Annotated in this window: 54 protein-coding genes (1 of these 54 only partly in view); 21 read left to right on the forward strand and 33 right to left on the reverse strand. The window is 71.2% G+C overall.

The features are described 5' to 3' along the window. Nucleotides 1–80: 80 nt before the first annotated feature. From ACYU7L_RS01130 to ACYU7L_RS01140, 3 genes are all read right to left on the reverse strand, one after another. Nucleotides 81–395 carry a DUF6318 family protein gene (locus tag ACYU7L_RS01130; RefSeq protein WP_460793345.1) on the reverse strand — a complete coding sequence of 105 codons (315 nt, stop codon included), beginning with the start codon at nt 393–395 and terminating at the stop codon, nt 81–83. 125 nt (nt 396–520) lie between these two features. Next, complete coding sequence (locus tag ACYU7L_RS01135) at nt 521–3520, reverse strand: AAA family ATPase (protein ID WP_460793346.1); 3000 nt, start codon at nt 3518–3520, stop codon at nt 521–523. Next, a complete protein-coding gene (locus tag ACYU7L_RS01140; protein ID WP_460793347.1) occupies nt 3517–4692 on the reverse strand; it encodes an exonuclease SbcCD subunit D in 1176 nt (391 codons plus the stop codon). Before ACYU7L_RS01140 ends, ACYU7L_RS01135 begins: the two co-directional genes overlap by 4 nt. A 102-nt stretch (nt 4693–4794) precedes the next feature. On the opposite strand from ACYU7L_RS01140, the gene ACYU7L_RS01145 reads away from it, so the two are divergent. After that, complete coding sequence (locus ACYU7L_RS01145) at nt 4795–4950, forward strand: hypothetical protein (RefSeq protein WP_460793348.1); 156 nt, start codon at nt 4795–4797, stop codon at nt 4948–4950. A 3-nt stretch (nt 4951–4953) separates the two neighbouring features. On the opposite strand, the gene ACYU7L_RS01150 is transcribed toward ACYU7L_RS01145, so the two are convergent. Together ACYU7L_RS01150 and pepN are read right to left on the reverse strand one after the other, a co-directional pair. Then, complete coding sequence (locus ACYU7L_RS01150; RefSeq protein ID WP_460793349.1) at nt 4954–5805, reverse strand: formate dehydrogenase accessory sulfurtransferase FdhD; 852 nt, start codon at nt 5803–5805, stop codon at nt 4954–4956. 4 nt (nt 5806–5809) lie between these two features. Then, on the reverse strand, nt 5810–8272 hold the full coding sequence (gene pepN, locus ACYU7L_RS01155; RefSeq protein WP_460793350.1) for an aminopeptidase N: 2463 nt from the start codon (nt 8270–8272) through the stop codon (nt 5810–5812). Between the two features lie 32 nt (nt 8273–8304). Between pepN and ACYU7L_RS01160 the strand changes: the two genes are divergently transcribed. Both ACYU7L_RS01160 and ACYU7L_RS01165 read left to right on the forward strand, forming a co-directional pair. Beyond that, nucleotides 8305–8784 carry a cation:proton antiporter regulatory subunit gene (locus tag ACYU7L_RS01160; protein ID WP_460793351.1) on the forward strand — a complete coding sequence of 160 codons (480 nt, stop codon included), beginning with the start codon at nt 8305–8307 and terminating at the stop codon, nt 8782–8784. A gap of 6 nt (nt 8785–8790) precedes the next feature. Then, nucleotides 8791–9948, forward strand: coding sequence for a cation:proton antiporter (locus tag ACYU7L_RS01165; RefSeq protein WP_460793352.1), 1158 nt, complete (start codon nt 8791–8793; stop codon nt 9946–9948). A 273-nt stretch (nt 9949–10221) separates the two neighbouring features. Here the strand turns inward: ACYU7L_RS01165 and ACYU7L_RS01170 are convergent, their stop codons facing one another. Further along, entirely contained in the window at nt 10222–12357 is a 2136-nt protein-coding gene (locus ACYU7L_RS01170; RefSeq protein ID WP_460793353.1) for a DEAD/DEAH box helicase, read from the reverse strand. 381 nt (nt 12358–12738) lie between these two features. Beyond that, complete coding sequence (locus ACYU7L_RS01175; RefSeq protein ID WP_460793354.1) at nt 12739–13023, reverse strand: Fe-S cluster assembly protein HesB; 285 nt, start codon at nt 13021–13023, stop codon at nt 12739–12741. Nucleotides 13024–13143: 120 nt separating this feature from the next. On the opposite strand from ACYU7L_RS01175, the gene ACYU7L_RS01180 reads away from it, so the two are divergent. Beyond that, a complete protein-coding gene (locus tag ACYU7L_RS01180; protein WP_460793355.1) occupies nt 13144–13605 on the forward strand; it encodes an OsmC family protein in 462 nt (153 codons plus the stop codon). Further along, nucleotides 13605–14495 (forward strand): SDR family NAD(P)-dependent oxidoreductase, encoded by an 891-nt coding sequence (locus ACYU7L_RS01185; protein ID WP_460793356.1) that lies wholly within the window; start codon nt 13605–13607, stop codon nt 14493–14495. Before ACYU7L_RS01180 ends, ACYU7L_RS01185 begins: the two co-directional genes overlap by 1 nt. Before the next feature lie 3 nt (nt 14496–14498). Here the strand turns inward: ACYU7L_RS01185 and ACYU7L_RS01190 are convergent, their stop codons facing one another. Genes ACYU7L_RS01190 through ACYU7L_RS01200 form a run of 3 tightly spaced genes read right to left on the reverse strand, consistent with a single transcriptional unit; the run spans nt 14499 to nt 17136 of the window. Next, the gene (locus tag ACYU7L_RS01190; RefSeq protein ID WP_460793357.1) at nt 14499–15206 is read right to left on the reverse strand and encodes a peptidylprolyl isomerase; all 708 of its coding nucleotides are present in this window, start codon (nt 15204–15206) and stop codon (nt 14499–14501) included. A 29-nt stretch (nt 15207–15235) separates the two neighbouring features. Beyond that, on the reverse strand, nt 15236–16291 hold the full coding sequence (locus tag ACYU7L_RS01195; RefSeq protein ID WP_460793358.1) for an alanine racemase: 1056 nt from the start codon (nt 16289–16291) through the stop codon (nt 15236–15238). After that, a complete protein-coding gene (locus tag ACYU7L_RS01200) occupies nt 16288–17136 on the reverse strand; it encodes an aldo/keto reductase (protein WP_460793359.1) in 849 nt (282 codons plus the stop codon). The genes ACYU7L_RS01195 and ACYU7L_RS01200 overlap by 4 nt, the downstream gene beginning before the upstream one ends. Nucleotides 17137–17246: 110 nt before the next feature. On the opposite strand from ACYU7L_RS01200, the gene ACYU7L_RS01205 reads away from it, so the two are divergent. Next, on the forward strand, nt 17247–17969 hold the full coding sequence (locus tag ACYU7L_RS01205) for a pentapeptide repeat-containing protein (RefSeq protein WP_460793360.1): 723 nt from the start codon (nt 17247–17249) through the stop codon (nt 17967–17969). Nucleotides 17970–17979: 10 nt separating this feature from the next. Here ACYU7L_RS01205 and ACYU7L_RS01210 read toward each other — a convergent pair whose 3' ends face one another. Continuing rightward, complete coding sequence (locus tag ACYU7L_RS01210; protein WP_460793361.1) at nt 17980–18426, reverse strand: hypothetical protein; 447 nt, start codon at nt 18424–18426, stop codon at nt 17980–17982. A 58-nt stretch (nt 18427–18484) separates the two neighbouring features. Between ACYU7L_RS01210 and ACYU7L_RS01215 the strand changes: the two genes are divergently transcribed. Together ACYU7L_RS01215 and ACYU7L_RS01220 are read left to right on the forward strand one after the other, a co-directional pair. After that, the gene (locus ACYU7L_RS01215; RefSeq protein WP_460793362.1) at nt 18485–18694 is read left to right on the forward strand and encodes a hypothetical protein; all 210 of its coding nucleotides are present in this window, start codon (nt 18485–18487) and stop codon (nt 18692–18694) included. Nucleotides 18695–18757: 63 nt separating this feature from the next. Next, nucleotides 18758–19285 carry a hypothetical protein gene (locus ACYU7L_RS01220; protein ID WP_460793363.1) on the forward strand — a complete coding sequence of 176 codons (528 nt, stop codon included), beginning with the start codon at nt 18758–18760 and terminating at the stop codon, nt 19283–19285. Here ACYU7L_RS01220 and ACYU7L_RS01225 read toward each other — a convergent pair. Beyond that, nucleotides 19231–20469: a benzoate/H(+) symporter BenE family transporter gene (locus tag ACYU7L_RS01225; protein WP_460793364.1), complete on the reverse strand. Its 1239-nt coding sequence runs from the start codon at nt 20467–20469 to the stop codon at nt 19231–19233. The genes ACYU7L_RS01220 and ACYU7L_RS01225 overlap by 55 nt on opposite strands. Before the next feature lie 156 nt (nt 20470–20625). On the opposite strand from ACYU7L_RS01225, the gene ACYU7L_RS01230 reads away from it, so the two are divergent. Next, complete coding sequence (locus ACYU7L_RS01230) at nt 20626–22500, forward strand: calcineurin-like phosphoesterase C-terminal domain-containing protein (RefSeq protein ID WP_460793365.1); 1875 nt, start codon at nt 20626–20628, stop codon at nt 22498–22500. 53 nt (nt 22501–22553) lie between these two features. Continuing rightward, nucleotides 22554–22817, forward strand: coding sequence for a hypothetical protein (locus ACYU7L_RS01235; protein ID WP_460793366.1), 264 nt, complete (start codon nt 22554–22556; stop codon nt 22815–22817). Here ACYU7L_RS01235 and ACYU7L_RS01240 read toward each other — a convergent pair whose 3' ends face one another. After that, the gene (locus ACYU7L_RS01240) at nt 22818–23381 is read right to left on the reverse strand and encodes a hemerythrin domain-containing protein (RefSeq protein WP_460793367.1); all 564 of its coding nucleotides are present in this window, start codon (nt 23379–23381) and stop codon (nt 22818–22820) included. 74 nt (nt 23382–23455) lie between these two features. On the opposite strand from ACYU7L_RS01240, the gene ACYU7L_RS01245 reads away from it, so the two are divergent. Continuing rightward, entirely contained in the window at nt 23456–24148 is a 693-nt protein-coding gene (locus ACYU7L_RS01245; protein WP_460793368.1) for a M50 family metallopeptidase, read from the forward strand. A 7-nt stretch (nt 24149–24155) separates the two neighbouring features. On the opposite strand, the gene ACYU7L_RS01250 is transcribed toward ACYU7L_RS01245, so the two are convergent. Then, complete coding sequence (locus tag ACYU7L_RS01250) at nt 24156–24731, reverse strand: dienelactone hydrolase family protein (RefSeq protein WP_460793369.1); 576 nt, start codon at nt 24729–24731, stop codon at nt 24156–24158. Between the two features lie 442 nt (nt 24732–25173). On the opposite strand from ACYU7L_RS01250, the gene ACYU7L_RS01255 reads away from it, so the two are divergent. After that, nucleotides 25174–25395 carry a VOC family protein gene (locus ACYU7L_RS01255; RefSeq protein ID WP_460793370.1) on the forward strand — a complete coding sequence of 74 codons (222 nt, stop codon included), beginning with the start codon at nt 25174–25176 and terminating at the stop codon, nt 25393–25395. Between the two features lie 115 nt (nt 25396–25510). On the opposite strand, the gene ACYU7L_RS01260 is transcribed toward ACYU7L_RS01255, so the two are convergent. The 4 genes from ACYU7L_RS01260 to ACYU7L_RS01275 form a co-directional block, all read right to left on the reverse strand. Further along, entirely contained in the window at nt 25511–26251 is a 741-nt protein-coding gene (locus tag ACYU7L_RS01260; protein WP_460793371.1) for an SDR family oxidoreductase, read from the reverse strand. A gap of 72 nt (nt 26252–26323) precedes the next feature. Then, entirely contained in the window at nt 26324–27739 is a 1416-nt protein-coding gene (locus ACYU7L_RS01265) for an HNH endonuclease (RefSeq protein WP_460793372.1), read from the reverse strand. Nucleotides 27740–27877: 138 nt separating this feature from the next. Beyond that, complete coding sequence (locus tag ACYU7L_RS01270; RefSeq protein ID WP_460793373.1) at nt 27878–28273, reverse strand: VOC family protein; 396 nt, start codon at nt 28271–28273, stop codon at nt 27878–27880. A gap of 45 nt (nt 28274–28318) precedes the next feature. Next, nucleotides 28319–28795: a MarR family winged helix-turn-helix transcriptional regulator gene (locus ACYU7L_RS01275; RefSeq protein ID WP_460793374.1), complete on the reverse strand. Its 477-nt coding sequence runs from the start codon at nt 28793–28795 to the stop codon at nt 28319–28321. Between the two features lie 61 nt (nt 28796–28856). On the opposite strand from ACYU7L_RS01275, the gene ACYU7L_RS01280 reads away from it, so the two are divergent. Both ACYU7L_RS01280 and ACYU7L_RS01285 read left to right on the forward strand, forming a co-directional pair. After that, the gene (locus ACYU7L_RS01280) at nt 28857–30335 is read left to right on the forward strand and encodes an MFS transporter (protein WP_460793375.1); all 1479 of its coding nucleotides are present in this window, start codon (nt 28857–28859) and stop codon (nt 30333–30335) included. 64 nt (nt 30336–30399) lie between these two features. After that, on the forward strand, nt 30400–31650 hold the full coding sequence (locus ACYU7L_RS01285) for an ATP-binding protein (protein ID WP_460793376.1): 1251 nt from the start codon (nt 30400–30402) through the stop codon (nt 31648–31650). A 198-nt stretch (nt 31651–31848) separates the two neighbouring features. Here the strand turns inward: ACYU7L_RS01285 and ACYU7L_RS01290 are convergent, their stop codons facing one another. Next, entirely contained in the window at nt 31849–33546 is a 1698-nt protein-coding gene (locus ACYU7L_RS01290) for an alkaline phosphatase D family protein (RefSeq protein WP_460793377.1), read from the reverse strand. Continuing rightward, nucleotides 33543–34559, reverse strand: a complete 1017-nt coding sequence (locus tag ACYU7L_RS01295; protein WP_460793378.1) for a zinc-dependent alcohol dehydrogenase family protein — start codon at nt 34557–34559, stop codon at nt 33543–33545. Before ACYU7L_RS01295 ends, ACYU7L_RS01290 begins: the two co-directional genes overlap by 4 nt. Before the next feature lie 114 nt (nt 34560–34673). Here ACYU7L_RS01295 and ACYU7L_RS01300 point away from each other — a divergent pair, with 114 nt between their 5' ends. The 4 genes from ACYU7L_RS01300 (at nt 34674) to ACYU7L_RS01315 (ending at nt 38957) form a co-directional block, all read left to right on the forward strand. Continuing rightward, the gene (locus ACYU7L_RS01300) at nt 34674–36200 is read left to right on the forward strand and encodes a helix-turn-helix domain-containing protein (RefSeq protein ID WP_460793379.1); all 1527 of its coding nucleotides are present in this window, start codon (nt 34674–34676) and stop codon (nt 36198–36200) included. 26 nt (nt 36201–36226) lie between these two features. Beyond that, entirely contained in the window at nt 36227–37057 is an 831-nt protein-coding gene (locus ACYU7L_RS01305; RefSeq protein WP_460793380.1) for a glycerophosphodiester phosphodiesterase, read from the forward strand. Further along, nucleotides 37054–38415 (forward strand): MFS transporter, encoded by a 1362-nt coding sequence (locus ACYU7L_RS01310; protein WP_460793381.1) that lies wholly within the window; start codon nt 37054–37056, stop codon nt 38413–38415. The genes ACYU7L_RS01305 and ACYU7L_RS01310 overlap by 4 nt, the downstream gene beginning before the upstream one ends. Before the next feature lie 155 nt (nt 38416–38570). Beyond that, a complete protein-coding gene (locus ACYU7L_RS01315) occupies nt 38571–38957 on the forward strand; it encodes an RNA polymerase-binding protein RbpA (protein ID WP_460793382.1) in 387 nt (128 codons plus the stop codon). A 12-nt stretch (nt 38958–38969) separates the two neighbouring features. Here ACYU7L_RS01315 and ACYU7L_RS01320 read toward each other — a convergent pair whose 3' ends face one another. The 7 genes from ACYU7L_RS01320 to kdd form a co-directional block, all read right to left on the reverse strand. Next, nucleotides 38970–39464: an FxsA family protein gene (locus ACYU7L_RS01320; protein WP_460793383.1), complete on the reverse strand. Its 495-nt coding sequence runs from the start codon at nt 39462–39464 to the stop codon at nt 38970–38972. Beyond that, the gene (locus ACYU7L_RS01325; RefSeq protein ID WP_460793627.1) at nt 39461–40201 is read right to left on the reverse strand and encodes a polyprenol monophosphomannose synthase; all 741 of its coding nucleotides are present in this window, start codon (nt 40199–40201) and stop codon (nt 39461–39463) included. The genes ACYU7L_RS01320 and ACYU7L_RS01325 overlap by 4 nt, the downstream gene beginning before the upstream one ends. 26 nt (nt 40202–40227) lie before the next feature. Further along, nucleotides 40228–41754, reverse strand: coding sequence for an apolipoprotein N-acyltransferase (lnt, locus tag ACYU7L_RS01330; protein ID WP_460793384.1), 1527 nt, complete (start codon nt 41752–41754; stop codon nt 40228–40230). Nucleotides 41755–42155: 401 nt separating this feature from the next. Then, the gene (kal, locus tag ACYU7L_RS01335) at nt 42156–42560 is read right to left on the reverse strand and encodes a 3-aminobutyryl-CoA ammonia lyase (protein ID WP_460793385.1); all 405 of its coding nucleotides are present in this window, start codon (nt 42558–42560) and stop codon (nt 42156–42158) included. Continuing rightward, on the reverse strand, nt 42557–43294 hold the full coding sequence (gene kamE, locus ACYU7L_RS01340) for a lysine 5,6-aminomutase subunit beta (protein ID WP_460793386.1): 738 nt from the start codon (nt 43292–43294) through the stop codon (nt 42557–42559). Before kamE ends, kal begins: the two co-directional genes overlap by 4 nt. Further along, complete coding sequence (gene kamD / locus ACYU7L_RS01345; protein ID WP_460793387.1) at nt 43291–44862, reverse strand: lysine 5,6-aminomutase subunit alpha; 1572 nt, start codon at nt 44860–44862, stop codon at nt 43291–43293. Before kamD ends, kamE begins: the two co-directional genes overlap by 4 nt. Beyond that, a complete protein-coding gene (gene kdd, locus ACYU7L_RS01350) occupies nt 44859–45971 on the reverse strand; it encodes an L-erythro-3,5-diaminohexanoate dehydrogenase (protein ID WP_460793388.1) in 1113 nt (370 codons plus the stop codon). Before kdd ends, kamD begins: the two co-directional genes overlap by 4 nt. 125 nt (nt 45972–46096) lie before the next feature. On the opposite strand from kdd, the gene ACYU7L_RS01355 reads away from it, so the two are divergent. After that, nucleotides 46097–47533 (forward strand): KamA family radical SAM protein, encoded by a 1437-nt coding sequence (locus ACYU7L_RS01355; RefSeq protein ID WP_460793389.1) that lies wholly within the window; start codon nt 46097–46099, stop codon nt 47531–47533. Between the two features lie 6 nt (nt 47534–47539). Here the strand turns inward: ACYU7L_RS01355 and ACYU7L_RS01360 are convergent, their stop codons facing one another. Further along, nucleotides 47540–47977, reverse strand: a complete 438-nt coding sequence (locus tag ACYU7L_RS01360; RefSeq protein ID WP_460793390.1) for an Lrp/AsnC family transcriptional regulator — start codon at nt 47975–47977, stop codon at nt 47540–47542. A 77-nt stretch (nt 47978–48054) separates the two neighbouring features. On the opposite strand from ACYU7L_RS01360, the gene ACYU7L_RS01365 reads away from it, so the two are divergent. Continuing rightward, a complete protein-coding gene (locus ACYU7L_RS01365; protein ID WP_460793391.1) occupies nt 48055–48981 on the forward strand; it encodes a 5'-3' exonuclease in 927 nt (308 codons plus the stop codon). 10 nt (nt 48982–48991) lie between these two features. On the opposite strand, the gene ACYU7L_RS01370 is transcribed toward ACYU7L_RS01365, so the two are convergent. Beyond that, on the reverse strand, nt 48992–49126 hold the full coding sequence (locus tag ACYU7L_RS01370) for a hypothetical protein (protein WP_460793392.1): 135 nt from the start codon (nt 49124–49126) through the stop codon (nt 48992–48994). Nucleotides 49127–49215: 89 nt separating this feature from the next. On the opposite strand from ACYU7L_RS01370, the gene ACYU7L_RS01375 reads away from it, so the two are divergent. Beyond that, nucleotides 49216–49875, forward strand: a complete 660-nt coding sequence (locus ACYU7L_RS01375) for an SDR family oxidoreductase (protein WP_460793393.1) — start codon at nt 49216–49218, stop codon at nt 49873–49875. A 17-nt stretch (nt 49876–49892) separates the two neighbouring features. Here ACYU7L_RS01375 and ACYU7L_RS01380 read toward each other — a convergent pair whose 3' ends face one another. The 4 genes in view from ACYU7L_RS01380 to tatC are tightly spaced (at most 10 nt apart) and all read right to left on the reverse strand, a layout consistent with a single transcriptional unit that may run on beyond the window. Next, a complete protein-coding gene (locus ACYU7L_RS01380) occupies nt 49893–52724 on the reverse strand; it encodes a DEAD/DEAH box helicase (RefSeq protein WP_460793394.1) in 2832 nt (943 codons plus the stop codon). After that, on the reverse strand, nt 52721–53602 hold the full coding sequence (locus ACYU7L_RS01385; protein ID WP_460793395.1) for a diacylglycerol kinase: 882 nt from the start codon (nt 53600–53602) through the stop codon (nt 52721–52723). Before ACYU7L_RS01385 ends, ACYU7L_RS01380 begins: the two co-directional genes overlap by 4 nt. A gap of 10 nt (nt 53603–53612) precedes the next feature. Continuing rightward, nucleotides 53613–54053: a hypothetical protein gene (locus ACYU7L_RS01390; protein ID WP_460793396.1), complete on the reverse strand. Its 441-nt coding sequence runs from the start codon at nt 54051–54053 to the stop codon at nt 53613–53615. Then, nucleotides 54050–54687, reverse strand: the 3' portion of a protein-coding gene (gene tatC / locus ACYU7L_RS01395) for a twin-arginine translocase subunit TatC (protein ID WP_460793397.1). It continues 199 nt past the right edge of the window; only the last 638 of its 837 coding nucleotides appear in the window; the start codon falls outside the window, past its right edge — the gene reads right to left on this strand; the stop codon is at nt 54050–54052. Before tatC ends, ACYU7L_RS01390 begins: the two co-directional genes overlap by 4 nt.

A 54687-nucleotide genomic window follows, 5' to 3' on the forward strand; every position in this document is an offset into this window, starting at 1 on the left:
CGTCGCGGAACTCCTTGGGGTACGGCTTCGGCACAGTGCACATCCTTCCAGCAGCACCTCTCGGCACCACAGATCAGATGTCACCTATCCGTGCAGCAGTCCCCGGCGTAGTTTGTGCAGGTTTCGCAGCCAGCCGAGCTCATGCTCCTGAGTGATCCTGTGTTTCCGGTCCGCTTCGCCTCGTTGAACGCGTCAACCCAGTGTCGAGCGAAGGATTGTGCACCGGTTTCGCTCTTCTCCTCCCAAGCCTCAGCCGATGCCGTCCCACTAGGCGTAGTCACCGCAGCCGACGTAGCCGGCGGCTTCGCCTCAGGCTCCTCGTAATCCTCGCTGCAGCCTGTGAGCAGCAGCGGCAGGCACAGCAGAGCGATAGCGGGGCGGTGGCGCAGTTTCACGTCGGGTCCTCACTGTCCGAGAGCCGCCGAGGAGGAGTCGGCGCAGGGCTACGTTAGTGAAGTCAGACGCGGGCGCGACAGTCCCAGTTCCCCGCCTGTGGACAACGGGCCGGCAAGAAATGCCCTCAGGCTGATCGCATCAACCGGACGCTGGAACCGCTGCGACTCTTGTCGACCTGGAGCTGGACTGGGATCCGGGCGCGCATCTCGGAGACGTGGCTGACCACGCCGACGACGCGGCCGCCGTCGCGGAGCTCGTCGAGGGTGTCCATCACGTCGTCGAGCGTCTCGGGGTCGAGGGAGCCGAAGCCCTCGTCCACGAAGAGCGTCCCCAGGTCTGCGCCGCCGGCCTCCTGGGTGACGACATCTGCGAGGCCCAGGGCGAGGGCGAGCGACACTACGAACGTCTCACCGCCCGACAGCGTCACCGGGTCGCGCTGCTCGCCGGACCAGGCGTCGCGGACGATCAGGCTGAGTCCGCCGCGGGTCTCACCGGCCCCCTTGTGGTGCGTGTGCTCGAGGGCATAGCGCTGGTCCGACATCGTCGCCAGTCGCACGTTGGCCGCCGCCACCACCTGCCCCAGGCGGTAGGAGAGGACGTAGGCCGACAGCCTCATCTTCAGACGGTTGTCGGCCGACTTGCCCTCGACGAAGGAGGCCACCCCCTCCGCCACGACGTACGACGCGCGCGCCGGCGCCCACGTGGCGAGAGCGGCGCCTAGCTCCTCGACGAGCGTGCGCAGCCGGCGTACCCGCGCCTCGCGCACCCCGGCGTGGCTGTGCAGGGCGGACAGCGACGCGGCGAGCTCGGCATGAGCCGTCGTGAGCCCCGCAAGGTCGGGCTCGTCGGCCTCCGCGGCCTCGACCAGCTCCGGGTCCGTGAGCTGGGCGAGGACCCGGGCCCTCTCCTGGTCGTAGGCGTCCAAGGAGCGCTGCAGTGCGTCGCACTCCGCCTGACCGAGCAGCGCCTGCTCCGCGGAGTCGACATCGTCGAAGCCGTGCTCGGTCGCGCAGGCGACCAGCGACTCCTGTGTCTCCACCACTCGGGTCTCCGCCTGGTCGAGCTCCTGCATCTTGCGCAGCGCATCGGTCAGCACGTCGTTCGCCGCCTGGAACTCTGCCACCACTTCGGACAGGGAGGTGTGCCCAGTGCCCGCGACCGCAGCCGCGAGCTCGCGTGAGATCCGGTCGACCTCGCGCTCGAGTGAGAGCCGGGTGGAGCGCAGGGCCGACAGCTCGTTGCCGAGCGAGGACGCGCGGTCTCGCGCGGTCGTGCACTCCGCGTCGAGTCGAGCTGCCTCGGCCTCGAGGTGCGCGACCCGGGCTGCCGTGTCGCGGCACTCCTCCAGCACCGCGACAACCTCCTCGAGCTGGGCCTCGACCTCGGACTGCGGCGCGTCCCCGGCAGCAGCACGTGCGCCGGCGAGCTGGGTGTGCAGGTCGCGCACCTGCTGCTCATGAGCGACCCGGGTGATCTCGGCATCCTCGTGCGCCCGGCGGGCCTGCTTCTCGTCGCGCTCACTGGGGGCGCCACTGGCGGGGACGGCCTTGTGCGGGTGCTCGTCGGAGCCACACACGGGGCAGCACGCACCGCTGGCCAGCTGCCCGGCGATCTCGGCGGCCATGCCCTCGAGCCGAGCCTCACGCAAGGACAGCCAGCGCTCGCGCAGCGCCTGGGTGTGGTCGACCGCCTCGCGCAGCGCCGACTCGGCGCCCTCTATCGCCGGCTCCAGCCGCGCCACCAGGACGCAGCCCTCGCGGCGCTTGATGAGATCTGCGCGCTGGGACTCCAGCGCCGCGATCCGTGACTCCGCGGCCACCGCCGCGCTGAGGTCGGCCCGTGTCTGCTCCACGCGCGCCGGGAGCTGCTCCACCAGGAGCAAGACGTCGCGCTCGTCGGCCTCGAGGGACTCCACGCGGGCAGAGGCGGCGGCGAGCTCGGACCGTGCCTGTCGGAGCTCGGTCTCCCGCGGAGCCAGCGCGCGAGCATCAGCGAGTCGATCGCGAGCTCGCTCGCAGGCCCCCTCGATCGCCGCAGCGTCGACGTCGAACGCGCCGAGCAGCGCGGCCGACTCGCTGCGAGCATGCTCTGCCGCAGAGGCGGCGCGCTGGCGACCAGCGACTGCCTGGGTGGCCAGGCCGATCAGCGGCCGCACCGGAGCGGCCCGCCGCGCGCGACCGAGCCGTTCACGCCCCTCCTGCGCCGTGTCAGCCCGGGCGTCAAGGTCCTCGAGCACCGCCAGAGCGCGAGCATGCCGTCCGCGTCGCTCGACGATCCGACGACCCTCCTCGAGGGCCTCGCGCGCCGCCCGCTCGGCGGGAACGGCGGCGCCCATCGCCTCCATCAGCTCGCGGTGTCCCGCTTCCGCCCCGTCGAGCAGCTCCTCGGCCCATGCCGAGACCACGCCCTCCTCGGTCGCCTGCTCGAGCGCGTCGTCCCACTCGTCCGGCATCGGCTCGTCCGCTGACTCGCTGATCCGACCGAGGATCGCCACGACCTCGGCCCGGTGGCTCTCGCAGCCCTTGCGCAGCTCGATGCGACGATCGCGCAGCCAACGCTCGATGTCGGCGAAGCGGTCGGTGCGGAAGAGCTTCTGCAGGAGCTTCTGCCGGTCCTCCGACCGGGAGCGCAGGAACGCCTGGAACTGCCCCTGCGGCAACATCGCGACCTGCGTGAACTGCGACATGTTCATGCCGAGCAGGTGGGTCACCAGGTGTCCGGCCTCGTCGTTGCGGCTCGACAGGTGCACCCACTGCGAGCCCTGGTGCTCCTCCACCAGGACCTTGGCCTGCTCGGTCGTGGTCCCGGTCCCGCGCTTCTTCGGACGCTCCCAGGCGGGGGAGCGGGTGATCCGGAACCGCCGGTCGCCGAGCGTGCAGTCGAGCACGACCCGGGGCGCGGCGCCCTCGGGGGCGGTGTCGCAGCGCAGGCGCCTGGCGGCGCTGCGATCGCCCGGCACGTCGCCGTAGAGCGCAAAGCAGACCGCGTCGAGGATGCTGGTCTTGCCGGCGCCGGTGGGGCCGGCAAGCAGGAAGAGCCCGGACTCCGACAGCTCGTCGAAGTCGACCTCGACGGTGTCGGCGAACGGTCCGAACGCGCTGATCTCCAGCTGGTGGAGCCTCATCGCCCGCCTCCTGAGGCCGGCGGCACGCTGACGTCGAGGTCGCGGTCGTCGCAGCAGCTGTCGCAGGCGTCGAGCAGCAGCGCCGACTCGGCCGCGGAGGCCTCGGCGCCGCGCAGCTCGCGCACGAAGTCGAGCGCGATCTGGTGGTCGGACTTCCCCCGGATGGCGGCGGCCGCCACCGATGCGGCGCTGCCGCCGGCCGGCTCGAACCCGAGGACGAGCGTGTGGGGGAACCGGCGCTGCAGCCGCTCCATGGCCTGTAGCGGGCGGACGTCGTCGGTGAGCGTCGCCTGCACCCACGAGCCCTCGTGCTCCGCCAGGGCCGGATCCGCCAGGAGCGACTCGAGGTCACCGCGGATCCGCGCCAGCGGCCGCGGGACGGGCGCCTCCACGAACTCCGTGGCCCCGAGCCCGTCGCGGCCCAGCTCGACCAGCCACGAGCCCTTGCGGTGCGACGCCTCCGAGAAGGAGTAGGCGAGCGGCGAGCCGCTGTAGCGCACGGACTCGGTCAGCGTGTGCCTCCCGTGCAGGTGACCGAGTGCGGTGTAGTCGATCCCGTTGAAGAACGAGGTGGGCACCATCGAGACGCCGCCGACGCTGATGTCGCGCTCGGAGTCGCTCGGCTCGGCGCCGGCCACGAACGCGTGCGCCATGACGACCGACCTGGTGTCTCGCCGACCCGAGAGGTCTTGCCGTACGCGCCGCAGGGCCTCGCCGATCGCCGCCTCGTGCGAGCGTGAGGACAGCTCCCAGGGCTCGCGGACGGCGTCGGGATCGAGGTAGGGAAGCCCGTAGACCGCGACAGAGCCGTGCTCGTCGTCGAGGAGAACGGGCTCTCCGACGGTGGTCGCGTCGGTGCGGATGAAGACGCCGGCCGCGTCGATCAGCCGGGAGTTGAACCCCAGGCGGCGCGCCGAGTCGTGGTTGCCGCTCGTCACCACGACCTTGGCTCGGGAGGCGGCGAGGCGCGCGAACGTCTCGTCCGCCAGCTGGACGGCGTCCACCGGCGGCAGAGCCCGGTCGTAGATGTCGCCGGAGACGACGACGAGGTCGACCTGCTCACCCTCGACGACGGCGAGCAGGTGGTCGATGTACGCAGCCTGGTGGCCGAGCATGCCCTCGCGGTGGAAGGAACGCCCGAGATGCCAGTCGGAGGTGTGAAGGATGCGCACACGAAGACCGTAGAAGAGGCCACCGACAGTCCGGGGAGCCCACGCCGTTCGAGGGCCCTCGTGCTGGTCACAAAGGGCTGACGTGGGGGCTAGCGTGGGGACATGGATGAGCTCACGTGCCCCCGCTGCGGAGGCCCGGTGGCGCTGCCACCCGGTGCCGATCCGACCACCGAGCATCGTTGCATCGACCCTGCCTGTGACGGGACGGTGCGGGACAACCAGCCCGGGTCACTGGGCGGGGACAACGGCGGAGGGTGAGGCTCAGCAGTAGCGCACGCACCGCTCCTCGGTGGTGAAACCGAAGAGCGCCAGCCCGGACTCCTTCGCCAGTCGCACGGACAGGCTCGTCGGCGCCCCCACGGCCACCAGCGAGCCGACTCCCGCTGCCACCGCCTTCTGGACCAGCTCGAACCCGGCCCGACCGCTCACCACGAGGCAGGCGGCCGCCGGGGCCGCACCGGCGAGCACCCGCGCCCCCGTGACCTTGTCAACGGCGTTGTGGCGACCCACGTCCTCGCGGACGACGAGCGTCTCGCCCTCGGCGGTGAACAGACCGGCAGCATGCACCCCGCCGGTGCGCTCGAAGACCGGCTGGGAGGCGCGCAGCCGCGCCGGAAGGCGTCGTACAACGTCAGCCGAGGGCAGCTCGCCCGTCCACGGCGCCGGCCGCGGCACGTCGAGGACCTCGGAGATGCTGTCCTTGCCGCACACGCCGCAGGCCGAGGATCCGGCGCTCATCGCCCCATGACGATGGGCCGGGTCGGTGGCCGGGGGAGCGGTGAGGGTGACCGTGACGACGTTGAACTCCTCCTCGGGGTCGAGGTCGCTGTCGGTGCAGTAGGCCACGGTGTGCACATGACCCGGACCCGCCACCCCCTCGTGCAGCAGGTAGCCGGCCGCGAGCTCGAAGTCGTGCCCCGGCGTGCGCATGGTCACCCACACGCGCTCGGCCGGGCGCCCCGGCCACGCGAGGCGGATCTCGAGCGGCTCCTCGGTGACCAGCCGGTCCTCGTGGCGCCGCTCGCCGTCCACCGTGAGCTCGTGGACCCGGGTGCGCACCGTCGGTCCCGGCCGCCGTGCCCTGCCCACCCCACCGCTCAGACCGGCCGTCACGACGTCACACCTGCCCGAACGTCCTGCGCACGGCGAGCCGCCGCGCCAGCTCGTCGGCCATGTCGACCACCCGGCGGCGCAGGCTCAGGTCCAGGTCCGCGGAGTCCGCCAGGGTGTGCGCGCGGGCCAGGGTCACCTCGTCCACCGCCGTCATCGGGAAGAAGGCCTGCGCCCCGTCGGCGAGACTCCATCCGCTGCGCACGCGGACGGTGGCCGGCAGCTCGGCGAAGTAGCGCTCGACGTACTCCTGCGTCAGGTGCTCCTGACCGACCTGCCACATCCCCTCGCCCGCGGCCTCGAGCTCGTAGTTGGGCACGTCGTCCTCGCCGGTGAAGCGGCGCCAGGCCCACGCCTTGGCCTCCGCGTCCGGCAGCGAGGCGATCGCGCGGGTGTGCTCGACGCGGGAGCGTGCGGTCGGCTCGTCGGCGAGGCGGGCGTCGAGCTCGGCGCGATCGGTGTCCCCGATGACCGCGAGCCGGACGAGGATGCGCCATCGCAGGTCGAGGTCGACCTCCAGGCGCTCGGGCAGGTCACGTCCCCCGAGCCAACCGCGCAGCTGCGCGGCATCACGGGAGGAGGACACCGCCGACTGGAACGCCGACAGCTGGAGCGTGGAGGAGGCCGGGGCGCGACCGAGCAGGGACCGGCACGCGCCGTGGATCCGCTCGAGCGCTCGCAGCGGATCGCTCGAGAGGGGGGCCACCTTGCCGATCGCCCAGGGCAGCGTGTAGCCGGTCGCGTCGTCGTTGGTCTCGACCGGGATCGCCGCCTCGAGCAGGTCGAGCACCCGCTCGGGGCTGATCGCGGCGTTGTGGAAGGCGCTGCGCACGCCGTTCCAGATGCCGGCACGCAGCAGCTGGTCCTGGGTGGTGGGGAGGAGGGAGGCGAGCGCCTGCACGGTCTCGGCGTCCGGTTGGACCAGGGCCCAGGTGTCCTCGAAGGGGTCCAGCACGACGGCGGCCCCCGCGGGAGCGTCGTACGGCGTCTCGGCCGCGGCGACCGTGACCCGGGTGCTGCTCCACTCGCCGCCCGGCTGTGCGAGCGCCACGCCGAACGTGTGCTCGCGGTCGGCCGGGTGGTCGGCCGGGGGAGTGCGGCGCAGCACGCCGGCCGCGCGGTCGAGCACGATCGTGTCTGGCCCGGCCGTCCGCAGCCAGTTGTCGGTGAACGCCGTGAGGTCCTGCGCCCCGGCGCGCTCCCAGCTGGCGAAGAGGTCGTGCATGGTGGCGTTGCCGAACCGGTGGCGGGTGAAGTGGTCGATCGCGCCGGCGAGGAACACCTCGTCGCCCATGCGGGCGTTGAGCTGCTTGAGGATCGCCGAGCCCTTGGCGTAGGAGATGCCGTCGAAGTCCTGCAGCGCCGCGGTGGCGTCGACGGCTCCGTTGCCGGCCACGGGGTGGGTGCTCGGCCGCTGGTCGGCGGTCAGGCCCCACTGGCGTCGGGCGTAGGCGTTGTGGGTCCAGGCGTCGTCGTACTCGGTGACGTCGGCGGTGACCCGGTTGCCCATGTACTCCGCGAAGGACTCGTTGAGCCACAGGTCGTCCCACCACTGCGGCGTGACGATGTTGCCGAACCACTGGTGTGCCATCTCGTGGGCGACCGTCGTCGCGCGCTGGATGCGCACCCCGCGCGTCACCCGCGAGCTGAAGATCAGCGGGTCGCGGAAGGTCACGCAGCCCGGGTTCTCCATCGCGCCGGCGTTGAACTCCGGCACGAACGCCTGGTGGTAGTCGCCGAACGGGTAGCGGATCCCGAATAGCCGGTGGAACTCGTCGAAGCACTGCTTGGTCATCGTGAGCAGCTCGTCGGCGTCGGCGTCGAGGTCCTTCGCGATCGACGCGCGGGCGGAGAGGCCCAGGGGAATGCCGTCGTGCTCGTCGCGGATCAGGTGGTAGGGCCCGGCGACCAGCGTGACGAAGTACGTCGAGAGCGGCTGGGTCTGCTGGAACTCCCAGACACCGGCCTCCACCTGCTCACCCGGGGCGTTGCCCACCACGATCCAGTCGGTCGGCGCCTGCACGTGGAAGGTGTAGGGCGCCTTCAGGTCGGGCTGGTCGAAGCACGCGAAGATGCTGGGCGCCGCGTCCATGAAGGACATGCCGTAGACGTAGTGCTTCCCGTCGGCCGGGTCGACGCTGCGGTGCAGCCCCTCCCCGTCGTTGCGGAAGCGCATCACGGCGTCGACGACGATCTCGTTGCGCCCGGGGACCGTCTCGAGGGGGACCCGGCCGCGCTTCAGGGTGTCGGCGTCGACGAGCTGGCCGTTCAGGCGGATCTCGTTGACCCGCAGGGGCTTGAGGTCGAGGAAGGTGGCTCCGCCGGTGCTCTCGAAGCGGATGGTCGTGACCGATCCGAACGTCGCGTCGTCGGCGGCCAGGTCCAGGCGTACGTCGTAGTCCTCGACGGTGAGCAGCTGCGCGCGGGCCTGTGCCTCGGTGTGCTGGAGGCTGTGGAAAGGGTTCGTCACCCGGCCAAGCCTAGGTGGGGCACACTGACGCCATGGACGTGACCGAGATCCTGCTCCCCGGCGTGGGAGTCGTCTACGAGTTCGAGACGGTGAACGGCGTGCGCACGGGAGTCGTGGCGCGCCGGGACGGGGCCTTCGACCTGCTGCGCTACGAGCGACGCGACCCGGACGCCGCCGAGACGCTGCTCTCGCTCACGCGCGACGAGGCCGAGACCCTCGCCGGTCTGTTGGGCGCGCCGCGGATCGTGGAGAAGTTCGCCGACCTGACGCGTGAGATCCCCGGCCTGGTCTCGGCCACCGTCGACCTGCCGGCCCGCTCGCCGTACGACGGTGCATCGTTGGGCGACACCCGCTGCCGCACGCAGACGGGCGCGTCGATCGTCGCGATCGTCCGCGGCGACGGTGTCCTCACCTCGCCCGGCCCCGACGAGCGACTCCGCGCCGGTGATTCCTTGGTGGTGATCGGCACCCGGGACGCGATCGACGCCGTCCGCCACATCCTCCTCGGTTAGGCGCGCGTGGAGTCCTTCTTCCTCGAGCTCGGGGTCATCCTGCTGATCCTCGGGCTCCTGGGGAGCGTCGCAGGGCGGCTCGGCCTCTCGGCGATCCCGTTCTTCCTGCTCGCCGGCCTGATGCTCGGCGAGGGCGGCATCCACGGCCTTGGCGCGTCCAGCGAGTTCATCGAGGTCGCCGGCGAGCTGGGCGTGCTGATCCTCCTGCTGATGCTCGGCCTGCAGTTCTCCGCCGAGGAGTTCGCGGCGTCGATGAAGCGGCACACTCCCTCCGGGCTGGTCGACCTGGTGCTGAACGCACCGGTCGGCTTCGTGGCCGGCCTGCTGCTGGGCTATGACTGGCAGGCCTGCCTCGCGCTCGCCGGCGTCACGTGGATCTCGTCGTCGGGGATCGTGGCGCGGCTGCTGAGCGACCTCAAGCGCACCGGCTTCCGCGAGACCCCGGCGGTGCTGTCGATCCTCGTGCTCGAGGACATCCTGATGGCGGTCTTCCTGCCTCTGCTGGTGGTGGTGCTGTCGGGCGGGACCGCCCTGGCCGCGGTCGTCGCCGTCGCCGGCGCGCTCGGCGTCGTGTTGCTGGTCCTGCTCGCCAGCCGTCACCTCGGACATCACCTGGGCCGCGCGCTGGGCCACGAGAACGACGAGCAGGTCCTGCTGCGCGTCCTCGGGCTGATGCTGGTCGTGGCCGGGCTGACCTACATGGTGGACGCCTCGGCCGCCGTCGGGGCGTTCCTCGTGGGGCTGGCGATCCCGCCGGGCACGGCCGAGCGTGCACGCGACGTGCTGCGGCCCCTGCGCGACCTCTTCGCCGCGCTGTTCTTCCTCTCGTTCGGTCTGGCCACCTCGCTGCACGAGGTCGTGCCCTTCCTGCCGGCCGCCCTGGCCCTGGCCGTGGTGAGCGCGTCGACCAAGGTCCTGACCGGTGTCTACGCCGCTCGCCGCGATCACGTGGGCACCAAGGGACGCGCCCGGGCGGGGACCGCGCTGATCGCGCGGGGGGAGTTCTCGATCGTCATCGCGGAGCTGGCGGTGACCGCCGGCTACACCGAGATCGGCCCGCTGGCATCGTGCTACGTGGTGCTGCTCGCCGTCGTCGGCCCCTTGCTGGCGAGGTATGCCGATCACCTCACGGAGTCGCCACGGACCTGGTCTCAACAGGTGTGACGTCGCCAGCGTGAGGGCCACCAACCCAGCCGACCCGTCACTCACTCGACCATTGCGGCGGCGTGTCGCGGCGGCATCGACGGGTCGCCGGCGCAACGGGGGAGAGGCGTACGGCGGCGGTGACTGCGCGACGTACGGCGGGGCTCGCCGCGCCGTACTTCCCACACGAAACGGTCACTTCCCACGTGAACCTTCATGTGGGAAGTGACCGTTTCACACGTTAACTCGTGAATCGAGAGGCGCGTGTGACCCGTGAGACGCCTGGGAGCCGGCTCAGCCCCGCGTCTCCAGCGCCTCGGTGAGCATGGCGACCAGGGCCTCGAGCTGGACGTCGGCGGAGGAGGGGAGCTCCTCGTCGGAGCCCTCGAGGGCGCGAGCGGCGAGGCCGGCCTTGCTGTCGATGAGCTCGGCGATCTTGGTGTCGATCGTCTGGGCGGCGATGATCCGCCAGGCGGTGACCGGCTCCTCCTGCCCGATGCGGTGGATCCGGTCGATGGCCTGGGTCTGCTCGGCGTCGGTCCAGGAGAGCTCGGCGAGCACCATGTTGGAGGCGACCTGCAGGTTGAGGCCGACTCCGGCCGCGGCCAGCGAGCAGACCACGATCGAGACCGACGGGTCGTTGACGAAGGCATCGATGTTCTTCTGACGGCGCGCTGTGGTCTGGTCGCCGCGGATGGACGAGTACTTGATCCCGCGCTTGGCGAAGGTCTCCTCCGCGTGGTCCATCACGTCGACGTGCTTGGCGAAGAAGACCACCTTGCCGACGCTGCGCGCCAGCTGAGCGGCGTAGTCGGCGGCGAGGCCGGCCTTGGCCTGGCCGATGCGGCGCATCATCGAGAAGACGTTCTCGTCGGTCTTCGTGGCGGCCGTGTCCTCGCGCTCCCAGGTCGCGACGCGGCGGACGAGCTCGCGGTCGATCCCGTCCACCACCGCTCCCGACGTACGACGCTCCAGCGCGCCGTCGTAGCGCTCGACCAGCCGGCGGGCGAGCTCGCGCTCGGCCTCGCGGATGGAGCGGCCGACCTCGTCGTCGAGCTCCACGGGGAGGTCGGCGACGCGGCGGGCCGGGATGTCGGCGGCGACGTCGATCTTGCGGCGCCGGACGATGCCCATGTCGACCACGCTGTTGCGGGCCGCGGCGTAGAAGCCAGGGTCGGCCGGGGTGAGGCCGGCCTCCTCGAGCTTGTCCATGAGCTCGGGCAGCGGCTTCTTGTCGTCGATCCAGCCGAGGAACTGCCAGATCGCTCGGAAGTCCTCGATGTCGTTGATCAGCGGGGTGCCGGTGAGGGCCATCAGCAGCGGGTGGGCGATGCGCTTGCGGATCCGCTCGGAGAGCTGCAGCACGTGCTGCGAGCGCTGCGAGGTCTTGTTCTTGATGAAGTGCGCCTCGTCGACCACCATGCCGCGGAACCCGAGGTCGCCGAGCCAGCCGACATGGCGGTCGAGGACCTCGTAGTTAACGATCACGATGTCGGCGAAGCCGTCGATCGTCTCGCCGTCCCCGTGGATCACCGTCGCCGGACGGTTCGGCGTCCACAGGTGCGCCTCACGCGCCCAGTTGGTCTTGACGACGTTGGGCACGACGACCAGCAGCGGGTAGGCCTCGGCGGCCTGCGCCGCGAGCAGCGCCTGGGCGGTCTTGCCCAGACCGGGCTCGTCGGCGAGGAGGAAGGTGCGGTGGCCGGCAGCGGCGGCCCCGACGAGCTGCGCCTGGTGGGGCATCAGCTCGAGGTCGCCGGGGACCTTGACGGTCGTCGGCTCCGGCAGCGGCATGCAGGCGCGCGCCCGGCCCCCGCCGTACTCGAAGGAGCGGAAGAGGGGACCCAGCAGCTCCCAGTCGGCCAGCAGCCGCTGACGCTGGGGACGCGGGGGAGCGGCCGAGAAGTCGGGGACGAGGAACGGGTTGGCGAGCTGGCGCGAGATCACCGACTGGGGGACGACCTGGCGCTCCGGGCGTCCGGCGCCGTTCGCGGCGGGCGGGGGAGCGGCCTCCTCGACCGGGACCTCGAGGCCGGCGGCCTCCAGCATCTCCCGCTTGAGCACCTTGGCCGCGTCGGACACCGTCGCGTTCTCGTCGAGCAGCGTGAGCAGCGAGGTGTCGCGCACCGCGGTCGTCGCGAGGATCGTCGCGATGCCGTCGAGGCGCTTGAGCTGCTCGGCGCGCTGCGCCTCCGTGCTCTCCGCATCGCTCTTGATGCGCTCGCGCTCCTGGCGCACCAGGAGGGCGACGACCTGGAACTTGGTGCGCGTGGACGGCATCACGGCCCCCCGCTGCACGGCACCCTCGATGTCGCGCACGGCGCGAGCGAGCACCGGGATCACGCCCTCGTTGTCGTGCGCGCGGGCACGACGCTGGTCGCGGGGGGCGCTACGGCGAGCGCCCTGCTGGCGCTGGCCTCGTCGAGCCACAGACTCCTCCTCCGGATACCCGGCCTGAGCGCCGCCACGGGGTCTTGCACCCGCTCGCGCACACGGCCGGGGAGATGGGACGTCGTACGACGTGGGTCGAGACCCACTCCGAGACGCCACGCGGTCCCACGGATCTGCGAGAGATCGAGGAGACGGACCCCGACGGTCCGTCCACCCCAGGGAACCTACGACCACCTGGTGGTGGCCGGGTCACCAGGCACGGCGAGCGCCGCACGATGGCAAGACCATGCTAACCCCATGCCGGGACGCCGGCGGAGTCGACCGGTGGACGAACGCCGACGTCCCCCGCCGCGAGAGCCGGACCGCGAGGCCAGACCCTCGTGACGAGGGACGTCGGGAAGATGCTGAGGAGGCTGTCGGTCAGCCCTGGATGCCGATGGCGAACTCGACGCGGCCCTCCTCGTCGACGCGGGCGTCGAGCACCTTGTCGGCGAGCTGCTCGGCCGACGGAGCGTCGAGGTAGACGGATGCTCCATCCGCCTCCACGATCTGGTCCCCGGGCTCGGGCTGAGGAGCCGCCGTGACGGCGAACGACGCCTCGGGGGTGTCCTCGCTGGTGATCCGCAGGCCCGCGCTGTCGGCGAGGCCCTGCTGGGCGGTGATGTCCTTGACGATCGTGCTGGCGTTCTCGGTGAGGGTGAGCATGCTCCACCTTCCGATAGCTTGCAGAGACGCCACCCACCCTTGCGCGGGCACGGAGCCCACTCAAGTCGGGCCGGATCCCGGGCGTGTCGGTGTGACAGAGGTCTCTGGCAGGCTGTCGCCATGAGCGACGAGACCCTGCCCAGGACCAGGCGCAGCATCGACCTGACCCGCATCGGCGACGGCCGCTACCGCGCGACCAACGACCGCGGCGGTGTGCTCCCCATCGGGTCGGGCGCCGATCCCGACTTCACGCCCGTCGAGCTGCTCCTCGCGGCGGTGGCCGGGTGCAGCGCGATCGACGTCGACCTGATCACCTCCCGCCGCGCGCAGCCGGTCGCGTTCGCCGTGCACGCCGAGGGCGACAAGATCCGCGACGAGCAGGGCAACCGCCTCGACGGCGTCCGGGTCAGCTTCGACCTGGTGTTCCCCGAGGGCGAGGCCGGCGACCGGGCGCGCGCGATGCTGCCGCGGGCGATCGAGCAGACCCGCGACCGGCTCTGCACCGTCGGGCGCACCGTCGCCGTCGGCGCTCCCGTCGAGTACGACGCGGGCCCGGCCGCGCCGCCGGCCTCCCGCGGCTGATGGCCGGACCCCGCTGGTCCGCGGACCGGATGCCGCGCCAGGACGGGCGGCACATCGTCATCACCGGGGCCACCGGTGCCCTCGGGCTGGAGTGCACACGCCGGCTTGCGGCGGCGGGCGCCCACGTGACCATGGCCGTGCGCTCACCGGACAAGGCGCGGGAGCTGTCGCGCGACATGCCCGGCAACATCGTGATCCGCCGCCTCGATGTCTCCGACCTGGCCGACGTCCACGAGTTCGCCGGCGACACCGGTGCGGTCGACGTGCTCATCAACAACGCCGGGGTGATGGGCATGCCGCTCACCCGCACCGCCGCGGGGCTGGAGCTCCAGCTCGCGACCAACCACCTGGGCCACTTCTTGCTGACCAGCCTGTTGCTCCCGCGACTGCGTGACCGGGTGGTCGCGATCTCGTCGGCCGCGCACCGCTCGGGCCACCTGGACGTCGCCGACCTCAACTGGGGGCAGCGGCCCTATCACCGCTACGGCGCCTACGCGCAGTCCAAGCTCTGCAACCTGTTCTTCGTCGCCGAGCTCCAGCGGCGGCTGACCGCAACGGGCTCGACGCTGCGCGCGGTGGCGGCGCACCCGGGCTACAGCGCGACCGGGATCCAGGGCCAGACCGGGTCGCGGGCCTTCACCGCCCTGGCCAAGGTCGGCAACAGCCTGCTGGGGATGTCACCGGCGCAGGGTGCTCTCTCGCCGCTGTTCGCGGCGACCATGGACGTGCCCGGCAACAGCTTCATCGGGCCGCACCGGGCGCGCGAGATGAACGGGTGGCCCACCCAGGTGGGCCGCAGCCGAACGGCCAGCGACCCCGATCTCGCCCGACAGGTGTGGGCGAGATCGGAGTCGCTGACGGGGACCGAGTGCCTGTCGACGGCCCCGTGACGGCTACTTGATGGTGACGCCGCTGATCTCCACGGCGGTCTTGGGTGCGATCCCGTCGTCGGCGTTGCCCGCCGCGGCGACGTCGGCGACCAGCTGTGTGCTCTTCTCGTCGAGCCGGCCGAAGAGCGTGTAGTCCTTGGCCAGACCGGAGTTGGAGTCCTCGTAGACGATGAAGAACTGCGAGCCGCCCGAGTCGGGGAGCTGGGTCTTGGCCATCGCCAGCGCGCCGGCGGAGTAGTCCTCCTGGCCGGTGAGCTCGTCGGGGATGGTGTAGCCGGGGCCACCCATGCCGGAGGCGGTCGGGTCGCCGCACTGCAGGACGTAGATCCCCTCGGTCACCAGCCGGTGGCACTCGGTGTCGGCGAAGTAGTTCTGCTCGGCCAGCGAGACGAACGAGTTGACCGTGCAGGGGGCGCCGTCGGCGTCGAGGGTGGCGGTGATGTCGCCCAGCCCGGTGCTGATGGTGACCGGGACCTCGCCGGTGACCGTGGGCTCGGCCGGAGGCATCTCGACGTCCTTGGCGGCGTCACCGGCGTCGACGTACTCGCAGGAGCCGGCGGCCGCGGGCGGAGCGTCGTCCCCCGCGGGCGTGGACGAGGAGGACTCGCTCGTGCTGGGGTCGGTCGCCTCGTCGGCGTCGTCGTCACCACAGGCGGCGAGGACGGAGAGCATCAGGACGGCGGTCGGGATCGCTGCAAGTCGTCGGAGCATGCGGCGATCGTAGGGGAGGCGACGACGGGTCAGGAGTTGAGGCCTCGCGCGGCCACCTGCCAGATGGCCGGACCGGTCGAGTCGACGACGTGGAGCTGATCGGCCAGGTTGACGGCGTTGCAGGCGTGGTTGGGCACCAGCTCGACGACGGTGCCCAGCGGTGGCAGGGCGGCGCCGGCGAGGTCGACGACGGCGTGGTGCTCCGAGAGCAGCACGACCCGCGCGTCCGGGTGGGTGAGCATCCGCCCGAACCCGGAGGCGTACGGCGCGCGGTCGGCGCCCAGCGCCTTGCTGCCGGCGTCCACGACCATCCGGCCCCCGGCGTGGCTGATCACGGTCGTGCGGCAGGTGAGCGCGATGTCCTCGGGCGGCATCGCCCCGAGCTCCCACTGCTGGGCGTCGCCGAACACGTAGACCCCGGGGCGCAGCTCGGTGAGCAGGTCGGTGTCGGAGTGGGTGAGGCTGGGCGTCGATCCTCCGCTCACGACGCTCGGCTCGATGCCGGCCGCGTGCAGAGCCTGAGCGGCCGTCCGCAGCGCCGCCGCCTCGTCGGACGCCGAGCCGGCTAGGGCACCGGGCGCATAGCTGTGCCCCGGGAAGGTGAACACCCCGTCGACGTGCAGTCCTGCGCGTCGAGCGATCAGGGCCACCTCGCCGGCGAGGTCTGGGGCAGCGCCGGTGCGGTGGTGCCCGCTGTCCACCTCGACCAGGACCCGCAGGGCGGTGCCGCCCAGGTGCCGGCCGAGGTTGGCCGCACCCTCCACGGAGTCGACGCCCACACTCAGCCGCGTGCGGTCGAGCAGGTCGCGCAGCCGTCGTGCGCTCGTCTCGTCCGCCCAGAGCGGGAAGGCGATGAGCACGTCGTCGAAGCCGTGCGACGCGAACACCTCCGCCTCGCCGATCGTGGCCACGGTGATGGCCTGGGCGCCCGCCGCGAGCTGGAGCCGTCCGATCTCCAGGCACTTGTGCGTCTTGACGTGCGGCCTCAGCTCGACCCCCGCGGCGGCCGCGCGCTGCGCCGTACGCTCGATGTTGCTGCGCAGACGGGGGAGGTCGACGGCCAGGTAGGGCGTCGCCGGGGTCACTGCTCCTCGTGGATCTCGGGGTCGCCGCCGAAGAGCCGCCCGTTGGCGCGACCGAGCCCGGTGATCGCGGCGACCTCGTCGTCGGTGAGGGCGAACCCGAAGATGTCGAGGTTCTCCCGCTGACGGGCGGGCGTGGCGGACTTGGGGATCGGGATGGCGCCGAGCTGGACCTGCCAGCGCAGGATGACCTGGGCGGGCGTGACGCCGTACTTCTCGGCGGGGCCGGTGACGACGGGCTCCTCGAGCGGCGCCTCGCGCTTGCCCAGCGGGCTCCACGACTCCGTCCTGATGCCGAGCCGCTGGTGCTCGTGGCGCATCTGCGCCTGTGGGAAGCGCGGGTGCAGCTCGATCTGGTTGACCACCGGCACCACTCCGGAGTCGTCGATGATCTGCTCGAGGTGGGCCCCGCTGAAGTTCGAGACGCCGATCGAGCGGACCACCCCCTCCTCGCGCAGGGCGACCAGGGCTCGCCAGGCCTCCGGGAAGCGGCCGACGCTCGGGTTGGGCCAGTGGATGAGCTGCAGGTCGATGTGGCCGAGCCCCAGCTGCTCGACCGACTCGCGCACGCTCGCGATCGCGTCGGCGTAGGCGTGGTGGCGCCCGGGCAGCTTGCTGGTCACCTGGATCTCGTCGCGGGGGATGCCGGAGCGGCGGATGCCCTCTCCGACCTCGCGCTCGTTGCCGTAGTTCACTGCCGTGTCGATGAGCCGGTAGCCGGTCTCGACCGCGCTGTGCACGGCGGCGATCGCCTCGTCGCCTTTCAGTGGATAGGTGCCGAACCCGATGGCGGGGATGCTGGTGCCGTCGTGCAGGGGATAGGACGGGATCTGGATCTCGGTCTCCATGTCAGACAACCTAGCCAGCAGGGGCGATGATGGGGGCCGTGTCCCCTGCCTCTCCCGTCACATTCCCCGAGCTCCGTGCCGACTGCAGCCGATGCGTGGGGCTGTGCTGCGTGGTGCTGCCGTTCTCACGATCGGCGGACTTCGCCTTCGACAAGGCGGCGGGGGAGACGTGTCGCCACCTCGGTGACGACGACGGCTGCACGATCCACGACGAGCTGCGCCCGCGCGGCTTCCCCGGCTGCACGGTGTTCGACTGCTTCGGCGCCGGCCAGCGCGTCGTCAACGACACCTGCGCCGGACAGCCGCGCGAGGAGATGGCCGGGGCGTTCGCGGTGCTCCGGCAGCTCCACGAGGTGCTGTGGCACCTGGAGCAGGCCCTGGGCATGGGGCCCGACGCGGAGCTCCGGGCCGACCTGACCACCGTGCTCGACGCCGTACGACGTGACGCGGCGCAGACGGGAGGGGCCCTCCTGGGCGTGGACCCGGGTGTCCACCGAGCGCGCGTGGGCGCCCTCCTCGACCGCGTGGCAGGGCAAGCGCGAGGAGAGGCGAGCCCCGGGCCCACGTGGCGCGGTGCCGACCGCGTCGGTGCCGATCTGCGCGGCACGGATCTGCGGCGAGCCGACCTGCGCGGCGTCAGGTTGATCGCCGCGGATCTGCGGGGCGTCGACCTGGAGCTTGCTGACCTCCTGGGCGCCGATCTCCGCGACGCCGATCTCCGAGGCGCGCATCTGGAGCGCGCGCTGTTCCTCTCGCAGAGCCAGGTCAACGCGGCGCGTGGTGACGGCGCGACCACGCTCCCGAGCGCACTGGCTCGCCCTTCTCACTGGTGAGTGGGAAGCGTCAGCTCGACTGAGGGCCCGTCGCCGGCCGAGCGGTGTGCGCCGGGTGCCCGGGCGAGCGCCGTTCCTCCTTCATCTCGGCCTCGTAGAGGTGCTCGCGCCCCTCGACGAGCGTGTCTCGCGCCTGCTTCTCGAGCGACTTGAAGGGCTCGTAGTAGGTCTCGGCGTACTCCTCGATGATCTGGAAGCTCCACCGCCCCTCGAGCAGGTTGCGGCCCACCAGCTCGTGCTCCACCCGGTCGGCCAGGTCGGCGTGGCCCGCCTCGCGCAGCTCCTCGACGGCCTCGCCGAGGGTGAGGTCGGCCGTGCCGTGCAGCCGGTGGAAGGCATAGAGGTGGCCGCGGGCGTCCTCGACGGTCTCGAGGGCCTTGGAGAGCTTGCCGAGCGCGGAGACGGTGGCGTCGCTGACGCCCTCGGGGCGCTGGTGGGCGGGGGTGGGTGAGTCCATGGCGGCTCTGTTGCCAACGACCCGGTTCTCGAAACGTCGAGGTGGGTACTGCGCCGGCATGACTGATGAGAAGTGGGAAGCGATCCAGGCCGTAGTCGACCGCGTCAGCTCCTGGCAGGACGGCGCCGAGGAGCGCGTCGTCGAGGACGAGCTGCGCAAGGGGTTCGGCGAGGTCGGCGTCGAGGTCGAGGACGCCGACGTGAGGAAGCTCGCCGACGCGATCGAGGAGAAGCACGGCGCGGTCACTGCGCGGGAGGTGCTCGGCTGACCGTGGCGTGAGACCCCGCCACGACCTCGGTCCCGGTCGCCCGTTCGCCCCTAGGGTCGACGGGTGACCGGGACCTGGTACTTCCTCTTGATGCTGTTCCTCCTCGCCGGCGTGTGGTGGCTGGAGAAGAACCGGCGGCGGCTTGCCCGTCGTGCCCGGGCCAAGGGGGACGAGTGGGGCAAGGGCATCGCGGAGAGGGCCAAGGCCAACAACCTCCCCGCCGCGCTGGATGCTCTGGGCCGTTCTGTGGTGCTGAGAGCCGACCACGGGTCCGCGCTGGCGTTGGTCGATGGGGTCGTGGACAGCAGGCGGACCTACCAGCGCAGGGGCCCCGGGGTGTGGCTCGTGGACTTCGCGCGATCGGACGACCTGGTCGTCGAGGCCGTGCCGGGATCCGGAGGCACCGAGGTGGTGCTCACGTCGATCCGTGAGTCGTCCGGAGCCCCGGGGAGCCCGATGTGGACCCAGTTCCTGGACCGTGTCGTGAAGGCTGCGGGCAAGCAGGACATCCCCAGCGAGGAGCGTGCAGGCGCCGTCTACGAGCGCCGAGCGGTCGCGGGGGAGGACGAGCAGACCTGGTTCCGCGCCTGAGCGGATGGCCGCCGCAGCGCCACCAGCAGCACGAGGCCCGCGACGAGGCCCCAGAATGCCGAGCCGATGCCGGCCACGGTGACTCCCGAGGCCGCAACGACCAGGGCGACGGCTGCCGGCTCGCGCGTCCCCTCGGCCGCGAAGGCCTGGGCCGAGGCTCCGGCGAGGGTCCCGAGCAGGGCCAGGCCCGCGATGGTCTCGACGAGCCCGTGGGGGGCCGCCTCCGCGACGCTCGTCACCAGAGCTGACAGGGGCCCGAGGGCCAGGTAGGAGCAGCCACACGCGACCCCGGCCACCCACCGCCGCTCGCGGTCCGGGTGGGCGTCCGGCCCCGCTGCCAGTGCGGCGGAGATGGCAGCCAGGTTGATCGCGTGGCCACCGGCCACCGCGCCGACCGCGCTGGCGGCGCCGGTGTAGAGCAGCGGCTCGCGCATGCGGGGGCGATAGCCGAAGGACGCGAGCACCGCCATCCCCGGGATGTTCTGGCTCGTCATCGTGACGATGAAGAGCGGTACGGCGAGCGCCAGGAGGGCGCCCGCGTCCCACGCCGGCGTGACGACGACCAGGATCGGAACCGCCGCGGCAGTGTCCACCGCGGTGAAGGACCCGTCGAGGAGCATCACCGCCACGGCTGCGAGCAGAGCCCCGGGCACGGCCCACCGCCGGGCGACCACCGTGAGCAGCAGCCAGGTGGCGATGACGGGCGTGATCGCCAGCGGGTCCTCGACGACGGCGCGCACCGGCGCGGCGCACAGCGAGAGCAGCACGCCCGCCAGCATGGCGTTGGCCAGGGGCAGGGGTATCGCGGCCACGAGCCGACCGAGCAGGGGGATCAGACCGCACGCCGCGAGCAGCACCCCGCAGAGCAGGAAGGCGCTCACGGCGGCGCCGAAGCCACCGTGGGGGAGGGCGGCCCCGGTGAGCAGCGCCGCGCCGGGGGTCGACCAGGCCATGGTGATCGGCATCCGCAGCCGCCAGGAGAAGAGGATGCAGCCCGCTCCCATCGTGAGACAGAGCACGAGCAGGCCCGAGGCCGCCTGCTCGGTCGTGGCACCCACGGCCCGCAGGCCGGTGAGGACCACCGCGAAGGAGCTGGTGAAGCCGACGAGCGCGCACACGACGCCCGCGAGCACCGCATGACCGGTGCCGGGGCCGGCGACGCTGGAGGTAGGGGTGCGAGGCACCCGCAGGACTCTAGGGCCTGGCAGAGGGCCACCCATCCGTGCGCCGCTGTCTCCGCTCGGTTCGTCGGGAGGCCGTTCGCCGTTCAACGTGCGCCGCCAGGCTGCGGGCGCGGCCGCACACTCGGGTGCGGCCCGGCTCGATGACCCGGAGGTTCCATGTCGACACGCTCCTCGTCCACACCCGCTCGCGCCGGCCTTGCCGCGCTCGCCCTCACGGCCGTCGCCGGCACCATCGGCTTCGTCGTCACCCACCCGTCCGTGCCAGCGGAGGCCCGACCGGACCCTGGGTGGGACCGCAGTGCCTACCGCGGCCAGGTGGAGGTCGTCCCCGCCCGCCGTGCCACCGACCGCGACGTGATCCGCGGCCGCGTCTTCGTCGACCAGGACCGCGACAGCCGCCTCGACCGGCGTGACCGGGGGCTGCGCAAGGTGCTGGTCTCCAACGGCAAGGACGTCGTCACCACCGACTCCCAAGGCCGCTACGCCCTTCCGGTGCGCGACAACATGACCGTGTTCGTCACACAGCCGGCCGGCTACCAGGTGCCGGTCGACGAGCACAACATCGCGCAGTTCGCCTACCACCACCTGCCTCAGGGATCTCCGGAGCTGAAGTACGGCGGGATCGCGCCGACCGGGCCGGTGCCGGAGGCGGTGAACTTCCCCCTGGTGCGGAGCCGGGGCACGGCCGCCGCCGTGCAGGACTGTGTGATTGCCGGAGACCTGCAGCCCTACGACAAGGAGGAGGTCGGCTACGCCCGCCGAGGGGCGATCGCCGACCTGGCCGCCCGCCGCGACTACGCGAGCTGCGGTGCGCTGTTCATCGGCGACGTGGTGGGCGACGACCTGTCGCTCTACGCCGACGTCAAGGAGCTCACCCGCGAGCTCAACGGCCCGGTGCGCTTCCTGCCGGGCAACCACGACCTCGACTACGACTCCCCGACGGCCGAGCACTCCTTCGACACCTTCCGCGCGCAACTCGCTCCGACGTACTTCTCCTACGACGTGGGGCGCACCCATGTCGTGGCGCTCAATACCGTGCGCTACCCGTGCACCCCCGAGGTGGACAACACCGACGGCGAGCGGCCCAACTGCGACAACCCGGGGAGCAAGCCCTCCTACAACGGCCGTCTCGACGACGACCAGCTCGCCTGGCTGGCCGAGGACCTCGCCCGGGTCCCCGAGGACAAGCTGGTCGTGGTGGCCAGCCACATCCCGCTGCTGACCTTCGCCGACGAGGCCAGCGCGCGCCACCAGGTCGACCAGCTGCTCGACGTCTACGCGCTCCTCGAGGGCCGCGAGGCGGTGGCAGTCGCGGGGCACACCCACACGGTCGAGAACATGAAGACCGGAGACCTCTTCAAGGGCTGGCGTGACCTCTTCGGCATCGACGGGCTGCCCTTCCCGCACATCGTGGCGGGAGCCATCTCGGGGGACTGGTACTCCGGCGCGGTGACGGACAAGGGCTACCCGGTCGCGGTCGGCCGCGACGGGGCGCGGCCGGGCATCCTCACCCTGAACATCGAGGGCAGCTCCTTCCGGGAGCGCTTCACGCTGACCGGCGAGAGCGACGACGTGCAGATGCAGCTCGGGGTCAACTCTCCGACCTACCGGGAGTGGTACGTCGCGCGCCGGGCGTGGAACAAGACGAAGGCCGGCGCCGCTCCGGAGCTGACCGAGCCGCTGGTCGTGGACCGCGAGGACCTGGCGGGTGGGACCTGGCTGACGACGAACTTCTGGATGGGCGCCACCGGTTCCACGGTGGAGGTGAGTCTCGACGGGGCGCCGGCCGTGCCCGCCGTACGCACGCAGCGGGCCCGGGGGGAGGGACAGCTGATCGGTCCTGAGTGGTCCGACCCGGTGGCCGTGGCCCAGCAGCTCGTGCACGGCGGCAGCGTGGCGGACCGGATGATGCACCTCTGGCGCACGGAGCTGCCCGCCGACCTCGAGCCGGGCCGCCACGAAGCGCTGGTCAGGGCCACCGACTCCCACGGACGGACCTTCACCGAGAGCCTCAAGTTCGAGGTTCGCTGAGCCGCGGGCAACCGAATCGTCGTCCCGCACGTCTAGACAAGGCAGAAGGCACAGTGAGGCAGGGCCATGAGGCCCTCCAGGCGACGGGGGACGACATGCGGGTGGGCTATGCGGTCGGGTTGGTGGGGCTGCTGGGGGCGCTGGCCCTGTGGCTGATGGGCGACGCCTTCCAGGCGGTCACTCTCACCGGGGAGATGCGCGAGGCCCCGCTGACTCGACCGGGTCCCGGCTGGCTGGCCGCCACCCTGGCGGGAGCAGCCGCACTGCTGGGAGCGGTCGCGACGGTGATCCAGTCCCGTCGCGACCGGTCCCGCTGATCAGTCGTCGTCCTCGTCCTCGTCGTCGTCCAGGAGCCCTTCGGCCTCCGCCTCGGCCACCAGTCGGCGCACGTTCTCCAGCGACCCGCAGCCGGCATCGATGAGCCGGTTGCGCTCGGCACAGAAGTCCAGACCGAGCTTCGCGCGGACCCGGGGGGAGACCTCGTCGCGCGCCGGGTTGAGGATCGTCAGCTCCTCCTCGGCGAGGTGGTGGCTCACGGCGGCGGTCAGCTCCTCCACGGCGTCGTCGAAGGCCTGCGTGTCGGTGCCCTTCAGCTCCAGCACAGCCAGCAGCGCCTCGTTGCCCTCCGCGTGCTCCTCCTCCCCGTGCTCCGCCTCGTCGTCGGAGATGGCTCTCTTGCGCTCGAGGGCGGGGTAGACGAACCGCTCCTCGGCCAGGGCATGGGCGACGTGCAACGCGGAGAAGGCGCGTCGCACCGCATCCCGGTCCGAGCTGCTGTCGCGCAGCTGTCGGAGCAGGGTCTCGAAGCGGCGGTGGTCGTCGAGGATGACGTCGATGACGTCACCCTGCGTGGGGCGGCCGAGGTCGATGCTGGTGGTCATGGGCTGAGCCTAGCCACGGGAGCGCGAGGGCCGGCGCTCAGCGCACGCACAGGGTGATCAGGCACAGTGGCGACGTGCCGCCATTCCTCGACCAGATCGCTGTGGACAGGGTCTCCGGCGACCTGCTGCTTCCCGCCCTGGTTGCAGGGCTGTTGGTCGTGGTCCCGAGCGCGTGGCGGCTGACCAGGCACGTCGTGACGATCGCTCATGAGGGCGCCCACGGGGTGGCGGCCGTGCTCAGCGGCCGCCAGCTCGCGGGCATCCGCCTGCACTCCGACACCTCCGGCCTCACCCTGTCCCGTGGACGCCCAACGGGGCCCGGGATGATGGTGACCGCCGGCGCCGGCTATCCCGGACCGGCACTGCTGGGTGTGGTGGCCGCGGCGCTGTCGAGCCAGGCCGGCCCGGTCGTGGCTCTGTGGACGGCGCTGGTCCTGCTGGCGCTGCTGCTCCTCCAGATCCGCAACTTCCACGGCCTCTACGTCGTGGCCCTGGCCGGCGCCACGGTCTTCGCGGTCACCTGGTGGGGGAGCGAGGAGGTGCAGCTCTTCGTCGCGCGGGCCGGGGCATGGTTCCTGCTGATCGCGGCGCCGCGCGCCGTCATCGAGCTCCAGCGCACACGGGCACAGGGGAGAGGTCGCGACTCCGACGCGGACGTGCTCGCTCGGCTCACCCGTGTCCCGGGACTGGTCTGGGTCGGCGTCTTCCTGCTGGTGACACTCGCCTGCCTGGTGGGCGGGGGAGCGCTGCTCCTCGACCTCGCGTGAGGCCGGCTCAGCCGACCCGCTCGAGTAACTCCAGGACCCGGTCCAGCAGCAGCCGAGCCGCGGCTGCGTCGTACGACGGGAGGCTGGTGTCGGCGAACAGGTGCTGGTCGCCGGGGTAGAGGTGCAGCGTCACCTCGGGGTGCACGGCGGTCAGCGTGCGGGCGGCCTCGAGGTCGCCACCGTCGACGAACCAGGGGTCGGTGTCCATGCCATGGATCTGCCCGGGCAGTCCCGCAGGCCAGGAGCCGAACTCGGTGGCCGGGAAGCACGCGTCGAACAGCAGGGCGCCGCGCGCCCCGGGTCGGGTCTGGGCGAGCTCCTGTGCCGGCAGGACACCGAGCGAGAATCCGGCATACACGATGGAGTCAGGCAGCGACTCGGCTGCTGCGCGCGCCCGTTCCGAGATCGTGGCGAACCCGGTCTCGCGTGCGTGGCCGACGCCCGCGTCGAGGTCGTCGAAGACCCGCCCGTCGTACAGGTCGGGCACGTGGACCGTGTGGCCGGCTGCCCGGAGGCTGTCGGCGAAGGCGTGCACCCCGGGTGTGAGGCCGAGAGCGTGGTGGAAGAGCAGAACCTCTGACATGGCTTCCTCTCGCGTCGAGTGGATTTCGCACAATCTCTGAGACCCTCACAAATCTATCGAGCGGAGGGCTGTCCTCATCCCTCGCGGGCCCCCGCGCCCCAGAAGAGCGGTCCGGACGCCGACACCGTCACGGCCCAACCAAGGGCGGCCAAGCGTCCCGCACGGTAGTGGGCGATCTGCTCGTTCAACAGCGGTTGCGGACCGCGGGCTCCGTAACCAGGACACCGGATTGTGCACTCGTGAATCTTCGAGAGCTTGGGGGAGTCAGTCGCCCCAGAGCCGCCTGAACAGGGGCGTTGCTCGTCTCGCGCCGACGTGCGAACGTCGGCCGCATGCTGAGGCTTGGAGCGGTCGTGACGAAGGTGTCGGACGTCGTGGGAGCCAGCACGTTCGGTCCGAAGCCCTCGGATACGGGAGGGATCCAGACAATCCTGCCTTCCTGGTGCCTCAGGACGGACCGGCGACCCGGCTGCACCTGGACGGCGACGACAGGACACACCTGGACCTCTGGGTCGACGATGAGGCCGAGCAGGCCGCCGAGGTGAGCCGTCTCATCACGCTGGGTGCTCAGCGCGTCGACTGGGACTACCCGGACGACGCCGACTTCGTCGTGCTTGCCGATCCTGACGGCAACCTGTTCTGCGTCGTCGACCTGAGCCACTAGGCAGTTCGCCTTTGTTTACCAGCGTTGGCACTGCCGGGGAGTGGTCGAGATCCACTACCTGACATAATGTCAGTTATCGGCGATATTGCGAGACACGCCAAGAGGGGCCGTCGGGTCAGCTTCCTTGGGCCGAGCTCCACAGCTGCCACACGGTCGTCCGCACCGACCGCGGCTGCTCGAGAACGACGCGTGTTGCGTGGGCGACGTCCTCGGGACGTAGGAAGTCGTCCATCTCGGGCGAGCCTTCGACGCGCCCGGCTCCCAGGGCGAACTCGGTCGATGTGCCGGCGGGACAGATCAGCGTGACGCGCACACCCTCGCCACGAACCTCCTTGTCGAGGCCTCCGGCCAGCCCGACCTGCGCGAACTTGGTGCCCGCGTAGACCGCCTCGTTGGCATCGCTGCGGAAGCCGGCCACCGAGGCGATGATGACGATGTCTCCCCCGTCACCCTGGGCCCGGAACTGACGCATGGCTGCTCGGACGGTCCAAACCGTCGCCAGGTAGTTCGTCTCGACCATCTCGCGGATCTGGGTGTCGTCCAGATCGAGGATGCCGCCGTAGGCGCCGATGCCGGCGTTCGCCACGACCGTGTCGAGTCGCCCCCATCGGTCGACGGCAGCGGCGATCAGCTCGGCGCTGTGCTCCGGGGTCCGGACGTCTCCGGGCACTGAGCAGGCCTGCTCAGCACCGAGTTCGCCGACGATCGCGTCCAGGCGCTCCCTGCGACGAGCGCCCAACGCTACGTTGCCCCCGGCGTCCACCAGGGTCCGGGCGATCGCGGCGCCGATGCCGGCGCTGGCGCCGGTGACTGCGGTGGTCGTGCCGTGGATGGAGCGCGTGACGGGGCGGGACATCGGTGCCTCCTAGGGCGGAATGGGTCCTCCGAATCAAGGTAGACCTCCCCCAAGCGGCGGTGCGTGCTGCCCCTAGGCGCCGAGGTCGACGTCGAGCTTGTAGATCACTGAGACGAAGTGGAGCTCGAGCTGGCTGGGTGGTGGGTCTGCGGACACCGGCACCGGGATCGGTGGGGCCTGGGAGACATGGGTGTGTCCGGTGGGGGTTGTGACCTCCACGGTGTGGCGTCGATGTCGGCCGCTGGTGGTGCGGTGACGCCAGCCGGGTGACTCCTTGGCGTAGTTGCACGCCGCACACAGCCCCTGACCCTGCTCCAACGTGGTGGTCCCGCCCTGGTGGCGTGGGGTGACGTGGTCGGCGTGCCGCACGGGTGCGTCGCAGTAGGGCGTGCGGCAGGTCTCCCCGTCGCGTGCGAACAGCATCCGCCGCAACCGACCGGTGAACAGCTGCGTGGTGGAGTCCATCGCGACCAGCGCGTTGTCGGCCGGGTTCGCGAACAGCCGCCGGATCGCGACCCGCGCCTCGGGGTCCTCCAACAGATCGGCCAGCACATTGGCGGGGATCGGGCCGTAGCCCACCAGGTGGGCCGGGGTCTGCCGGTCGACACCGAGCAGCATCTCGGCGTTCATCACCAACTGGATCTCGATGCGCTGCGCCCCCAGGGTCGCCGACTGGGTCAACCGGGCCACGAGTTCGTCGGCCATCAGCTGGGCATGGGTGCGTGGATCGTCGTGGGCGCGCAGGAAGTCCGCCCGCTCGGTCAGGGTCCGCATGATCGGCACCGCCTCCCACGCCGGCACCTCCGCGCAGATCCGGACCATCCCGTGGGCCAGGGTCCGGCTGGTGACCCGCCGACGTGCCCTGGCCTTCGCGACCCGGCCCGCGGCTCCCTCGGGGTCGAGGTCGTAGACCATCCGCCGCACCGCACCCATCACCTCGCGGTTGCCCATCCCGCCCAGCAACGGCCCCAAGGTCGCGTCTACACAGGCGCGGTCCTCGCTGGAGAGGTCGGCGCTCTCGCGGACCATCACCATCGCCCGCTGCTCACTGATCTCCCCGGCCGTCAACGCCGCCAGCGTCGCGGGCATGTCCTTGACCAACGCCACCGCGAGACCCACATGCTGGCGGGCCGCGTGCGGCGACTCGCGGCGTGCGAGCGCGACCTCGTGGGCCACTCCCCGCCCGCACCGCTCACTCGGGACACCACGCTCGGCGTCGCCCACCAGCCGCCTCGCGTGCAGCTGCGCGGTCAACCGCGCCTTCGCCGCAGCCGCGGCACCCGTGAGGCGCTCCAACCCCGCCAGCTCATCGATCAACGCCCCATCGGAGAGGTCCTCGCCATCGATCCCGGCCAACATCTCGACCCACACCGCGCCCAGATCCACGCCCGGATCAACACCCGCCTCGACCGGCACGCCCGAACCGGCAACGCCGGCAGTGTCGCCACCGGAGCCCGTGTCGAGGTCGTAGCCGATGAGTTCAAACATACGAGCGATTGTAGTCAACGCCGAACCACTGTGGAACCCCTCGTGCGGGATCTGTGGATGACATCAAGACGCCCTCCTGCCGCTGGCCTGCACCGCCGATTCGGCACCACTCCAGCAGAGACCGCCGACACCGCGGCCTCAGCCGCCGACTTCCTCCTGGATGGTCAACAGCATGGTGCCCTCCGGGTCCTGGAGATAGGCGATCTGTTCGCCCCAGGGTGTGTTCTGCGGCGCCGTGACGACCCGCCCTCCCGCCTCCCCTGCGGCTGCCGCGGCGCCGTCCAGATTGGGGACATAGAGGCACAGGTCCACCGCGTGGCCGGTGGCCGGCAGTGGCACCTCGCCGTACATCGCCTCGCCGGTGCCGACACCCAGGGCGATCTTCCCGAAGCCCAGGTCCAGGGTGACGTAGACCTGCTCGCCGTCCTGGAGGAACTCATAGCTCTGTCGAGCCCCGAAGACGTGCTCGTAGAAGGCCTTGGTCCTGCCGAGGTCGTGACAGTTGATGATGGGGAAGATCTCGCCGCCTGTCATGCCATCGACGCTACGTTCGAGACTCCTGTGGGGGCAACAGATCCGTCAGTCGACCCGCGACGGCGTGGGGCGCGGCCAGGCTCGCCCCTCGCGACGCTCGATGTCCGCGTTGAAGCGCTGCAGCAGCTCCGCCAGCCGGCTCACGTCGTCCTCCGGCCACTCCTCGAGCACGCTCTGCAGCCCACGCACGTTGAGGCCTCGCTCCCCCGCGAGACGCTGCGCTCCCTGCTTGGTCACCCGGAACTTGCGAGCCAGTCCGCCCTCCGGGTCGGCGATCCTCTCGACCAGTCCGGCCCGCATCATCGCCGCCGTCTGACGGTTGAGCGTCGAGGCGTCCAGGCCGAAGGCGGCGCTCAGCTCACCGATCGACATCGGACCTTGTACCTGCAGGCGGCTCATCAGCGTGTAGGCGCTCCGGTCGAGGTGACTCTCCCCGTCGCCGTGTCGTCGCGCAGGGGCGAGGTGGCGCCCGAGCACCATCGTCTCGAACTCGATCTCCTCGAAGCGTTCGGTCACGTCCACGGACGGAAGTGTAACGCGCACAGCATGTGCATGCTGCACATCATGTGTAGAATGCATCCTCGTGTCCTCTACCTCTCCTGTCTCCGCACCCCCGGGCGACGCCCCGAAGACCCACTCGAACGCTATCGTCGTCGTGCTCGCCATCGCCGGCATCACCGCCGCGATCATGCAGACGCTCGTCGTACCCCTGATCGGGGACCTGCCCGTCCTGCTGGACACCAGCGCGTCCAACGCCTCCTGGGTGATCACCGCAACGCTGCTCGCGGCCGCCGTCGCCACCCCGGTCAGCGGCCGGCTCGGCGACCTCTACGGCAAGCGCCGGATCATGCTGATCTGCTCCGGCTCCCTCGTGCTCGGATCTGTCGTGTGCGCCCTGTCCTCCTCGGTCATCCCGATGATCGCCGGTCGCGGACTCCAGGGGATCGGCATGGGCCTGGTCCCCCTCGGCATCAGCGCGATGCGCGACCTGCTCCCCGCGGAGAGGCTCGGCACGTCCATCGCCCTGATGAGCGCCTCGATGGGGATCGGCGGGGCGCTGGGACTCCCGGTCGCCGCCGCCGTCGCCGAGCACACCAGCTGGCGCGTGCTGTTCTGGGGCGCGACCGTCCTGGCGCTGATCGTCGCGCTCGCCATCTTCCGGTTCGTCCCGGCCACCCCGATTACCGCGTTCGGTCGCTTCGACCCGGTCGGGGCCCTCGGTCTCGGCATCGGGCTGGTCTGCCTGCTGCTCGGCGTCTCGAAGGGTGCGGACTGGGGGTGGAGCAGCGCCACCACGCTCTGTCTGCTCGTCTCCGCGGTGGTCGTGCTGGTCGCCTGGGGCTGGTTCGAGCTGCGCACCAGCGACCCGCTGGTGGACCTGCGGGTCACCGCCCGGCCGGTCGTCCTGCTCACGAACGCCGCATCGCTGGTGATCGGGTTCGCGATGTATGCCCAGTCGCTGATCCTCCCCCAGCTGCTGCAGATCCCCGAGGAGACCGGCTACGGCCTCGGCCAGAGCATGCTGGAGATGGGTCTGTGGATGATGCCCGGCGGCTTCGCGATGATGCTGATCTCCCCGCTGGGCGCCAAGCTCTCGCACGTGCGCGGGCCGCGCGTGACGCTGGCCCTCGGCTCCTTCATCGTGGCTGTCGGCTATGTGCTCGCGGTGCTGCTGATGGGCTCGACGTGGGGCATCCTCGTGTCGGTCTGCGTCTCCAGCGGCGGCGTCGGCATGGCGTACGGCGCGATGCCGGCCCTGATCATGGGCTCGGTCCCGCTCTCGGAGACCGGCTCGGCCAACAGCTTCAACACCCTGATGCGCTCGGTCGGTACGTCGATCTCGGCCGCCGTGGTGGGCGTGGTGCTCGCGCAGATGACCACCGACTTCGGTGGCTACAGCCTGCCCAGCGAGAACGGCTTCAAGACCGGCCTGCTCATCGGTGCGGGCGTCGCGGCGCTGGCCGGGATGATCGCCCTGCTGATCCCCTCGCGGGCCAGTCAGCAGGCGGAGTACCGCATCGAGCACGCGGAATCTCCGGAGGAGCCGGCCCACGCTCGCTGATGGATCGCGGAGGTGCTGCCGTTTGATATACCTGTCGAAGGTATAACAAACGATCGGGGAAGCCATGGCACAGCCCAATCCCTACACCCCCGGCCAGGTGCCTCGCATCCTCGCGGGGCGCCAGGCCGAGCGGGAGATGATCCGCGACCGGCTGGGGCGCGTGGCGACGTTCGCGGAGTTCGGCGGCTCGCTGCTCGCCTTCCATGCGCCGCGCGGTCTCGGGAAGACGTCGCTGCTCCGAGCCGCTCAGCGCGATGCCGACACGGCGGGCTTCGTCAGTGTCTGGGTCGCGGCCGCCCATCGTGGCTCGGTCCTCGCCGAGCTGGTCCGAGCCACCGAGCGCAGCGTCTCGCGGCACGACGCCCTGTCCGGGGCCGCCGCCACGCGCTGGCGCGCCAAGCTCGACAAGATCCAGCTCGAGGTCGGACTCCCCGGGGCCAAGGTCAGCGCGGAGCTCTCCCCCGACCGGGCGCCCGCCGCGCCCTCGGCGCCGATCGGCGCCCTCGAGGACCTCCTGCACGACACCGCGACCTTGGTGCGCAAGAGCGGCGGCGCTGGTCTGCTGGTCTTCGTGGACGAGATCCACGCAGCGAGCCAGGGCGACCTGGCCGTGCTGCTCAACGCCCTGCAGAACCTCGACGGCGAGCGTCATGCCAATCCTCTCGCCGTCTTCGCGGCTGGTCTGCCCTCCACTCCGGAGGCGTTGACCCGCGCCGCCACCTTCGGGGAGCGCACCGCCTTCGTGCCGCTGCACCGGCTGGACGCGGTCGACTCGGCAGCAGCCATCGTCGAGCCGGCCCGGGCGCTGGACGTGAGCTGGACCGACGACGCGATCCGCCAGGTCGTCGCCGACACGGCCGGTTATCCCTACTTCCTGCAGCTCCTGGGCTCGGCGACCTGGGACGCCGTCCGGCCGGGTGCCGGGGCGACCATCGGGATGGCGGACGTGCGCACCGGCTATCCGGGGGCGGCCGAGCAGCTGCGCTCCCTCTACCGGGCCCGGTGGAAGGCGGCCTCCCCCGCCGAGCAGGACTTCATGGCGGCCATGGCGACGGCAGGAGTCGACGCAGTTCCCCGCGCCCAGATCGCGACGGCTCTCGGCAAGGAGTCACGAGCGCTGAGCACCCCGCGCGACCGCCTCATCGAGAAGGGCATCATCGAGCCGGCAGGGCACGGTCTGGTCCGCTTCACGCTGCCCGGCTTCGGCGTCTATGTCGCGGCGGAGACGTCCAGCGCGCCGGCCCTGGAGAGCACGGCCCTGGCTCGGGCCGTCTTCCCGGAGCTCGGGCCGGGCGGTCGTCCTCCCGGGACCTGACGACCGGCGACGACGGTCCCGACAGGGTCGTTTGTTCTGCTCTTACACATTTTGGCCACAGTCCAGCACCACCCGCCCCACACCGGTCATTTCGGGCCCGCGGACAGGAGAGGATGAAGGTCCGCGCCGCGGTGGAGCCACGCCCCCTAAGTGCTCCGCCGCGGTGCGCTCCAACGCAGTTCCTCGGACTGCCGGACCTCAGCTCTCGACGTCGATCGTCGCCACGCGGCGCAACAACGGCCGGTCGTGGCGCCCGCCGCGGATCTCGCCGCGCGACCACCACATCTTCAGCCCCGTCGGCGTGACCTCCAGGGTGGCCAGGTTGTTGTCGAACCACGGCCCCCGGGTCAGCTTCCAGCGCAGCACCGGGCGCGGCACCTTGGCCAGGCGTGAGACGACGTGCCCGACCGGGCCGGCCACGCCGTAGGACAGCACCGCGGTCACCCATCGCATGAACCGCGGCAGCGGGTTGCGGATCGGCGAGCACACGGCCTGGATGATCCGGCTGTGGACCTCCACGTCCCCGCCACGCACTCGGGGGTCCGGCACGGCCTCGGAGACGAAGCTGTGGTGCACGTCGCCGGACAGGAAGGTGACGGTCCGCGGAGCGCGACCGCGTCGTCCCGCCGCTACGTCGAGCGTCATCCCCGCCACGGCGGCCCAGCCCTCCTGGAAGGCCGCCCAGTGCTCGAGGTCGACGGCCTGGCGGATCCGCTCCCCCACCCGGCCGGCCCGCTTGCCCCAGGCGCCCTGGGCCAACGCCTCGCTGAACGCCTCCACGTGGTGGAGCCCCGGGGCCAGCAGGAACGGCAGCGACGTGCCGACGAGCAGGTGCTCGAACCCTCCCCTCATCTGGCCGTCGAGCCACTCCATCTCGCCGGGGTCCAGCATCGAGCGCCGGTCGGGAGCCAGGACCCGCGCGGCCCTCGAGTCGATGACCACCAGCCGGGCCTGCTCCCCGAAGTCACGCGCATAGCTCCAGCGGTAGGTCTCCGGCTCCTGGTCGGCTCGATCGGCGAACGCGTCGAGGTCAGCGGTGATGTCCAGCTCGCCGGGCCCGTCGTACGACGCCACCTTCTGCCACAGCGGGTCCTCCGCGCGCCCGGCCGCGGACATGTTGCCGAGGTGCTGGTAGACCCAGTAGGACCCCAGCCCCGCCACGATCCGGCCGTGCCACCAGGAGGTGGCCTCCATTTGCTGCTTCCACGTGTGGCTGGTGTTCCAGTCGTCGCGGATGTCGTGGTCGTCGAAGATCATCGCGCTCGGCAGCGTCGAGAGCAGCCAGCGGTTGGCCTCGTCGCTCCAGGCGAGCCGATAGAGGTGGGCGTACTCCTCGTAGTCCTTGAGCTCGTCGCCCGGCTCCTCCTCGATGTCGCGACGCGAGGAGATGAACTCACGCATCTCGTCGGTCGTCTCGTCGGCATAGACCTGGTCGCCGAGGAACAGCACGAGATCGGGCCAGCGCTCGTCCTCGCTCTCCGACTCCGCGTCGGTGACGCCGGCCATCCGCAGGGCGTAGGCCCGCATCGCGTCGACGCCGTGCGTGCGGTTGCCCGCGCGATCGTGGGTGACGCTCGTGCGGCACGAGCCGAACGCGATCCGCAGCGGCTTGCCCGGCTCGAGGGTGGCGATCACGGGATCCGGGTACGGCGAGTCGGCGGGTGGCCAGATCGGGCCCCCGTCCAGCTCCACGGCGTAAGGCGTGACCGAGCCGGGCGCCAACCCCTGGACCTCGACGAGGGCGTAGTGGTGCCCGTGGGCGGCGAACGTGGCCGCCTGGGCCGTGTGGTCGCCCGCCCGCACGGTGACCGTGCCGGCGGAGGCGGTCTCGACCCAGATGGTCGCGGACGTCTCGTCGACGTAGCGCATGAGTGGACCGAGCAGGAGCTCGCTCACGGCTGGAGCAGTACCTTGATGGCGCGGCGCTCGTCCATCGCCCGGTAGCCCTCGGCGACCTCGTCGAGCGGCAGGGTCAGGTCGAAGACCAGCCCGGGGTTGATCGCACCGGTCTGCACCAGCTGCAGGAGCTCGGGGAGGTAGCGCCGCACCGGCGCCATCCCGCCGGCCAGGCCGACGTTCTTCTGGAACATCCGGCGCACGGGCAGCTCGACGCCGTGCGGCACGCCGACGAAGCCGACCATGGCGCCCGGGCGGGCGACGCCGAAGGCGGTCTTGATGGCCTGGTCGGTGCCCACGCACTCGAGCACGGCATCAGCGCCCACGCCCGCGGTGATCTCCTTGATCCGGTCCCCGCCCTCGCGGCCGCGCTCCGCGACGATGTGGGTGGCGCCGAACTGGGTGGCGAGCGCCTGGCGGGGCTCGTGGCGCGACATCGCGACCACCTTCTCCGCCCCCATCTGGGCAGCGGCCAGGACGCCGCACAGCCCGACCGCGCCGTCGCCGACGACGACGACCGTGTCCCCGGGCTTCACTCGTGCCGAGACCGCGGCGTGCCAGCCGGTGGCCATCACGTCGGTCAGGGCCAGCAGTGAGGGAACCATCGCGGCGTCGGGCATCCCGTCCGTCGTCACCAGGCTGCCGTCGGCCTGGTGGACGAGGGTGTACTCCGCCTGGCCGCTGGCTGTCATGCCGAGGTTCTCGCAGGCGGACTGCATGCCGGCCCGGCAGTGGGCGCAGGTGTTGTCGCAGTGGCAGAACGGGATGATGACGAAGTCGCCGGGCTTGAAGCTGCGCACCTCTGCGCCGACCTCCTCGATGACGCCGACCGCCTCGTGGCCGATGGTGTCTCCGGCGGTGATGTCGTTCTCGCCCCGGTAGGGCCACAGGTCGGACCCGCAGATGCAGGCGGCGGTGACGCGTACGATGGCGTCGGTGGGTGCCGAGATCGTCGGCACAGGCAGCTCCTCGAGGCGGATATCGCGGGGAGCGTGGATCGTCGTGGCTCGCATGATCCCGATCCTGCCATGCCGACCGAGGGACGATCCGAGAGCGACCCAGGCCCTGAGCGACACGCCGGCCTCGCCGAAGTTGCCGTATCTCATATATGAGATACCGTCTTCGCCATGACCGAGGACTACAAGGGCCGCATCGGCAACCTGATCCGTGACGCCCGCAAGCACCGTGGTCTCACCCAGACCCAGCTCGCGGAGCTGCTGGCCACCAGCCAGAGCGCCATTAACCGCATCGAGAAGGGGCAGCAGAACCTGTCCCTGGGCATGATCGCCCGCATCGGCGCGGCACTCGACTCCGAGATCGTCGCCCTCGGCGCCGGCCCGACCCATCTGCGCGTCACCGGCCCGACCACGCTCTCGGGCTCGATCGAGGTGAAGACCTCCAAGAACGCCGGCGTCGCGCTGCTGTGCGCCTCGCTGCTCAACCGGGGGCGTACGACGCTGCGCAAGGTCGCGCGCATCGAGGAGGTCAACCGGCTCCTCGAGGTGCTCGAGAGCCTCGGCGTCCAGACCCGGTGGCTCAACGAGGACAACGACCTCGAGATCGTGCCGCCCGCCGACCTGGACCTCGCGAACATCGACGAGACCGCGGCGCGTCGTACCCGCTCGATCATCATGTTCCTCGGCCCGCTGCTGCACCGCGTGGAGGAGTTCGAGCTGCCCTACGCGGGCGGCTGCAACCTCGGCACCCGCACCGTCGAGCCGCACATGTCGGCGCTGCGCCCGTTCGGCCTCGAGGTCAAGGCGACCGACGGGATGTACCACGCCAGCGTGAACCGGGCCATCGAGCCCGAGCGCCCCATCGTCCTCACCGAGCGCGGTGACACCGTGACCGAGAACGCCCTGATGGCGGCGGCGCTGCACCCCGGGACGACGGTCATCCGCAACGCCTCGTCGAACTACATGGTCCAGGACCTGTGCTTCTACCTGCAGAAGCTCGGCGTCGTGGTCGAGGGCATCGGCTCCACGACACTGCGCGTCACCGGCCGCTCCGAGATCGACGTCGACGTCGACTACGCCCCCAGCGAGGACCCGATCGAGGCGATGTCGCTGCTCGCCGCCGCGATCGTCACGAAGTCCGAGATCACGATCCAGCGGGTGCCCATCGAGTTCCTCGAGATCGAGCTCGCACTGCTCGAGGAGATGGGCTTCGTCTACACCCGCTCCGAGGAGTACGTCGCGCTCAACGGCCACACCAGGCTCATAGACATCACCACCAAGCCGTCGCAGCTGCACGCGCCTCTCGACAAGATCCACCCGATGCCCTTCCCCGGGCTCAACATCGACAACCTGCCGTTCTTCGCGGTCATCGCGGCGGTGGCGGAGGGCCAGACCCTGCTGCACGACTGGGTCTACGAGAACCGCGCGATCTACCTGGTCGAGCTCAACAAGCTCGGTGGCCAGGTCAAGCTGCTCGACCCGCACCGAGTGATGATCGAGGGTCCGACCCACTTCTCCGGCACCGAGATCGTCTGCCCGCCGGCACTGCGCCCGGCCGTGGTCATCCTGCTCGCGATGCTGGCCTCGAAGGGCACCTCGGTGCTGCGCTCGACCTACGTCATCCACCGCGGCTACGAGGACCTCGCCGAGCGGCTCAACCTGCTGGGCGCCAACATCGAGCCCTTCCGCGACATCTGAGCCGCTGACGGGGGCATACTGCCCCGGTGAGCAGCCCCGCGCGTCGTACGACCCCTCGTAGCGGCCACGCCTTCCTCGATGCGGTCCTGGACCCCCCTGGCGGGGTGCTGGCCTTCGCCCACCGAGGTGGCGCCTACCACCCCGAGATCGAGGGTCTCGAGAACACCATGGCGGCGTTCCGGCACGCCGTCGAGCTGGGCTTCGACTATCTGGAGACCGACGTCCACGTCACGTCCGACGGGGTCCTGCTGGCCTTCCACGACCAGGTCCTCGACCGGGTCACGGACAGCGAGGGCGAGATCGCGAAGATGACCTATGCCGAGGTGCAGGAGGCGCTGATCGGGGGACGCGAGCGGGTGCCGTCCCTGGGCCAGCTCTTCGACGCGTTCCCCAGGGCCAGCTTCAACATCGACCTCAAGTCCGACGGCGCGGGGTCGGTGCTGGCGGAGTTCATCGCCGAGCGCGACGCGTGGGACCGGGTGCTGGTGGGGTCGTTCTCGGGCTCACGGCTCAACGCCTTCCGCAGGCTCGTGCATGGCCGGGTGCCGACCTCGGCGCACTCTCTCGAGGTGCTGGCGTTCCGGTTCCTGCCCTCGGGACGACTCGCCGACCTGGTGACCAGGGGCCGGGTCGATGCGCTCCAGATCCCCCATCGCCACTTCGGGATCAGGGTGGCGACCCCCGGCCTGATCCGGCGCGCCCACGCGGCCGGCAAGCACGTCCACGTCTGGACCATCGACGACCCGGACGAGATGGTCGCGCTGATCGACCGTGGTGTCGACGGCCTGATGACCGACCGCACGGACATACTCAGGCGCGTGCTGCGAGAGCGCGGCCTATGGAGGGAAGAGGCATGACGCAGCTGTCGGAGCAGAAGGCGGCATCGGCACGGAGCGGCTTCGGCTGGCCGGTCTATGCCTGGGGACTGTGGGACTGGGGCTCAGCGGCCTTCAACGCGGTCATCACGACGTTCGTCTTCACCGTCTACATCACCTCGGACGACTTCGGGACGGGGGCGGCGGCGAAGCTGGGGTGGGTGCTCGCGGGCGCCGGTCTGCTGATCGCGCTGTTCGCACCGATCTCGGGTCAACGAGCGGACCGCTCCGGGCGGCGGGACTTCTGGCTGGCCCTGAACACCGGCCTCGTCATTCTCGCCTCGCTGGCGCTGTTCTTCGTCAAGCCGAGTCCGGACTACCTCTGGTTCGGGCTGGTGATGCTGGCCGCCGGCAACATCTTCTTCGAGTTCGCCTCGGTCAACTACAACGCGATGCTCAACGGGATCTCCACGCCGGCCAATGTGGGGCGCGTGTCCGGACTCGGCTGGGGCCTGGGCTACATCGGCGGCATCGTGCTGCTGCTGATCGTCTACTTCGGCCTGATCAACCCCGAGGTGGGCCTCTTCGGGGTCACCGGGGACGACGGGCTCGACGTCCGCGTGACGATGCTCTTCTGTGCCGGCTGGACGCTGCTGTTCTCGCTGCCGGTGCTGCTCACCGTCCGTGACAAGAGCGCCCGCGCGGAGCGGGGCCCCCGCGTCGGCATCATCGAGTCCTACCGGATCCTGTTCGGCACCGTCGCGGACCTGTGGCGCACGGACCGCAACACCGTCTACTTCCTCGGCGCCTCCGCGGTCTTCCGCGACGGCCTGGCCGGCGTCTTCACCTTCGGTGCCGTCATCGCGGCCAAGGTCTTCGGCTTCAGCGACAGCGGGGTGATCATCTTCGGCATCGCGGCCAACGTCGTGGCCGGCATCGCCACCATCGCCTTCGGCGCCCTGGACGACCGGTTCGGCCCCAAGCGCGTCATCGTGCTCTCGCTGTCGTCGATGATCGTGGCGGGACTCCTGGTGTTCTTCCTCCACGAGGGGGGCACCACGATCTTCTGGATCTTCGGCCTGATCCTGTGCATCTTCGTCGGACCCGCGCAGTCCGCGTCACGGACGTTCCTCGCGCGCCTCATCCCCGAGGGCCAGGAAGGTCAGGTCTTCGGGCTGTACGCCACCACGGGGCGCGCCGTGAGCTTCCTCGCCCCGGCGTTGTTCTCCGGCGCGCTGTGGCTGGGGATGGTCCTCACCGGCGCGGACGACATCGACGACGCGCAGCACTGGGGCATCCTCGGCATCATCCTGGTCCTGGTCCTGGGACTGGCGCTGCTGATCCCCGTCAAGAGCGGTGTCCGGAAGGATTCCGCGCTCGTCACCCATCCCCCGCTGTGAGTTGCCTCCACCACATCGCGTGATTTCCGGAATCTCTGGGGTACCTCTACCGTTGAAACAGATACGACGGTGGGAGGGGCGCTCGTGCGCCCCTGCTCACGGGTCCCCCGTCGATAGTCGTACAGCGGTTTTTTCAGTCATCTGGAGGTGGCTCAATGGCGGAGCGCACACTGCGTGGAGCTCGGCTCGGAGGCCAGAGCTTCGAGGACGAGCGTGGCATCGAGTTCGCGGCTCGTCAGCAGGTCGGTTACAAGTGCAAGCAGGGTCACGAGTTCGAGATCACGATGTCGGTCGAGGCCGACATCCCCGCGATCTGGGAGTGCCCGCGATGTGGCGCCGAGGGGCTGAGCACGTCGGGCATCGTCCCTGAGGTGAAGGCTGAGAAGCCCGCTCGCACCCACTGGGACATGCTGCTGGAGCGTCGCTCCGAGAAGGAGCTCGAGGACATCCTCAAGGAGCGCCTCGACCTCCTGCGCGGCGGCGAGATCGGTCCGGCGCACCTGCACCGGGCCAACGCGAAGAAGCGCAAGGCGACTGCCTGAGGCCTCGCGCCCTCAGTCGTCCAGCACCTCGCCCTGGACCACCGATCCATCGGATCGGGGTCCGGGGCGATTGCTTTGCCCCATCACTCCCCCGGTCAGCTTGCGGCTGACCACGCGGGTGAGAGCCCGCCGTGCGACGGGTCGGGTCACCGGCAGGATGAGGAACACCGCCACGATGTCGCTGAGGAAGCCGGGCGTGAGCATCAGCGTGCCGCCGATCAGGATCAGCGCACCGTCCGCGATCTCGCGGGCCGGCATCCGACCGCTGGCCAGGGCGTCGCGAAGAGCGACCCAGGCACGACCGCCCTCGCGCTTCATCAGCCAGGTGCCGAGCACCCCGGCCAGGATGACCAGGCCCAGGGTCTGCCATCCGCCGATCACCTGCCCGACCTGGATGAGGACGTAGACCTCCACCAGGGGGACGACGACGAAGGCGACCAGGAGCAGCCACAGCCAGCCGCGCCGCCGACGACGGGGTGCCTGGTGCTCCTGCGCCGACCAGGTCATCGCGCGCTCCGGACGCGACCGCGACGCAACGACTCGCCGAGCTGGCGGCGGCGCTCGCTGAGGCCCCACGAGGTGATCCTGCGCAGCGACTCCGTCGCGACGGCGGCGGTCATCTTGGACTCCCCGTGCACCCGCTCCACGAACCGGATCGGCACCTCGGTCACCCGCAGCCCGGCATCGAGGGTCCGCCACGCCAGGTCGGTCTGGAACACGTATCCCGTCGACTGCACCGAGGCCAGGTCGATCTTCTCCAGGGCCGCACGGCGGAAGACGCGGAAGCCGGCGGTGGCGTCGTGGACGCCGATGCCGAGCAGCAGCCGGACGTAGAGGTTGCCGCCCCGGGAGAGCAGCTCGCGGCGCAGCGGCCAGTTCTCCACCGAGCCTCCGGCGACCCAGCGCGAACCGATGACCAGGTCGGCGTCCTCCAAAGCGGCGAGCAGCACGGGCAGCTCCTCGGGCTGGTGGGAGCCGTCCGCGTCCATCTCCCCCACCACGTCGTAGCCGGCGTCGAGCGCCCAGCGGAAGCCCGCGAGGTAGGCCGCGCCCAACCCGTCCTTCGCGTGGCGGTGCAGCACGTGGACCTGCGGGTCGTCGGCAGCCAGGCGATCGGCGATGTCGCCGGTCCCGTCGGGCGAGGCGTCGTCGACGACGAGCACGTGGACGGCGGGGGTGGCCGCGCGGACGCGACGGACGATCGGCTCGAGGTTGGCCGCCTCGTTGAAGGTCGGCACGACCATCACGACGCGGCCGATCTCACTGCTGTTCACGCTGTCTCCTCGTTCCTGGACCCTCGACGATACGCGAGCGCGGCCAGCACGAGGCCGAGGAGTGTGAGGGCCACGGCTCCGCGGGCAAGCCAGGGGCTCAGCCGCACCGCGGGGGTGAGCTCGTCGACCAGTCCCACGTCGGCCTGCAGGACGGTGCGGGTGCGCGCGTCCGCCTCTTGCAGCACGGTCCCGTCCGGGCCGATGATCCCCGAGACGCCGTTGACGGCCGCCACCACCGTGTAGCGCCCGGTCTCCAGGGCGCGCAGCCTGCTGATCTCGTACTGCTGCTCGATCTGGTCGGTGTGGATGAACATCGCGTTGCTGGTCTGCACCACGAGCAGCTGGGCGCCTTCACGTACCTGGGCGTGGATGCCGTCGTCATAGGCGACGTCGAAGCAGATGGCGTCGGCGACCAGCGCGCCCCCGATCCGCAGGGGCGCCGTGCCGGTCCCGCCCAGCATGTCGCGCGGCACGAGGTCGAGGCGACTGACGCCCTCGGTGATCCAGCTGTTGCGGAAGGGGATGTACTCCCCGAACGGGACGGGGTGCCGCTTGGTGTAGCGGTCGCCGCCACCGGTCTCCGGATCCCAGACGATCCCCTGGTTGAGCACCTGGCCGTCCTTCGGCCCGTCGACGATGGCCCCGACCAGGATCGGCACGCCGATCGCCTCGGAGGCGGCGCGGATGCCGGCGTTGACCTCGGCATCGCGGAACGGGTCGACGGCGGTGGAGTTCTCCGGCCAGACCACGAAGTCGGGCCGGGTGCCGGCTGCCGCGCTCAGGCCCACGGAGCCGTCAGGGCCGGACGCCGCGGCGAGGTCCACCGTTGCCTCGACATGGTTGGCCGTGACCTGGCGGTGGTCGAGCAGGATGTCGTCGCCGCGCCCCGGGACGTCTCCCTGCACGGCGGCGACGTTCACGGTGTCGACCGGCTCCACGTCGTACGACGCGAGCGCGGGCAGCGTGGCGACCAGGCCGGCGGCGGCCACGGCGGCGAAGGCCGGGCGCGGCCGGCGACGTACCTCCACGGCTCCCCAGGCCAGCGTGGCGCCCAGCAGCGCGAGGAGGAACCCGACGCCGGTGGCGCCCACCCAGGGCAGGGCACCCGAGAAGGGGGTGTCGACGGTCGCGAAGGCCAGCCGGCCCCAGGGGAAGCCCCCGAAGGGCCACGACCCGCGCAGCAGCTCCATCGAGGTCCAGGCGGCCGCGAACCACAGGGGCCACGCGGGCAGGCGCATCAGGGCCGCGGCGATCGCGCCGAGGACGGCCAGGTAGACCGCCTCGAGCGCGGCGACGCCCAGCCAGACGTCGACGCCGACCACGCGGAGCCAGAACAGCAGGGGGTAGAAGAAGCCGGCCCCGAACGCGAGCCCGGGCAGCCAGGCGCGCTTCGCCGGCAGCCCACGCACACACAGGGCGAGCCCGGCCAGCGCGACGGGCGCGAACAGCACCAGTCCGACCGGCTCGAACGCCAGGGAGAGGGATGCGCCGGCGACCAGGGCGAGGAGGGTCCGCAGCAGCACTCCCTCACGGTACCTCGGGGCCCACGGCGGCTCGCGGCAGGCGACGGAAGGGGGCCCGCGCGCTTCGGACCAACCCGGAACCGACTGGCTGTCGGCGGCGGGAAGTTGTCTAAGGCGCGCAGGCCCCTTCCGTGTCCACCCTCACGGGGCAGCACCGACCTCCGTGAACAATGTCGGAAGGGTTCGTGGTACCCGACCCTCCGACACGGCCACTCGGACGCCGGTCTGCCTACCGCGATCTGCGCAGGCGGACCCCGGCACTCTCTGATGTGCGAGCCCGGGCTGTCAACTGGGGTCTGACCTGGGAAGACGCGCGTTGTCGCAGGTCAGAGGGCGTGCCCTGCGTCACGCCGGGTGATCACGATTTGCCGACGGTTCGGCGTGTCGCCCGGGACACGCCGTCAACCCGGGACGACGACGGTGCCGGTGGCCTCGGTGGCCAGCAGCGGCGGATCCAGGACGGTCGCCGCACCCGGAGCATCGGTGGTCGCCGCGCCGCGCGCGACGACGTACACCGTGAAGCGCATGGCCCGCGAGCGTCGCCCCGCACGGACGAGCTCGGCGGTGATCTCGAGGACGTCGCCGGCGCGGACCGGCGCGCGGAACTGGACGTCGTCGTACGACGCGAAGAGACCCTCGTCGCCGTCGGTGAGGATGCACAGCTCGGTGGCCACGTCACCGAAGAGGCCCAGGGAGTAGGCCCCGTCGACGAGGTTGCCGGCGTAGTGGGCGTGGGAGTAGGGCACGTAGCGGCGGTGCGTGACGCGCAGGCCGGGGGTCGGGCTGCCGGGTCTGGGGCTGCTCATGAGGCCGTCCTCGCGCTCACCCGGTCGACCAGGAAGCTCGCCACCTCGCCGGGTGTGGTGCCGCGGGTGAAGACCCGGTCGACGCCCAGCTCGGCGGCCATCTTCTCGTCGAAGCGGGGCCCGCCCACCACGAGCAGCGGCCGGCGCTCGGCGGGATAGGCCTCCCGAAAGGCCGCCGACATCTCGCGGGTGTTGAGCAGGTGCGCGTCGCGCTGGGTGACGACCTGCGAGACCAGCACGGCGTCGGCCTGCTCGGCCTGCGCGCGTTCGACCAGCTGGGGGACCGAGACCTGGGCGCCGAGGTTCACGACCTTGATCTCGCGGTAGTACTCCAGCCCCTTCTCGCCCGCGAAGCCCTTGATGTTGAGGATCGCGTCGATCCCGACCGTGTGGGCGTCGCTGCCGATGCAGCCGCCCACGACCACCATCCGGCGGGCCAGGCGCTCCTTGACCGCGGCGTTGACCTCCTTCGGCGTCAGCAGCGGGTAGTCGCGCTCGACGATCTCGACCTTGCTGGTGTCGACGAGGTGGTGGACGCGGCCGTAGACCACGAAGAACGTGTGACCGGGACCGAGCGGGCGGGCGTGCGCGACGAGGGCCGGGTCCATGCCCATCTTGTTGGCCAGCTGCACCGCAGCGCCCTCGGCGACCTTGTCGTGGGGCAGGGGCAGCGTGAACGACATCTGCACCATGCCGTCGCCAGTGGTGTCGCCGTAGGGGCGGACGATGCTCATCGCTCCTCCAGGAGGTCGGTGGCGGGGTTCGTGTAGAGCTCGGACTTGCGGGCCACGCCGTCGAGTCCGCGGCCGGCGTCCGCCGGACGCTTCATCAGGCCGAAGGTCCCGTCGGCGATGGCGTCGAGCAGCCCGTGCTCGTGATCGAGGATCTGCTCCATCAGGTCGAGGGACTCCCCCAGCACCTGGTTGGCGCGGGTCACGATCACCCCGTCCGGGGCGGGGTGGAAGTCCTCGTGCAGGCTGCCGGCCGCCTGGAGCACGTAGCGGACGTTCTGCAGGGCCAGGTCGCGGTCCGAGAGCCAGGGGGTGACCACGGCCTCGGTCATCATCCCGACCAGCAGGATGCCCTGACCGGTCAGTGCGCCGGCCAGGTTGAAGAAGCCGTCCAGCAGGTGTCCGCGGAAGACGTCGCCGGTCATGTGCCGGGTCGGCGGCATCCACTTGAGCGGGGCGTCGGGGAACAGCTCGCGGGCGAGCAGCGCGTGCGCCAGCTCGAGGCGGAACGAGTCAGGCACGTCGGGGTCGATCTCGAAGGCGTGGCCCAGACCGAGCTGCCAGTCCTCCAGCCCCGCCTCCTTGGCGAAGTACTCGTTGAGCAGCTGGCTCGTGGTGACCGTGTGGGCGGCCTCGATCGCGTCGGCGGTGGTGAGGTAGTTGTCCTCGCCGGTGTTGATGATGATGCCGGCGCGCGCGTGCACCTGGCGGCTGAAGCGCTGGTCGACGAAGGTCCGCACCGGGTTGATGTCGCGGAAGAGGATCCCGTACATCGAGTCGTTGAGCATCATGTCGAGACGCTCCAGGCCCGCCAGGACCGCGATCTCGGGCATGCACAGGCCGGAGGCGTAGTTGGTCAGCCGGATGTAGCGGCCCAGCTCCCGGCTGGAGTCGTCCAGGGCGGCCCGCATCAGCCGGAAGTTCTCCTGGGTGGCGTAGGTCCCGGCGAAGCCCTCGCGGGTCGCCCCCTCGGGGACGTAGTCCAGCAGGCTCTGGCCGGTCGAGCGGATCACCGCGATCACGTCGGCACCCTCGCGGGCCGCCTGCTGGGCCTGTGGGATGTCCTCGTGGATGTCGCCGGTGGCAACGATCAGGTAGATCCAGGGCTTGCGCGGGGCGTCGCCGATGCTCGTCACGAGCTGCTCGCGCTCGGTGCGGCGCTCGTCCACGCGTCGTACGCCCGCCTCCACGCTCGCCCGGGCCGCTGCGCGGGCGAGCTCGGCGTCGCGCCCCTCGGGCAGCCGGAACCGGATGGAGCCGGCGGAGGCCTTCTCGGCCAGCACGGCGAGATCCGCGGCCTCGCCGCGGACGAGCGCGTCCCAGACCGGCAGGGAGACGCCGTGGGCGAGCCCGCCGTCCTCAGCGAGGTCGCCGCGCACGCAGTCGAGCAGCCGGTTGGCCCACGGGATGCCGTCGGCGTCCGCGCCGCCCAGTCCGGCCAGGCGCAGCGTCGCCCGCTCGACGGCGACCGTCGTGTGCTGCTGGGCGAGGTCGACGATGGGCCGCCCGACCCGGGAGGCAAGGTCACGTGCCCGAGCGACCGTGGCGGGATCGAGGTTGAGCTTGCTCATCGGGTGGCCCCCACTGACTCTGCGTCGAGGCGGCGTTCGAACAGTGATCGCACGCCGTCGGTGGTGCGCAACAGCTCCAGGGCGTACGCCGCGTGGCCGGGCACGTAGCCGTTGCCGACCAGCATGGTGACGTCGGCCGCCATCCCCTCCGCGCCCAGGGCTGCGGCGGAGAAGGAGGTGGCCATCGAGAAGAAGATGACGGTGCCCGCGTCGGCGGTGGCGAGGATCGCGCCCCCCTCGCAGCCCGGCACGTCGACGCAGACCACCGTGACGTCAGCTGGCCCACCCGCGGCGGCGACGGCGTCGCGCAGCGCGATCGGGCTGCGGGCGTCAGCGATGACGACCTCGTCCGCCAGCCCGCTGGCCTGGAGGAGCTCGGCCTCGGCCTCGTGGGGGACGACGCCGATGGTGCGGCCGGCCCCCGCGTCGCGGGCCGCCGCCAGGCTCAGGGAGCCGGACTTGCCGGCTCCGCCGACGACGGCGACCGTCGGCGCGTCGTACTCCCCCACGACGCGGGCGGTCAGCGCCGGGGCGCCGCAGACGTCCATCACCGCGAGCGAGAGCTCGGGGGCGAGGTCGTCGGGCAGCCGGGCGGCGATGGAGCGGCCGAACAGCACGGCGTAGCCGTCGCACGGCACCTGCTCGCCCTGGGCGTCCCAGCGGGCCAGGGCGTCCTCGATGACCAGCGGGGTCAGCGTCAGGCTGACGAGCGTCGCGACCCGGTCGCCGACGCTGAGCCCGAGCCTCGACTCCGGGCCGACCTCCTCGACGACGCCGACGAGCATGCCCCCCGAGCCGGTCTCGGGGTTCTGCATCTTGCCGCGCTCCCGGACGATCTCCAGCACCTCTGCGCGCAGGGCGTCCGCGTCGAGGACCCCGTCGGCCCCGGTGTGCCCCGTGTGCCCTGTGTGTCCCATGTGATTGGTGTGCTTGCCCGCGAGCTGGCGGTAGGACGCGGCGTCGAGGTTGAGCCGCTCGACGCGGACCCGCACCTCGTCGGGCCACAGCTCGGGGCGGGTGTCGAGCCGCTGAGCGGCCTGCGGCAGGGCCCCGGCGGGCTCCAGGACACGGTGGAGGCCGAGCGGGTCGCTCGAAGTGACGGGGTGCACGGCGTTTCCTCCATACAGATGTGGCATTTGCAGGAAATCCTACGGTGATGTGATGGACTAGCGTCAGTTAATCCGTCTACTCTCGCAGACGTATCGCAGGTCACACAATCACGCAGGGAGTCTTCATGAGCACCGACACCGGCCAGCCCTACCCCTACCGGCGCGTCGAGCTCGTCGAGCCCGACTGGACCCGCTTCCCCGGGTGGCGCGACGTGACCGCCGAGGAGTGGGCCTCGGTGCAGTGGCAGCGCTCGCACTGCGTGAAGAACGTCCGTCAGCTGCGCGAGCTGCTCGGCGACCTGGTCGACGAGCGCTTCTATGCCGACCTCGAGCGCGACCAGGCCGAGCGGGCGACGATGTCGATGCTGGTGCCGCCGCAGATGATGAACACGATGGTGCCCCACGAGGTGCCGACCGGACCGGGATCGCTGACCGAGGCGCTCTACGCCGACCCGATCCGCCACTACATGCTTCCGGTCTTCTCCGACCGCCGCACCGACTGGCCCTCCCACCCGCACGCCACCCGCGATTCGCTGCACGAGCACGACATGTGGGTGGCCGAGGGGCTGACCCACCGCTATCCGACCAAGGTGCTCGCCGAGCTGCTGCCCACCTGCCCGCAGTACTGCGGCCACTGCACGCGGATGGACCTGGTGGGCAACTCGACGCCCGTCATCGAGAAGCTGAAGTTCGCGGCCAAGCCCGTCGACCGGCTCGACGCGATGATGGACTACCTGCGCCGCACCCCGCAGGTGCGCGACGTCGTGGTCTCCGGCGGCGACGTGGCCAACATGCCGTGGCCGCGGCTGGAGGACTTCCTGACCCGGCTGCTCGAGATCGAGAACATCCGTGACATCCGGCTCGCCACGAAGGCGCTCGTGGGTCTCCCCCAGCACTGGCTGCAGGACGACGTCCGCGCAGGCGTGGAGCGGGTGGCGACCACTGCCCGCTCGCGGGGGGTGTCGCTGGCGATCCACACCCACGCCAACCACGCCAACTCGATCACGCCGCTCGTGGCCGAGGCCACCCGGGCGATGCTCGAGGCCGGGGTGCGCGACGTCCGCAACCAGGGCGTGCTGCTCGAGGGCGTCAACGCCGACCCGCACGCGCTGCTCGACCTGTGCTTCCGGCTGCTCGACGGGGCGCAGATCATGCCCTACTACTTCTACATGTGCGACATGATCCCGTTCTCGGAGCACTGGCGGGTCTCGGTCGCGGACGCCCAGCGGCTGCAGCACCACCTCATGGGCTACCTGCCGGGCTTCGCGACGCCGCGCATCGTCTGCGACGTGCCGTTCGTGGGCAAGCGCTGGGTGCACCAGCTCGCGGAGTACGACACCGTGCGCGGCATCTCCGGGTGGACCAAGAACTACCGCACCTCGATCGAGTCCCTCGACCCCGAGGCGCTGACTCGGACCTACCAGTACTACGACCCGATCCACACCCTCCCCGTCGAGGGCCAGGAGTGGTGGGCCGAGCACGGCAAGCGTGACGAGACCGCTCTGCGGGCCGCTGAGGCGGCCGAGGCGTCGCGGCGGACGGCGGCCCTGCAGGCGTACTGAGGGGGCTCAGACCACCGAGCGGTTCTCGTACGGCGTGGAGAGCACGATCGTCGTCCGCGTGGACACGTTGGCCGCCGCGCGGATCCGGGCGAGCAGGTCCTCGAGGTCGAGGGGCGTGGCGACCCGGATCTTGAGGATGTAGGACTCCTCGCCGGCGACCGACCAGCACGACTCGATCTCGTGGATCTCGCGCAGGCGCTGGGGGCAGTCATCGGGCTGCGAGGGGTCGATGGGGCGGATGGAGATGAACGCCGTGAGCGGCAGGCCGATCTCGGCGTGGTTGATCGTGGCGCCGTAGCCGAGGATCAGGCCGCGCTGTTCCAGCCGCTTGACGCGCTGGTGGACCGCCGACGTCGACAGGCCGGTCGCCTTGCCCAGGTCGGTGTAGGACATGCGGCCGTCGCTCGCCAGCAACGTCAGGATCTGCCGGTCGGTCTCTTCCACGGACGCACCCTAGCCGCAGATGGGGATCGGAAGAACGCGTTCCACCTGCTGGTGGGACGACCTCTAGGCTTCCGGTCATGACTGAGTCCCCGCGTCTGATGCTGCTCGACACCGCGAGCCTCTACTTCCGGGCCTTCTTCGGGATGCCCGACTCGATCAAGGCCCCGGACGGGACGCCGGTCAACGCCGTCCGCGGGCTGATGGACTTCATCAGCCGCCTCGTCACGGAGTACGAGCCCACGCATCTGGTCTGCTGCTGGGACAACGACTGGCGTCCGCAGTGGCGGGTGGACCTGCTGCCGACGTACAAGGCGCACCGCGTGGTCGAGGAGGTCCCGAACGACCCGGACGTCGAGGAGGTGCCCGACCCGCTGCAGGCACAGATCCCGGTCATCCTCGAGGTCCTCGAGGCGTTCGGGATCGCGGTGGTCGGCGCCGACGAGCACGAGGCCGACGACGTCATCGGGACGCTGGCGACGGGGGCCGGGATGCCGGTCGACATCGTCACCGGCGACCGCGACCTCTTCCAGCTCGTGGACGACGAGGCGCAGGTCCGCGTCCTCTACACCGCGCGCGGTGTCGGCAAGCACGAGCGGGTCGACGACGCGTGGGTGTGGGCGAAGTACGGCGTGCACGCCGCCCAGTACGCCGACTTCGCCACGCTGCGCGGAGATGCCTCCGACGGGCTGCCGGGGGTCCCCGGGGTCGGGGACAAGACGGCGGCCACGCTGCTGGGGCGGTTCGGCGACATCGCCGGGATCAGGGCCGCCGCCGAGGACCCGTCCGCCGAGATGGGCCCAGGGCCGCGCGGGAAGATCAAGGCGGCCGCCGACTACCTGGCGGTCGCCCCGAAGGTCGTGGCCGTGGTGCGCGACCTCGAGCTGGGCAGCCCGGACCTGACGCTGCCCCGCACCCCTCGCGACCCTGAGCGCGTGCTGGCCCTCGACGAGCGATGGGGGCTCGGCAGCTCCGCCGTACGGCTGGTGGAGGCGTTGCAGGGCTGAGCAGCAGCGCTCAGCGCGCTCTCCGGCCGCGCAGCCGGGACAGCACGCGCCGCCACCGTCGGCGGAGGCTCGACCCGCCTCCCCCGGGCTGGGGACCGTCACCGATGCCCTTCCAGATCTCCCGGGTGAAGTTCGAGTTCGTCATGGTCCGTCACTCTGCTCCTCCTCGGCCCTCGCGGCAAGGGCGTCGCGACGTGAGCGCCCGGCACTTGACCGCGTCGTACGTTGGAGGTCATGACTCACATCGCAATCGTCGGCGGCCACGGCCAGGTGGCCCTCCATCTCCATCCACTCCTCGTCGCTGCCGGGCACACGCCGGTGGCGCTGGTCCGCAAGGAGGAGTACCGCTCCGAGCTCGAGGCGCTGGGCGCGCAAGTGCGGCTGCTCGACATCGAGCGCGACAGCGCAGACGCCTTCGCCGAGGCCTTCGCAGGCTGTGAGGCGGTGGTCTTCGCTGCCGGCGGTGGTGCGGACGGCAACATCGAGCGCAAGCGGACCGTCGACCTCGAGGGCTCGTTGAAGTCGATCCAGGGCGCCCGGGCGGCCGGCATCAAGCGCTTCGTCCAGGTGTCGGCCATCGGCGTCGACGAGCCCCTCCCCGACGACACCGCGGAGGTCTGGAAGGCGTACGTCGAGGCGAAGCGCGACGCCGACGTCGCGCTGCGCGCGAGCGAGCTCGACTGGACGATCATCCGGCCCGGTGCTCTCGTCGACGACCCGGCCACCGGGCAGGTGGAGCTCGGCGAGCGCGTCGAGCGTGGCAGCGTTCCACGGGCCGACGTGGCCGCGGTCGTGGCGGCGGCCGTCGACGCGGACGCGGCGATCGGAGCCCAGTGGGAGCTGGTCTCGGGTGACAAGAGCGTCGCCGACGCCATCGCGGCGGCTCAGAGCTGACCCGCTCCCCCGGCCGGCTACTCAGCCAGGGCTGAGTAGGCGACGACGCCGCGACGCAGACGCTTGACGGCCTCCCGGGCCGTCGAGCGCAGCGCGGCGTCGTCGCCGGCCGCGTCGGCCACCTGACCGGCCAGGTCGAGGAGCTGCTTGACCCAGCGCACGAAGTCGCCGGCGGCCAGGCCGGTGGCGGTCAGCACGTCGTCGAGCTCGTCGCCCTCGGCCCAGCGGTAGGCCGCCCAGGCGAACCCGAGGTCGGGCTCGCGCAGGTAGTCGAGGCGGTGCTCCTTCTCGAGCGCGTCGAGGCCGGCCCACAGGTGCACTGTCTCGGCGATCGCGTCCTGGATGGCCCCGCCCGGCACCCGCGGCACGGCGGAGTCGTCCGCGCGCCGCGTCTCGTAGACGAGCACCGACAGTGCCGCGGCCAGCCCGGAGCCGTCGAGTCCGTCCCAGACGCCCTGGCGCAGCGCCTCCGCCGCGACCAGGTCCATGTCGTTGTAGATCCGCTGCAGGTGTCGGCCGCGCTCGGTGACGGTGTCGCCCTCGAGGTAGTCCAGCGCGGTGAGCACCTCGCAGACCCGGTCGAACTGCCGGGCCACGGTGTTGGTGCGCTGCTCGACGCGCCGCCGCAGGGTGTTGGCGTCGCGGTCGAGCTTGAAGTAGCGCTCCGCCCAGCGCGCGTGGTCCTCGCGCTCGGGACACTCGTGGCAGGGGTGCGAGCGCAGCTTGGTGCGCAGCCGCTCGATCTCGCTGTCCTGCTTGGTGGTGGCGAGCGTGTCGCCCTTCGACGACTTGCTCGCCCGAGGCTGCGGCGCCAGGTTGTGCGTCGCCGAGCGGAGCGTCGCGGCGAGGTCGCGCCGCATCTGCGGGTTGCGCGCGTTGAAGTTGCGCGGCACCCGGACCCGCGACAGCGCGTGCACGGGCGTCGGGAAGTCGACCAACGCCAGCCGACGGGCCTGGCGGTCACTCGTCACGACGTAGGGCCGCGGCTCCTCCCCCGTCAGCCCGGGGTCGATCACGACGGCGTACCCGGCGTACTTGCCCGTCGGCACCGAGATCACGTCGCCGGGTCGCAGCCGACTCAACGACGTCAGCGCCTCGTCGCGGCGGTCGAGACGCCGGGCGCGCGCGGCGCCCTTCTCGGCGTCGTTGATCGCGCGGCGCAGACCGGCGTACTCCATGAAGTCCCCGAGGTGGCAGGTCGCCGCCTCGCGGTAGCCGTCGAGCGCGTCCTCGCTCTTGCGCAGCTGCCGGGCCATGCCGACGACGGCGCGGTCGGCCTGGAACTGAGCGAACGACGACTCGAGCAGGTGCCGGGCGCGCTCGCGGCCGAACTGGTGCACGAGGTTGACCGCCATGTTGTACGACGGGCGGAACGACGACTTGAGCGGATAGGTCCGCGTGGAGGCGAGCCCGGCCAGCTCGCGCGGGTTCATCCCCGGCTGCCACAGGACGACGCCGTGGCCCTCGACGTCGAGCCCGCGGCGTCCGGCGCGGCCGGTGAGCTGGGTGTACTCCCCCGGCGACAGGTCGGCGTGCGTCTCGCCGTTCCACTTGCTGAGCTTCTCGATGACCACGGTGCGCGCGGGCATGTTGATGCCCAGCGCCAGCGTCTCCGTGGCGAAGACGATCCGGCACAGCCCCTGCTGGAACAGCTCCTCCACGCACTCCTTGAAGGTCGGCAGCATCCCGGCGTGGTGCGCCGCGATGCCGCGGGTCAGGGCGTCGAGGAACTCGTGGTAGCCCAGGACCTGCAGGTCCTCGCGCGGCAGGTGGGCGCACTTGGCCTCGACGAACGCATAGATCGTGTCGCGCTCCTCGGGACTCGTCAGCCGGAGGTTGGCGTTGAGGCACTGGGTGACCGCGGCGTCGCAGCCGACCCGGCTGAAGATGAAGTTGATCGCCGGCAGCAGCCCGTCGCGGTCGAGGCGCTCGACGACGTCGACCCGGCTGGGGATCCAGACCCGGCGGCCGTTGCCGATGGGGCGCCCCGAGCTTCCCCGGTCGTTGCCGGCTCGGTCGTCGCGTCCCCGGGTGTTGCTGCGTCCGCGTGGTGAGCGGCGGTCCTTGATCCGGGTGGCGGCCCACTCGTCGCGGGCGATCTTGACCAGCTCGTTGTTGACCGGGGCGCCCTCCTGGACGAAGCCGGCCGCGGCATCGACGTCGGAGTCGGCGAAGAGGTCGAGCAGCCGGCGCCCGAGCATCACGTGCTGGTAGAGCGGGACGGGCCGCTTCTCCTCCACGATCGTGGTGGTGTCGCCGCGGACGGTCTCCAGCCACTCGCCGAACTCCTCGGCGTTGGACACCGTCGCAGAGAGCGAGATCAGCGCCACCGACTCGGGCAGGTGGATGATGACCTCCTCCCACACCGCGCCGCGCATCCGGTCGGCGAGGTAGTGGACCTCGTCCATCACCACGAAGCCGAGACCGGTGAGCGTCCGGGAGCCGGCGTACAGCATGTTGCGCAGCACCTCGGTGGTCATCACCACGATCGGCGCCTCACCGTTGACGCTGTTGTCCCCGGTGAGCAGACCGACCTGGTCGGCGCCGTAGCGCTTGACGAGGTCGGAGTACTTCTGGTTGGACAGCGCCTTGATCGGTGTCGTGTAGAACGCCTTGCGCCCGGTCTGCAGGGCCAGGTGGATCGCGAACTCGCCGACGATGGTCTTGCCCGACCCGGTGGGCGCCGCCACCAGCACGCCGCGGCCCTCCTCGACCTCGCGGCACGCGCGCACCTGGTAGTCGTCGAGCTCGAAGTCGTAGAGACCCCGGAACTCCCGCAGGACCGGGTGGCGCTGGCCGGCGCGGAACTCGGCGTAGCGCTCTGCTGCGGTCTTGTCGTCGTCGCTCATGCCAGCACCTTCAGCGCGCCGGGCGCGCACTCGATCGTCAGGGGAAGGGGTCCGAAGCGCTCGCCGTCGGCGTAGGCCACGATCCCCGGGGCGGCCACGGTCACGCGGCGCACCCGGTGGTGCTCGTACTGCGGATGGGAGACGTGCGTGCCGCGGAACAGCTTCGGATAGGTGCGGACCAGCTGCGCCTTGCTCATCGGCTTGATGATGACGACGTCGAGCAGACCGTCGTCCAGGAGCGCCCCCTCGGTGATCCGCAGACCCCCGCCGAACGACGGGCCGTTGCCCACCGCGACCAGCATCGCGTCGAGACGGCGGGCGGCGCCGTCGAGGTCCAGGCTGTAGGGCAGCGGCTCGAAGGTGCGCAGCTCGGCGAGGGTGGCGAGGTTGTAGCGCATCTGTCCGCGCGGCCAGGTCATCGTGTTGGCCCGCTCGTTGACGACGGCGTCGAAGCCGGCGGCCAGGACCGTCAGGAAGTACTGCGTGCCGCACCGGGCCAGGTCGACCTGACGCGTGCGGGAGGCGATCACCCGGTCGACCGCGGCCGACGCGTCGAGGTGCGGGATGCCGAGCGATCGTGCGGCGTCGTTGCCCGAGCCGGTCGGGATGATCCCGAGCGCGACGTCGGTCCCGGCCACGGCCTGCACCCCGAGGTGGACCATCCCGTCGCCGCCGCAGACCACCAGGGCCTCGACCCCCTCGCTCACACACTGGCGTGCCAGGTCCTGTGCCTCGTCGGCGTCGCGGCCCCGCAGGTCGCGCACCGCGAGCCCGGAGCGACGCAGCCGCTCGACGACGTGGTCGTGCACGCCGTGTCCGCGTCCCTTACCCGCAGTCGGGTTCGTCAGCAGCGCTATCTCACGGGTTTGCACGGACACGCATGTGACACTATCCGGCGGCCCCTCGCCGCTGGGGTGAGGACGCTCCGATGCGCAGCAGGACGGCGTAGCGCTCGGGCGAGGCACCCACCGCGCGGGCGAGCCGGCTGATCGCGTCGAGCGCGCGCTCGGCGTCGAGCTCCGCCCCTGGTACGGCGAGCGTCAGGCGCCCCTCGCGCTCCACCAGGTGCACCTGGCCGTGGCGCCAGGCCTGGTGCGTGGCGCGTCGTACGACCTCGTCGGCCACCGGGGCCGGGTAGGCCTCGTCGACCGCTAGCAGGTCGCAGGGCAGCGCCTCGTCAGGGGAGGTGAGTCGGCCGGGCACGAGGTGGCCCGACGTGCGCACGCCCGCCTCCGTGGCCCAGGTGACCTCGTCGACGCCCAGCCACTCGGGGAGGTCGAAGGGGTCCACCGCGCTCGGCGCAGGACCTGGTGTGGAGGGGCCCGTCATAGGGGCGAGAGCTCGTCGTCGTCGAGCGTGGCCAGGGTGTCGCCACGGCCGCGGCGCCGGTCCATGATCCGCACGATGACCTCGGAGATCGCGAACAGGCCGAGCATGGGGATCGCCAGGAAGAGCATCGAGAACGGGTCGGTCGAGGGGGTGGCGACGGCGGCGAACACGAAGGTCCCGATGATCACCCAGGGGCGGTAGGCGCCCAGGGCCTTGCCGGAGAGCACGCCCGCGAGGTTCAGCAGGATCACGAAGACCGGGATCTCGAAGGCGATGCCGAACACGAGCAGGGTGCGGGTGAAGAAGCTCAGGTAGTCGCCGAACTCGACGAGGTTGGTCAGCGAGCCCTCGGTGAAGCCGATCAGCACCTCGAGGCCCTTGGGCAGCGTCCAGTAGCCGACCCAGACGCCGGTGAGGAAGAGCGGCCCCGCGACGGCCGCGAAGACCCTGCTCCACTTCTTCTCGTGGGCGTGCAGTCCGGGCAGGATGAAGGCCCAGATCTGGTAGAGCCAGATCGGGCTCGTCGCCGCCACTGCGACCACGCCGCACAGCTTCAGGCGCAGCATGAGCGGGCCGCCGATCCCCGCGACCGTCGCCTGCGTCGACACGTCGGCGCCCAGAGCCTCGCGCGCCG

Source organism: Nocardioides pacificus, assembly GCF_054775955.1.

What these genes read in the sequence shown, in the direction of transcription:
- ACYU7L_RS01135 (WP_460793346.1), bottom strand. Translation starts at nt 3,520, where the DNA reads ATGAGGCTCCACCAGCTGGAGATCAGCGCGTTCGGACCGTTCGCCGAC.
- ACYU7L_RS01145 (WP_460793348.1), top strand. Translation starts at nt 4,795, where the DNA reads ATGGATGAGCTCACGTGCCCCCGCTGCGGAGGCCCGGTGGCGCTGCCA.
- ACYU7L_RS01160 (WP_460793351.1), top strand. Translation starts at nt 8,305, where the DNA reads ATGGACGTGACCGAGATCCTGCTCCCCGGCGTGGGAGTCGTCTACGAG.
- ACYU7L_RS01175 (WP_460793354.1), bottom strand. Translation starts at nt 13,023, where the DNA reads ATGCTCACCCTCACCGAGAACGCCAGCACGATCGTCAAGGACATCACC.
- ACYU7L_RS01180 (WP_460793355.1), top strand. Translation starts at nt 13,144, where the DNA reads ATGAGCGACGAGACCCTGCCCAGGACCAGGCGCAGCATCGACCTGACC.
- ACYU7L_RS01185 (WP_460793356.1), top strand. Translation starts at nt 13,605, where the DNA reads ATGGCCGGACCCCGCTGGTCCGCGGACCGGATGCCGCGCCAGGACGGG.
- ACYU7L_RS01190 (WP_460793357.1), bottom strand. Translation starts at nt 15,206, where the DNA reads ATGCTCCGACGACTTGCAGCGATCCCGACCGCCGTCCTGATGCTCTCC.
- ACYU7L_RS01200 (WP_460793359.1), bottom strand. Translation starts at nt 17,136, where the DNA reads ATGGAGACCGAGATCCAGATCCCGTCCTATCCCCTGCACGACGGCACC.
- ACYU7L_RS01210 (WP_460793361.1), bottom strand. Translation starts at nt 18,426, where the DNA reads ATGGACTCACCCACCCCCGCCCACCAGCGCCCCGAGGGCGTCAGCGAC.
- ACYU7L_RS01215 (WP_460793362.1), top strand. Translation starts at nt 18,485, where the DNA reads ATGACTGATGAGAAGTGGGAAGCGATCCAGGCCGTAGTCGACCGCGTC.
- ACYU7L_RS01230 (WP_460793365.1), top strand. Translation starts at nt 20,626, where the DNA reads ATGTCGACACGCTCCTCGTCCACACCCGCTCGCGCCGGCCTTGCCGCG.
- ACYU7L_RS01240 (WP_460793367.1), bottom strand. Translation starts at nt 23,381, where the DNA reads ATGACCACCAGCATCGACCTCGGCCGCCCCACGCAGGGTGACGTCATC.
- ACYU7L_RS01250 (WP_460793369.1), bottom strand. Translation starts at nt 24,731, where the DNA reads ATGTCAGAGGTTCTGCTCTTCCACCACGCTCTCGGCCTCACACCCGGG.
- ACYU7L_RS01260 (WP_460793371.1), bottom strand. Translation starts at nt 26,251, where the DNA reads ATGTCCCGCCCCGTCACGCGCTCCATCCACGGCACGACCACCGCAGTC.
- ACYU7L_RS01265 (WP_460793372.1), bottom strand. Translation starts at nt 27,739, where the DNA reads ATGTTTGAACTCATCGGCTACGACCTCGACACGGGCTCCGGTGGCGAC.
- ACYU7L_RS01270 (WP_460793373.1), bottom strand. Translation starts at nt 28,273, where the DNA reads ATGACAGGCGGCGAGATCTTCCCCATCATCAACTGTCACGACCTCGGC.
- ACYU7L_RS01285 (WP_460793376.1), top strand. Translation starts at nt 30,400, where the DNA reads ATGGCACAGCCCAATCCCTACACCCCCGGCCAGGTGCCTCGCATCCTC.
- ACYU7L_RS01295 (WP_460793378.1), bottom strand. Translation starts at nt 34,559, where the DNA reads ATGCGAGCCACGACGATCCACGCTCCCCGCGATATCCGCCTCGAGGAG.
- ACYU7L_RS01300 (WP_460793379.1), top strand. Translation starts at nt 34,674, where the DNA reads ATGACCGAGGACTACAAGGGCCGCATCGGCAACCTGATCCGTGACGCC.
- ACYU7L_RS01310 (WP_460793381.1), top strand. Translation starts at nt 37,054, where the DNA reads ATGACGCAGCTGTCGGAGCAGAAGGCGGCATCGGCACGGAGCGGCTTC.
- ACYU7L_RS01315 (WP_460793382.1), top strand. Translation starts at nt 38,571, where the DNA reads ATGGCGGAGCGCACACTGCGTGGAGCTCGGCTCGGAGGCCAGAGCTTC.
- ACYU7L_RS01320 (WP_460793383.1), bottom strand. Translation starts at nt 39,464, where the DNA reads ATGACCTGGTCGGCGCAGGAGCACCAGGCACCCCGTCGTCGGCGGCGC.
- ACYU7L_RS01325 (WP_460793627.1), bottom strand. Translation starts at nt 40,201, where the DNA reads ATGGTCGTGCCGACCTTCAACGAGGCGGCCAACCTCGAGCCGATCGTC.
- kal (WP_460793385.1), bottom strand. Translation starts at nt 42,560, where the DNA reads ATGAGCAGCCCCAGACCCGGCAGCCCGACCCCCGGCCTGCGCGTCACG.
- kamE (WP_460793386.1), bottom strand. Translation starts at nt 43,294, where the DNA reads ATGAGCATCGTCCGCCCCTACGGCGACACCACTGGCGACGGCATGGTG.
- kamD (WP_460793387.1), bottom strand. Translation starts at nt 44,862, where the DNA reads ATGAGCAAGCTCAACCTCGATCCCGCCACGGTCGCTCGGGCACGTGAC.
- ACYU7L_RS01355 (WP_460793389.1), top strand. Translation starts at nt 46,097, where the DNA reads ATGAGCACCGACACCGGCCAGCCCTACCCCTACCGGCGCGTCGAGCTC.
- ACYU7L_RS01365 (WP_460793391.1), top strand. Translation starts at nt 48,055, where the DNA reads ATGACTGAGTCCCCGCGTCTGATGCTGCTCGACACCGCGAGCCTCTAC.
- ACYU7L_RS01370 (WP_460793392.1), bottom strand. Translation starts at nt 49,126, where the DNA reads ATGACGAACTCGAACTTCACCCGGGAGATCTGGAAGGGCATCGGTGAC.
- ACYU7L_RS01375 (WP_460793393.1), top strand. Translation starts at nt 49,216, where the DNA reads ATGACTCACATCGCAATCGTCGGCGGCCACGGCCAGGTGGCCCTCCAT.
- ACYU7L_RS01380 (WP_460793394.1), bottom strand. Translation starts at nt 52,724, where the DNA reads ATGAGCGACGACGACAAGACCGCAGCAGAGCGCTACGCCGAGTTCCGC.
- ACYU7L_RS01390 (WP_460793396.1), bottom strand. Translation starts at nt 54,053, where the DNA reads ATGACGGGCCCCTCCACACCAGGTCCTGCGCCGAGCGCGGTGGACCCC.